The sequence below is a fragment of the Kosakonia oryziphila genome, assembly GCF_900094795.1.
Taxonomy (GTDB): Bacteria; Pseudomonadota; Gammaproteobacteria; order Enterobacterales; family Enterobacteriaceae; genus Kosakonia; species Kosakonia oryziphila.
The window spans coordinates 1-56,053 of record NZ_FMBC01000028.1; the positions used below are offsets into that span (position 1 = coordinate 1).

Sequence of the window (56,053 nt, forward strand, 5' to 3'; positions counted from 1 at the left end):
TGACGCTGAGAAGCCGGAAACCCGAACTGGTGGAACAGGAACTGTGGGGAGTTGTACTGGCCTACAACCAGCTGCGTTTTATGATGACGCAGATGGCCTGCAGCCTGAAAGGAGTGGAGCCTTATCAGATAGGTTTTAAGCAGGCGAGTCTTTATCTGACGGCCCAACTGAGTATCCTGCCGGCAGTAGCGCCGGGTAAAATACCAAAGCTAATCAAAGAAATACTGGATATGGCAGAGAGCTTTGTCCTGCCACCACGTAGGGTAAGACATTACCCAAGAGCGGTAAAAAAGAAGCCGCAACGTTACGCGTTACGGCTACCTTCAAAAGCTTAACTGACAAGCATTACAGCCGAAAGCTGCGGATTTTTTTTGCCTGTCCTGTGTCAATGTTTGTCGCGTTTATAATATTCACGCATTGAAATTTCACGGTGCTACTTATAAAGTGGTACCTGCGCTACGGATATGAAAAGCGGTTTTAAAACCTTATAAGTCATTAAGTTAATGCTATTTTGTCGTTGGTTTATTAACCAATGTTTGCCGCAAATAAGGGAGGAAATATGTTTATCTCATGGTACTGGCTTCTGGCGATCGTCATCGTCGTTTTCGGCTATGTCCACGTACTTAGACGTCATTGCAAAGCCTGCCGCCACGATCGCGAAGCGATTTATAAAGCTTACCAACGGGTGCTCGAAGAGCTGAAGAAAACTCGCCGCGTCGGGCAGAGCGAATAAGACGCGCCAGCTTTCAGCAAGAGTGTCCCAATCATTAGCCGCTAAACCCCATTGCCTGCAACGCCACCAGGCTTAAGCCCATCACCGACATACCGCGCTGCGTTTTGAACCTGTTGCCGCGTAAACCGGCCCGGCAACCGCAAGTCCTTCAGGAATATTGTGCAACGTGACCGCAAAGGCGATACCGAAGCCTAATTCCAGGTCGTTACTGGCGGTCACATAGGTAGCGGTGCCTTCCGGAAAGTTGTGGAGGCTGATACCCAGCTGCTTACATTCAAAATTACTGATGATCTTCATCATGGTTATCTGAGTTCTTCACACCATGAAAAGGCGTAATGTATCGTTATCAAATCGATACAATCAGTAAGGATATCACCATGTCTGCACCTCGTATGCCAGCACTGTTCCTGGGCCATGGTAGCCCGATGAATGTTCTGGAAGATAACGTTTATACCCGCGCCTGGGGAATGTTAGGCGAGACGCTGCCGCGCCCGAAAGCGATAGTGGTGGTATCCGCCCACTGGTTTACCCGTGGCACTGGCGTTACCGCGATGGAAGCGCCGAAAACTATCCATGATTTCGGTGGCTTCCCACAGGCGCTGTACGATACTCATTATCCGGCACCGGGATCGCCGGAACTGGCTCAGCACCTGGTTGATTTACTGGCACCTGTACCCGTTGTGCTTGATAAGGAAGCCTGGGGTTTTGACCACGGTTCCTGGGGCGTGCTGATTAAAATGTACCCGAATGCCGACATCCCGATGGTACAGCTCAGTATCGACAGCACGAAACCAGAGGCATGGCACTTTGAGATGGGCCGCAAGTTGGCGGCGCTGCGTGATGAGGGCGTTATGCTGGTGGCCAGCGGCAACGTGGTGCATAACTTGCGTACCGCGCGCTGGAATGGTGAAAGTACGCCGTATCCGTGGGCCACATCGTTCAACGATTATGTGAAAGCGAATCTCGCCTGGCAGGGGCCGGTTGAGCAGCATCCGCTGGTAAATTACCTCGATCATGAAGGCGGATCGTTGTCTAGCCCAACGCCGGATCACTACCTGCCGCTGCTGTATGTGCTGGGCACATGGAACGGCATCGAGGCTATTACTATCCCGGTAGATGGTATTGAGATGGGTTCGCTGAGTATGCTTTCGGTTCAGGTTGGTTAAACAAAGGGTGGCTCTGGCAGCCCCCCTTTCATTGTCACCCCTAAACCATCTCCTGGGGCGGTGGTGATGGATCCTGTAAGGCTTATAGCCTGAAGAATGCCCATGCCGGAATATCTCTGCTTACTCGCCACAAGTAATAAAAGGAGACAAACCGACATGGGGCATTATTGGCATCACGGCGATGTTTCTTAGGTTATTCGGTAAAAATATGCGGATAGAAACGAGACAGATCCTGGGTGATCAGTGCGCGATCTTCACGAATGCCGATTCCTGCTGGCTGATCATTGATCAGCCAACTGCCGATTAGCGTATAACTGTCGCCGAATTTTGGCAGCGGGTGGAACTGCTGCACAATCATGCCCTCCTCGCCGTATGGCCCTTCAACGGCCTCGACCATTTTTCCGTTCTCAATGATCGATACATTTGCGCCTTCACGGGAGAAAATCGGTTTCACGACGTACTTTTCCATCTGCGGATAATCGTCTTCGGCAAAGTACGCAGGCAGCAGATTGGGGTGATTGGGAAACATCTCCCACAGCAGTGGCAACAGCGCTTTATTGGAAATAATGCTCTTCCAGGCGGGTTCGAGCCAGCGAACACCGGCATCTTCAAGCTTGGTGGAGAACATTTCGCGCAGCATGTATTCCCACGGATAAAGCTTGAACAGGTTGCCAATCACCTGATCCTGAAGATCGGTAAACTGGCCTTTCTCGCCAAGACCGATATCCTCGATATAGAGGAACTCCGACGCCAGCTCCGCTTCTGCTGCGCAATCCTGCAAATACTGCACGGTACCGCGATCTTCAACAGTATCCCGGCAGCAGGTGAAGTGCAGCAACTGGAAACCGTGCTGTTCGCGAAGCTCGGCGAAACGCGCAATAAGCTGTTCTTGCAGGCTGTTGAATTGATCGCTGCCCGCTGGCAGTTTTCCGGCGTTGAGCTGGTCTTCCAGCCAGATCCACTGGAAAAAAGCAGCTTCATACAGAGACGTCGGCGTATCTGCATTATTCTCCAGCAATTTGGGCTCGTCCACACCATCCCAGGCGAGATCGAGACGCGAATAGAGCGAGGGTTGCTGTGTTGCCCAGGACTGGCGTACAAAGCCCCAGGTGTGCTTTGGAATGCGGAATTTAGCCATCAGTTCGTCGCTGGCAACCACTTTTTCCACCACTTTCAGGCACATCTGGTGCAGCTCGGCGGTGACCTCTTCCAGCTTCTCGACCTGAGCAAGCGTCAGCTTGTAGTACGCTTCTTCACACCAGTACGGTTCTCCGTACATGGTGTGAAAATTAAAACCATATTCGGTGGCTTTTTCTCGCCAGTCCGGGCGCTCGGTAATTGCGATTCTTTCCATGACCATCAACCGCCCATTGAACGGGTTGGCGTACCGCTGACGCTACGCTGCATCGTGTTCTGCTTCGCAACCGACTCACCAAATCCGCCACGGGTTACCGTGGTTGTGGTCGCCGGTTTTGGTGCCATGGCCGTTTTCGGTACGGTCATGGTGCGGCCCGGCTGCGCTGCGCCATAGCCTTTCCCGGATGCATCGGTGTACTGACCATAAGCCGGGCTTGCCGGATTACGGGAGCTGAACAGCGGTTGCTGGGCAAAGCCTGCGCCACCACCCATCAGGCGGCCCATCATATAGCCTGCCATCAGCGGCATCCAAAAGCTGCCGCCGGATTGTGCCTGCGCCTGATTTTCCGGCGCCGTGCCTGCCTGAACAGGGGTCTGCTGACACTGGCCTTCGCCAAATTCAGCAACACAGGCTTCGCGCGTTGCGTACTTCGGTGCCGTACGCTCAGCTTCTTTCAGCGCGTTGTTGTAAGCGGCTTTACATTCCGCGCTTTTCCCCGGATTTGCCGACGAACAGTCGTCCGCATTCTGGTACAGGGAAACCGTTTCGTCGCTTTTTTCACAGCCCGCCAGCATGAAAACGGCAGTCACCGCCAGTGCTACAGGCGTTAAATGACGTGCGCTCCAGCTTTTGCGGAACGTCGCATGTTGAATGTTTTTTGTCCGTTTCATTGTTATCTTCCTGGATCCCAAAGGCATACGTAAAACGCTCAGGATAGAGGATGAGTGGTTGAAATTAAAGCGAGGAGGGGAGGACTTTACGTTGCCTTACGTAAAAACGGGGGCTGGATTGCCCCCCGTTGCTGATCGGTGCTGCTTAGCGTTTAACTTTGGTGCGTGCTGCGGCAGGTTGTACGTTGCCGTTGAAGTTATCAACGCTGGCATCCTGCTGCGGGTTCTCCGGCGCCACGCTTTCCGGCGTGGTAGAGACGTTTTTACCCAGCGCATTGTTCAGCGCCAACAGATCCTGCTCGTTCAGCGTACCCAAAGCTGATTTGATATTTAACTGATTAATCAGATAGTTGTAACGTGCGCTTGAGAGCTGTTGCTTGGCATTATACAACGTGGTTGTCGCATTCAGTACATCTACAATGGTACGCGTACCCACGGAATAACCTGCTTCCATCGCATCCAGAGAGCTTTGGGCAGAAACAACTGCTTGTTTGTAGGCGTTGATACTGCTGATAGACGCGTTTACGTTGTTGAAAGAGGAGCGCACGTTCTGTACGACGCTACGATGCGCGCTTTCCAGTTGTTCACTTGCGCCAACAAAGTTGTACTGTGCTTGTTTCACCTGCGAATTCACCTGACCGCCCTGATACAAGGGGAGTGAGAATTTCAGGCCGACTTTGTTTTGACCGGCATTCACATCGTCATATTGCGACGTATTGGTTTTTGAACCGCTGTAGGACGTGTTAGATACACCCGTGGAGGCCGTCAGGTCCAGGGTCGGGAGATGGCCATCCTGAGCCTGGCGGATTTGCTCGCGGGCCAGATCCTGGCTCAGACGCGCCTGTAGCAGCGTCAGGTTACGGTTTTCCGCTTCCTTCAGCAGCGCATTAACTGCCTGCGGTTTGTCCGTTTTGAAATTGTCGACATTCAGCGACGCCAGTTCCGGATAGTAGTTGCCAGTCACCTGACGCAGTGCTTCCACCGCGTTGTCGAGGTTATTACGCGCGGTGACTTCATTCGCCAGTACGGTATCATACTGTGAACGAGCGTTCTGTACGTCGGTAATGGCGACCAGGCCAACATTGAAACGCTGAGTGGTTTGATCCAACTGGCGATAGATCGCCTGTTTCTGCGCTTCGGTGTAGGAAAGTGCGTCGATGGCACTCAGTACGTTGAAGTAGGCCGTCGCGGTGTTAAGAATCAACGTTTGCTGGTTGGTCTGCCAGGTCACATCCTGAATACCTGCGGTTTTTTCCTGTACCGTCAGCGCACGCCATTTTGACATATCAAAAATGGTCTGCGTCAATTGCAGAGAGGCGCTGGTAGCGTTGGAGTTCACGCCTTTGCTGTCACGGTAGCCGTTGGCATAATCGTAATCTGCACCCAAACCGAGCTGAGGCAGTAACGGGCTGCGCGCTTCGTTAATTTTCTCGAAAGCGGCGTCGCGGTCCGCTGCGGATTTACGCAGGTCCGGGTTACTTAAGCGTGCCTGCTGATAAACCTGCAGCAGGTTTTCTGCCTGGCTCATGGTGCTGAAACCTGTCAGGCTCAGACCGATAAGGAGGGGGAGCAATTTCTTCATTTGCATTCCTTGTTGTGAAGCAGTATTAGCGCTGGTCTAAATTGGAAAAAATAATCGCCGATTCTAGCAGAAACGGACACCGCTTAAGCTTGGCGTTACGTGCCATTGGCGTAAATTTGCACCAATCTATCACATAGCGCTTGAAACGATAATGAAACAGGCTTGAAATCTACAGTTTTGTCATTATTTCGAATGAGATGCCGCCAATGAATCAGCCAGTAACATCCCCTGTGACTTTCACAAAAAACGATGTAGAAATTATTGCACGAGAAACGCTGTACAGCGGTTTTTTTTCGCTCGATCTTTACCGTTTTCGCCACCGTTTATTTAATGGTGAAATGAGCGGCGAAGTGCGTCGTGAAATTTTTGAACGCGGCCATGCCGCAGCCTTGCTACCCTTTGACCCAGTGCGCGACGAAGTTGTGCTGATCGAACAGATCCGTATTGCGGCATTTGATACCAGCGAAAGCCCGTGGCTGCTGGAGATGGTCGCCGGTATGATTGAAGAGGGCGAAAGCGAAGAAGACGTTGTGCGCCGTGAGGCTGTAGAAGAGGCGGGCTTAACCGTTGGGCGCGCAAAAAAAGTATTGAGCTATCTGGCAAGCCCTGGCGGTACCAGCGAGCGTTCCGCCGTCTTTGTCGGTGAAGTGGATGCCACTCAGGCCGAAGGTGTTCATGGTCTGGTGGATGAAAACGAAGATATTCGGGTTCATGTGGTGAGTCGGGAGCAGGCTTACCAGTGGGTAGAAGAGGGGAAAATCGATAACGCAGCATCTGTCATCGCCCTGCAATGGCTGCAACTGCATCATGAGAGCTTACGAAACGAGTGGAAAAAATGAAGCGCTATACACCTGACTTCCCTGAAATGATGCGCCTGTGCGAAACCAATTTCGCTCAGTTGCGTCGTCTGTTGCCGCGTAATGATGAAGCGGGCCAAACGGTGAGCTATCAGGTGACTAACGCGCAATACCGGTTAACGATAGTAGAAGCGACGCGTTATACGACGCTGGTGGAAATTGAACAGACGGTGCCTGCCGTGAGTTACTGGAGCCTGCCGTCTATGACGGTACGCTTGTACCACGACGCGATGGTCGCTGAAGTGTGTTCAAGTCAGCAGATCTTTCGTTTCAAAGCACGTTATGATTATCCTAATAAAAAGTTGCATCAACGCGACGAAAAGCATCAAATTAATCAGTTTCTGGCCGATTGGCTACGTTACTGTTTAGCACATGGAGCAATGGCGATTCCGGTTTGTTAGCGTCATGAAACCTAAGGACACCATTTGGAAAGCCTGTTAAACCTCTCTCTGGCCGGTGAGTCCAGAGTCAGGGTCTTACAAATTACTGATTCTCACCTGTTTGCCGAAAAGCACGAGACGCTGTTAGGGGTCAATACCTGGGAAAGTTATCAGGCGGTACTGGAGGCTATCCAGGCCCAGCAGCGCCCTTGCGATCTGATCGTCGCCACTGGCGACCTGGCACAGGATCACTCCGCTGCGGCTTATCAGCATTTTGCTGAAGGCATCGCAAGATTCTCTGCGCCTTGCGTATGGTTACCGGGTAATCACGATTTCCAGCCCGCCATGTACAGCGCATTGCAGGATGCGGGAATATCCCCTGCAAAACGCGTATTTATCGGCGAACGCTGGCAAATTCTGCTGCTGGATAGCCAGGTATTTGGCGTCCCGCATGGTGAATTGAGTGAATTTCAGCTTGAGTGGCTGGAGAATAAACTCTCCGACAGCCCGGATCGGCATACTTTGCTGTTGCTTCACCATCATCCGCTGCCATCTGGCTGTAGCTGGCTCGATCAGCACAGCCTGCGTAACGCGGGCGAACTGAATAATGTGCTTCAGCACTTCCCGAAAGTGCGCTACCTGCTGTGCGGGCATATTCACCAGGAGCTGGATCTCGACTGGAATGGCCGCCGCCTGCTGGCGACGCCGTCAACCTGCGTGCAGTTCAAACCGCACTGTGCCAACTTTACGCTCGATACCGTTGCACCGGGCTGGCGTTGGCTGGATCTCTACGATGACGGAACGCTACATACTGAAGTCTGTCGGCTGGAGAGCACGCAGTTCCGCCCCGATACGGCTTCCGAAGGTTACTAGGCTGTGTCCCGTAATTGGTCGTGGTGGCGACGCTGGGTACAACGCGCGTTGTCAAGGCGGAGGATGCAGGGCATAGTGGGCCTGTGTTCAAGTCCGACAACGCAGAGAACGCGCTTTTTAAACGCGTCCCGAAGGGCTGAGGCCATTTTTACGCATGACTGCGTTGCTCACGGCTCATTTGGGTCCCCAAACGTCGCCGTTTGCGCCTTGCCCTGCGTAAAAATGACCATCAGCGCCACTCGTGCACAATTAAGGGACACAGCCTAATGTCCACTCTTCTCTATCTGCATGGCTTTAACAGCTCGCCGCGTTCGGCGAAGGCCACACAGTTGTCGCAATGGCTGTCGCAACACTATCCCGACATTGAAGTACTGGTGCCGCAGTTGCCGCCTTATCCTGCCGCCGCTGCCGAATTGCTGGAGTCGCTGGTGCTTGAACAGGGTGGGCGTCAGCTTGGCGTCGTCGGATCGTCGCTGGGCGGTTACTACGCAACCTGGCTCTCGCAATGCTTTATGTTGCCAGCGGTGGTGATCAACCCGGCAGTGCGCCCGTTTGAGTTACTGGCCGATTACCTCGGCAATAACGAGAATCCCTACACTGGTGAGCAATATGTGCTAGAGTCTCGCCATATTTACGAGCTCAAAGTGATGCAAGTTGACCCGCTTGAAGCGCCGGATCTTATCTGGCTACTGCAACAAACCGGGGACGAAGTGCTCGATTACCGCCAGGCGGTGGCCTATTACGATGCCTGTCGCCAGACTGTAGAAGAGGGCGGGAATCATGCCTTTGTAGGCTTTGAGAATCATTTCACACAGATTATCGATTTCCTTGGGCTGCATTGAGCCGACAGGGAAACGATGCGGTCACTATCTACGAACAAACCATGACGCAATCCTATAACGCTGATGCCATAGAGGTACTCACCGGGCTTGAGCCGGTTCGCCGCCGTCCGGGGATGTATACCGATACCACTCGTCCGAACCACCTCGGGCAGGAAGTCATTGATAACAGCGTCGATGAGGCGCTGGCCGGGTATGCCAAACGCGTGGAGGTGATCCTGCACGCCGACCAATCGTTAGAAGTTATCGACGACGGGCGCGGCATGCCGGTGGACATTCACCCGGAAGAGGGGGTTCCGGCCGTTGAGCTGATCCTCTGCCGTCTGCATGCAGGCGGTAAATTTTCAAATAAAAACTATCAGTTCTCCGGTGGCTTGCACGGTGTGGGCATTTCCGTGGTGAACGCCCTGTCGCGTCGCGTGGAAGTGCAAGTAAAACGTGACGGACAAATTTACAGCATTGCGTTTGAAAATGGTGAAAAGGTCGAGGATCTGCACGTTATCGGTACCTGCGGCAAACGCAATACCGGAACCAGCGTCCATTTCTGGCCGGATGAGTCCTTCTTTGACAGCCCGCGCTTCTCGGTTTCCCGTTTGACGCATCTGCTGAAAGCAAAAGCCGTACTCTGCCCCGGCGTGGAAATTCTTTTCAAAGATGAAGTGAACAACGCCGAGCAGCGCTGGTGTTATCAGGATGGCCTGAACGACTACCTGTGCGAAGCGGTCAATGGCTTACCGACGCTGCCGGAAAAACCGTTTATTGGCAATTTCTCTGCTGAAACTGAAGCGGCAGACTGGGCGCTGCTGTGGCTGCCGGAAGGCGGCGAGCTGCTGACGGAAAGCTACGTTAACCTGATCCCGACCATGCAGGGCGGAACGCATGTTAACGGTCTGCGCCAGGGGCTGCTGGATGCCATGCGCGAGTTCTGCGAATACCGTAATATTCTGCCACGTGGTGTAAAGCTTTCGGCGGAAGATATCTGGGAACGCTGCGCGTATGTGCTGTCGGTAAAAATGCAGGATCCGCAGTTTGCCGGGCAGACTAAAGAGCGCCTTTCCTCCCGTCAATGCGCCGCATTTGTCTCCGGCGTGGTAAAAGATGCTTTCAGCCTGTGGCTGAACCAGAATATTCAGGCTGCTGAATTGCTGGCCGAAATGGCGATTTCCAGCGCCCAGCGTCGCATGCGCGCTGCCAAAAAAGTGGTGCGTAAAAAGCTGACCAGCGGTCCGGCGCTGCCGGGGAAACTGGCGGACTGCACCGCGCAAGATCTGAACCGTACCGAGCTGTTCCTTGTGGAAGGTGACTCGGCGGGCGGCTCCGCCAAGCAGGCGCGCGATCGCGAATATCAGGCGATCATGCCGCTGAAAGGTAAGATCCTGAACACCTGGGAAGTCTCTTCGGACGAAGTACTGGCCTCGCAGGAAGTGCATGACATTTCCGTGGCGCTTGGCATTGATCCGGACAGCGACGATCTCAGCCAGTTGCGCTATGGCAAGATCTGTATTCTCGCCGATGCGGATTCCGATGGCTTGCATATTGCCACGCTGCTGTGCGCGCTGTTCGTGCGTCACTTCCGCGCGCTGGTGAAACATGGTCATGTCTACGTGGCGCTGCCGCCGCTGTACCGTATCGACCTCGGCAAAGAGGTGTATTACGCACTGACGGAAGAAGAGAAAACCGGTGTGCTGGAGCAGTTGAAGCGCAAGAAAGGCAAACCGAACGTGCAGCGCTTTAAAGGGTTGGGTGAAATGAACCCGATGCAGCTTCGTGAAACTACGCTCGATCCGAACACCCGCCGTCTGGTGCAACTGATCATTAGCGATGAAGATGAGCAGCAAACCACCGCCATGATGGATATGCTGCTCGCCAAAAAGCGTTCGGAAGATCGCCGCAACTGGCTGCAAGAAAAAGGCGACATGGCCGATATCGAAGCCTGATAAATCCCATCACGAAAAAGGGATGCCTGGCGCATCCCTTTTAATTTAGCGGCCCAGGTTTTGGTCGCTCCACGCAAGCGCTGTGTTTATCAGGGCACTCAGCAGTTCGCGAAAGCGTTCGCTCTTCTCTTCGGAGAATGCAAAGCTCGTTTCATCCATGTAGCAGCACTGCGCCACTTCCAGTTGTACCGCATGGATGTTCTGTTGCGGTGCGCCGTAATGGCGGGTGATATATCCGCCTTTAAAGCGGCCGTTGAGCACGTTGGTGTAGTGCGGAAACGCGTCGCAGCAGTCCAGTAATACGCGGCTCAGCTCCGGCGCGCAGCTTGCCCCATCGGCCGTGCCGAAATTCAGATCCGGCAGTTTGCCCTCAAACAAACGCGGAACCACCGATTTGATGGAGTGCGCATCCCACAGCAACACGTAGCCGAAGGTGTCGCGCAACCGCGCCAGCTCCTGCGCCAGCGCCTGGTGATAAGGCTGCCATATATTGTGCAAAATGGCGGTTTTCATGGTGTCATCTGGCGCTTTGCCCGATTCGAACAGCGGTTCGCCGTCAAAAAAAGTCCCCGGGAACAGGCCGGTGGTCGCCGTGCTGTATAGCGGTTTGTCATCCGCCGGGCGGTTTAAATCCACTACATAGCGGGAATAGCTGGCGCTCAGCATGCTGGCGCCAAGCTCGCGAATCGGCTGATACAGCAGCGGAATATGCCAGTCCGTATCCTCCAGGCGCTGCGCCCGCGCGGTAAGACTGCAGGCGATCTCTGGCGTCAGTTGCGTGCCTGGATGGGGCATGCTGACCAGCAGTGGCAGCCGACCCTGATGTAATTCAAATCCGTTAGTCATGCCACACTTCCTCCCCCTGATAAATGACCTGTTTTGACAGCGTTCCACCCAGCCAGTAGCTGAGTTCTGCCGGATGGGCGACATCCCACGCGACAAAACTGGCCTCTTTACCCACCTGTAGCGTCCCGCAGCGATCGCTGATACCTAATGCGCGGGCGGCATGGCAGGTCACTCCCGCCAGCGCTTCTTCAGGCGTCAGACGGAATAACGTACAGGCCATATTCATCATCAGGCGTAGAGATAATACCGGTGATGTACCAGGGTTCAGATCGCTGGAAATGGCCATCGGCACCTTGTGCTGACGAAGCAGCGCCACAGGCGGCTGTTGGCTCTCGCGCAAAAAGTAAAAGGCGCCCGGCAGCAGAACGGCAGTGGTGCCATGCTGCGCCATCAGCACGATATCCTCTTCACACAAATACTCCAGGTGATCGGCGGAAAGCGCGTTGTGGCGGGCGGCCAGGCCTGCGCCGTGCAGCAGTGAAAGCTGTTCGGCATGCAGTTTTACCGGTAAGCCAAGCTGCTGCGCTTTGTGGAAAACCTGCTCCACTTGTTGCGGCGAAAAGGCCAGATGTTCACAAAAAGCATCAACTGCATCGACCAGCCCTTGTTCGTGCCAGGCGGGTAACCAGTGCTGGCATATCTCATCGATATAGTCGTCTGGGCGTCCCTGATACTCGACCGGCAATGCATGTGCTGCAAGGCAGGTACTGAAGATCGTGAGCGGCATTTCTGCGCCAAGCGCGCGGATCACCTGCAACATTTTGCCTTCATCAGCAAAGCTGAGGCCGTAGCCGGATTTGATCTCAAGTGTGGTAACGCCGTCTTTGCGCAGCGCGTGAATGCGCTTGCGAGCGCTTTCAAGTAGTTGTTGCTGGCTGGCGTTACGGGTGGCATTCACGGTACTGATAATGCCGCCGCCTGCTGCGGCGATCTCCGCGTAGCTCGCGCCGTTGAGCCGCATCTCAAACTCCTGGCTGCGATCGCCGCCAAATACGCTATGGCTATGGCAATCGATCAGCCCGGGTGTAACCAGCCGTCCGTGCAGATCTACTTCACGATCAATCGCATCGTCCGGCTGCGTTCCCTCTTCGCCCAGCCACACAATGCACGGGCCATCGGTGATCATCGCCGCGTGCAGGATCAGGTTGTATTTGCCCGCTTCCATGGTGGCAATCTGGCAGTGACGCCATAAAATGCGCATCCGCGTTCTCCCGTCATGGTTCGGCGCGGCAATCACCGCGCCGCCGGTTTTACTTTGCAATCATCGGCAGGTTGAGGCCGTGCTCTTTGGCACAGGCGACAGCGGAATCATAGCCTGCATCGGCATGGCGCATCACGCCCGTTGCCGGATCGTTATGCAGTACGCGAGCGATACGTTCTGCCGCTTCATCCGTGCCATCACAGACGATAACCATTCCTGAATGCTGTGAGAATCCCATACCGACGCCGCCGCCGTGGTGCAGGGAAACCCAGGTCGCGCCGCTGGCGGTATTAAGCAAGGCGTTCAGCAACGGCCAGTCGGAAACTGCATCGGAGCCATCTTTCATCGCTTCGGTTTCGCGGTTCGGGCTGGCAACGGAGCCGGAGTCCAGGTGATCGCGGCCAATAACAATCGGCGCCGAGACTTCGCCGCGACGCACCATTTCGTTAAATGCCAACCCCAGACGCGCGCGCTGCCCCAGACCAACCCAACAAATACGTGCTGGCAGGCCCTGGAAACTGATGCGCTCTTTCGCCATATCCAGCCAGCGGTGCAGATGCGCATCGTCCGCAATCAGCTCTTTCACCTTTTCATCGGTGCGATAGATATCTTCTGGATCGCCGGAGAGTGCGGCCCAGCGGAATGGCCCGATACCACGGCAGAAGAGCGGGCGAATATAGGCAGGCACAAAACCCGGGAAATCGAAGGCGTTGCTGACGCCCATCTCTTTCGCCATCTGGCGGATATTGTTGCCATAATCGAAGGTTGGAATACCTTGCTGCTGAAAGGCGAGCATCGCTTTAACGTGCTCCGCCATTGAGGCTTTCGCCGCCTGAATAACCACTGCTGGCTCAGTCTTCGCGCGTTCGCGATAGTCTTCCCATTGCCAGCCAATCGGCAGATAGCCATTCAGCGGATCGTGGGCGCTGGTTTGATCGGTCACGATATCCGGACGAACACCGCGTTTAACCAGTTCCGGTAATATTTCCGCCGCATTACCGTGCAGCGCAACAGAGATGGCTTTACCTTCACGGGTATAGCGTTCAATACGCGCCAGCGCATCGTCCAGATCCGTTGCCTGCTCATCCACATAACCGGTACGCAGGCGGAAGTCGATACGGGATTGCTGACACTCAATATTCAGCGAGCAAGCGCCCGCCAGCGTGGCGGCCAGCGGCTGTGCGCCACCCATACCGCCCAGACCAGCAGTCAGAACCCAGCGGCCAACCAGTGAACCGTTATAGTGCTGGCGACCCGCTTCGACGAAAGTTTCGTACGTCCCCTGAACGATCCCCTGGCTGCCAATATAGATCCAGGAGCCGGCAGTCATCTGGCCGTACATCGCCAGCCCTTTAGCGTCCAGTTCGTTAAAGTGCTCCCAGTTAGCCCAGTGGGGAACCAGGTTGGAGTTGGCGATCAGTACGCGCGGCGCATTGCTGTGGGTTTTAAATACGCCGACTGGTTTGCCGGACTGCACCAGCAGCGTTTCATCATCGTTAAGCTGCTTCAGCGCTTCCACCATTTTGTCAAAGCACTCCCAGTTACGCGCTGCCCGTCCAATCCCGCCGTAAACCACCAGCTCTTTCGGGTTTTCCGCGACTTCGGGATCAAGGTTGTTCATCAGCATGCGCAGCGGCGCTTCGGTTAGCCAGCTTTTCGCATTCAATGTTGTGCCGCGCGGCGCTCTGATCTCAACATCACGATAACGGGAAAATTCACTACTCATGCGGTTTACCTTCTTTGTTTGATAGCGGAATAAATGCTTACTGACGTTGCGAGGCTGTTGTACACGTCTTGTATATACATGATAAGCACATATGGTGCCACTTTGATCTATTTATTTATTTTACATATAAAACAGTAGCTTGATGTATTTTGTCTTTTGTAAGACGTTGAGATACAGGATTTTAGCGCGCTTTTCTACACTGTTATTGTGCTTAACAGCAGAAAAATGATCATTTTTAGTGCATTTATGTGCCGCTTTATAGCGAGTGGACAGAGTTAACCAGCAGGGGAAATCTTCATGGTTATGCTGATTTTATTAACTCAATATTTTTATTTTATTGTTTTTAATGTGTTTTTATTTTTTGATGTATGTTGCGATTACGTTATGGCACATGGCTTGCATGTTGTACATACAAGGATATACATAAAGCATTTTTGCATCACCGTCATAACGGGACGGTAAATGATGACCATAAGGCGTAACGATGATTACTTTCAATAATGTGACCAAGCATTACGACGACGGCACCGTCGTGGTCGATGGCCTGAACCTTGTCGCGCCAGGAGGCAAAAATACTGTGCTGGTAGGGCCGTCGGGCTGCGGCAAAACCACCTCATTACGCATGATCAACCGGCTGGTCGAACCCTCTTCCGGCACGATTTTGCTCAATGGCGAATCCACTGCACAGATGGATGTGGTGCAGTTGCGTCGACGCATTGGTTACGTGATCCAGAATGCCGGGTTATGCACGCTGTTCGGGATCTGATTGCGGATGGCGAACTGAGCCGCCAGCTCGTTTTATTGATTAAGGAGGAGTGAAACGCGGGGGAAGGCTTTTTATTCAAACGGACTGGCGGCGTTCAGAACAGGCAGGCGCCGCAGCTTACCGGGCGTTAGTGGGATGTCAGCGTCACGCAGGCGAAAAGCGTGTCGCTGTCTGCGTGGACGGTAACCGTTGCCGGGTTATCGATTAACAGGCTGTCGTAATGTTGCAGGGTATGGCGTTCACTCTCGACGGTAATATCAAGCAAATTTCCGGCGTTGAACAGCAGCATCGTTTCCTGTTGATGTTGCCATGCGCCATCGCGCAGCCAGCGCACCGTTGCCTGGGTGGTTTCATGGCGATAAATCACGTTGAAATCGAGTAACGGCCCGCCGACAACCTCGCAAAACACTTCGCTGTCGCCATTAAAATCCGTCGCCTGAAAAGGCGAAATTAACGCGCTGCGCTGGTCATCAACCGTCAGAAACATGCCTTCGCCTTCCAGCACGCTGATATTTCGCAAGTAGCCGGAGAAACGTGAGAACGCGCCGTCTTCGCGGATCGTCGCAACCGATATGCGCCAGTCATACTGTTCACTGGCGGGGAAACGGTACACTTCGCGGGTAACGCCCTGGCCATTTTTCCAGCGCATCTCAGCGTAGCCGCTATAAGGTAACTGCTTCATTTGCGCATGCTTCCTTCCAGGCGGTAGCGCGAACCCGGATAGACCAGGCGCACACTGGTGACGATTTTCTTGTCCTGACGACCGGTCCAGGTGCGGCGGTTCACTTGCAGGCAAGGAGTGTGCTCATCTATTTCCAGATAAACGCACTCGCTGCGGGGCACGTTCACGGCCTCGATAATATGCTCGCCCTCAACAATTGGCGCGATGGAAGAGAGATAGGCATTTGGAGTGATACGGGTGAAATCCTGTTGCAGATAGTCCGGCACAATCAGCGCATTCACCAGCCTGTCTTCCAGCATCACCGGAACGCCGTTTTCATAATGACAAATTAGCGAATGGAACAGGCGGCTGCCTTTCGGCAGATTAAAGGCCAGAGATTGCTGAGCATCTGCATGCAGTTGAGTCAGCTCCAGCACTCTGGCGTGATGGCGGTGACCGCGGCTGGCAATCTCATCGGCAATGTTGTTGATTTCCAGCAGCGCCGACTGCCCGCGCACTTCGGCGACAAAGGTGCCAACGCCCTGCATGCGCACCAGTAGCCCTTCGGCGGTTAGTTCACGCAGCGCACGGTTAATGGTCATCCGGCTATAGCCAAACTGGCTGACCAGCTCACTTTCGGACGGCACGCGGTAATTCACGGGCCAGGTACCGCTGTGGATATTGGTTTTAATCATGCTTTTCACCCTTTCATAGAAAGGGGCTGGCTGATCGAGATGCGTTTCGCCTGCGGCTGCTTTAAAAATTTCGCTTTGCTCCATTAACCCTTCCTCGGCCGGATAACCGTTGAAGTTTACTCTACGCACAATTGGATGTATATATATAAACATGTATATACATCTTCCATGACGGCAGGTGACGAGGGGATATATGACGGTATATTTCGCGGCAAAAGCATTGTTGCCGCAGGGCTGGGCGGAGAATGTCCGCATTACGGTTTCCGCACAGGGCATCATCACCGCGCTGGAAAGCGGTAGTCAGCCAGACGACAATACGATTCGCCTGGACGGTTTCCTGGTGCCGGGCATGCCAAACCTGCATTCGCACGCCTTTCAGCGTGCAATGGCCGGGCTGACCGAAGTGGTGGGCGATCCGGCAGACAGTTTCTGGACATGGCGCGATTTGATGTACCGGCTGGTGGATAAAATCACCCCCGAACAACTGGAAACCATCGCCAGCTATCTGTACATCGAAATGCTGAAGGCCGGTTATACCTCGGTTGCCGAGTTTCACTATTTGCACCACGATCGCGGCGGAAAACCTTATGCGCAGCCTGCCGAACTGGCATTGCGTATTTCACGGGCGGCGAAAACGGCGGGCATTGGCCTGACATTGCTGCCGGTGCTTTACAGCTTCTCCGGTTTTGGCGGGCAGCCAGCGACCGCCGGGCAGAGTCGCTTCATTCACGATACGGAAGGTTATCTGGCGCTGCATGAGGCGCTGACCTCGCAGCTTGCCGCTGAGCCGATGCAGCGTACCGGGCTGTGCTTCCACTCACTACGGGCCGTTACGCCGGAGCAGATGCAGAGCGTGCTCAACGCTTGCCCGCAACCGCAACCGGTGCATATTCATATTGCCGAGCAGCAAAAAGAGGTGGATGACTGTGTTGCCTGGTCCGGGTTGCGTCCTGTTGAGTGGCTTTACCAGCAGATGCCAGTGGATGAGCAGTGGTGTCTGATTCACGCCACGCACCTTACGCCGCAGGAAACCCAACAGATTGCCGCTTCCGGCGCAGTGGCGGGCCTGTGTCTGACCACTGAAGCTAATCTTGGAGACGGTATTTTCCCCGGGCCGGACTACCTTGCGCAACAAGGGCGCTGGGGGATTGGCTCCGATAGCCATATCAGCGTCAGCGTTAGCGAGGATTTGCGCTGGTTTGAGTACGGGCAGCGGTTAAACAAACGGCGGCGCAACCTGCTCCATCTGCCGGATGAACCTTATATCGGCAATGTGCTGTATCAGGGCGCATTGCAGGGCGGACGCCGCGCGCTGGGGCAGGCGATTGGTCAACTGGCGCCGGGCGATCGCGCAGATATGCTGCTGCTCGACAGCCGCGATCCCTTCCTTGCCGCCGCAGGCGATCGTGAACGTCTGAACCGCTGGATTTTCGCTTGTTCGACGAACCCGATAAAAAGCGTGATGACCGGAGGCCGTTGGGTGATTGAAGCGGGGCGTCACGCGCAGGAAGAGCAGGTGGCAGCCGCGTTTATCAAGGTCATGCAGCAACTGCTGGCGTAAAACAAGGGATGCCGGGTGGCATCCCTCGCAATCCAGCCGTTCCATACGTCTTTTTCCGCACAATTATCAGTGCGTCACCATAACAAAAGCGCACCACGGGCAACAGTCAGCGCCGTTGCGACGCGTGATTTTTACGGTATTGCAGCGACGAATAATAAAGCCACTACCGGGTAGCTGAAATATTCTTTCTACCCTCTGTCTGGCAATAACGGGGGGAATGAGTGCTGTAGCTGAGGGGATTACTTCTCTGTTGAGGCGCTGGCGCGTTTTTCGCTTACTGGTAGAGATAAAAACGCCGGATAGCGGCTGTGCTTATCCGGCTTTCGTCACTTCCCCTCGCCGAGCGATGAGGGGCGCGTGCTCAAAGACCCGCTTGCAGAATGCGGATATGCGTTTCCAGCACGTCGCCTTTGACCGCTTCGCTCCACGCTTTCATGTGCGGCGTTTGCAGGTGCGCTTCAAGATGCGCCACACTTTCCCACCGCTCCACCATCATAATGGAATCCGGCGCAGTAGCCTGGAAACTAACGCCCGCAGCGTGATCGACCAGCGGCTCATAGCCGTGACAACCCTCTTCCTGCAACACAACAGGAACGATTTTCGCGAACTGATCGAGCACCGCCTGGCGATGATGTTGCCCGGGACGGGTACGGATTTCGGCAATAACTGTCAACATAATTGGCTAACTCCTTCTAAGTCCAGCTACACAGTTAAGCAAAAATCTCCGCCAGATGCTTGCGATATTCTGCGATATAGCGCGGCACATCCGGCATTTTAATTACGTCATTGGTGATAAAAGTCGGCAGCGCTTCCATACCGAGGAACTGATTCGCTTTGTGGAACGGCAGGTAAACACCATCAACGCCAACACCGTGGAAGAACTGATCTTTCTCGGTGAACGCTTCCAGCGGCGCATTCCACGTCAACGATAACATATAGGTTTTGCCCTGAATCAGACCACCGGAACCGTATTTTTTGGCGGCATCGGAACGGGTGCGGCCATCGCTGGCGTACAGTGAGCCGTGACCTTCGGTGAATACGTCGTCCATATATTTCTTCACGGTCCACGGCGCGCCCATCCACCAGCCCGGCATCTGCCAGATAACGGTGTCGGCCCACAGGAAGTTTTGCACTTCCGCTTTGATGTCGTAATCGCCGTCGGTACGCACGGTTTTAACATCATGTCCGAGGTCACGCAGAAAGCTTTCTGCAGCTTCGGTCAGTGTGTCGTTCAGTTGGCCATTCGAGTGCGCGAATTTTTTTGCACCGTTGATAATCAGAATATTGCTCATGGAACGTCCTTAATCAAAATCGAATGGCGGCAATGCTACCCTGAACATCGGGACGGAAAAATTGGCAAAAAGTGCAAAGACTTTTACGTTGGCTGCAATAATCGCGCTACCACGTCATTATTGTCGAGCGCCTCTCTGACCATACCTATTTATTTAAGGATGCAACTGGCACCATCAATGTCGATATCAACCGTAAGCGCTGGAATGGCGTGACGGTCGGGCCACAGGATGTGGTTGAGATCCAGGGCGAAGTCGATAAGGACTGGAATTCGGTGGGAGTCGACGTCAAAGAGATCCGTAAAGTCACTCAGTAAGCGCCTGTTGCGCGCGAAAAATCGCTCATCGCTATGACTCTTAGCCGCAGATAGGGTAGTATCTGCGGCAATATTGCCGCTGCACAGGCGGTCGCATACGTTGAGGAATCTCGATTAATGAGCGATATGGCAGAGCGCCTTGCGCTGCATGAATTTACGGAAAACGCATACCTGAACTACTCCATGTACGTCATCATGGATCGTGCGTTGCCGTTTATCGGTGATGGCCTGAAACCGGTTCAGCGCCGCATCGTTTACGCAATGTCAGAGCTGGGCTTAAACGCCAGCGCGAAGTTTAAAAAATCCGCCCGTACGGTCGGCGATGTATTGGGTAAATACCATCCGCACGGCGACAGCGCCTGTTACGAAGCGATGGTGCTGATGGCGCAGCCGTTCTCCTATCGTTATCCGCTGGTGGATGGTCAGGGCAACTGGGGCGCGCCGGACGATCCGAAGTCCTTCGCCGCTATGCGTTATACCGAATCCCGCCTGTCGAAATACGCCGAACTGCTGCTCAGTGAACTGGGCCAGGGCACCGTTGACTGGGTGCCGAACTTCGACGGTACGTTGCAGGAGCCGAAAATGCTGCCTGCTCGGTTGCCGAACATCCTGCTGAACGGCACCACCGGCATTGCCGTCGGGATGGCGACGGACATTCCGCCGCACAACCTGCGTGAAGTGGCGAATGCTGCCATCGCCCTGATTGAACAGCCGAAAACCACGCTCGATCAACTGCTGGACATTGTGCAGGGGCCTGATTATCCGACCGAAGCAGAGATCATCACTTCCCGCGCTGAAATCCGCAAAATCTACCAGAATGGTCGCGGCTCGGTGCGTATGCGCGCGGTGTGGAAAAAAGAGGATGGCGCAGTGGTGATCACGGCGCTGCCGCATCAGGTTTCCGGCGCGCGCGTGCTGGAACAGATTGCCGCCCAGATGCGCAATAAAAAGCTGCCGATGGTCGACGATCTGCGTGACGAGTCGGATCATGAAAACCCGACACGTCTGGTGATTGTGCCGCGCTCTAATCGCGTGGATATGGAGCAGGTGATGAATCACCTGTTCGCCACCACCGATCTGGAAAAGAGCTACCGCATCAACCTGAACATGATCGGTCTGGATGGTCGTCCGGCGGTGAAAAACCTGCTGGAGATCCTTACCGAATGGCTGGCGTTCCGTCGCGATACCGTACGCCGCCGTCTGAACCATCGTCTGGAGAAAGTGCTTAAGCGCCTGCATATCCTTGAAGGTTTGCTGGTGGCATTTCTCAATATCGACGAAGTGATTGAGATTATCCGTACTGAAGATGATCCGAAACCAGCATTGATGTCGCGTTTTGGCATCAGTGAAACGCAGGCGGAAGCGATCCTTGAGTTAAAACTGCGTCATCTCGCCAAACTGGAAGAGATGAAAATTCGCGGTGAGCAGAACGAGCTGGAAAAAGAGCGCGATCAGTTGCAGGCGATCCTGGCTTCCGAGCGCAAGATGGACAATCTGCTGAAGAAAGAGTTACAGGCTGATGCTGCGGCATTTGGCGACGATCGCCGTTCGCCGCTACATGAGCGTGAAGAAGCGAAAGCGATGAACGAGCATGACATGCAGCCGTCTGAGCCGGTCACCATCGTTCTGTCGCAAATGGGATGGGTGCGCAGCGCCAAAGGCCATGACATTGATGCGCAGGGTCTGAGCTACAAAGCCGGAGATAGCTGGAAGGCGTCGGTAAAAGGTAAGAGCAACCAGCCCGTGGTGTTTGTTGATACTACCGGGCGCAGCTACGCTATCGATCCGATTACGCTGCCATCTGCGCGCGGCCAGGGCGAGCCGTTAACCGGTAAGCTGACGTTGCCGCCGGGCGCGACGGTTGAGCATATGCTGATGAGTAACGACGATCAGAAGCTGCTGATGGCTTCCGATGCTGGTTACGGTTTTGTCTGTACTTTCAACGATTTAGTGGCGCGTAACCGGGCCGGGAAAACGCTGATCAGCTTGCCGGACGGGGCGAAAGTGATGCCGCCGCTGGCGATCGAAAACGATGACGATATGCTGCTGGCCATCACCACAGCAGGACGCATGCTGATGTTCCCGGTAAGCGATCTGCCGCAGTTGTCGAAAGGTAAAGGCAATAAGATCATCGGTATTCCGTCGGCGGATGCGGCGAAAGGTGTTGATGGCCTGGCGCATCTCTATTTGTTGCCGCCGCTCAGCACGCTGACCATTCACGTCGGCAAACGTAAAATCAAACTGCGTCCGGAGGAGTTGCAGAAAGTGCAGGGCGAGCGCGGACGTCGCGGTACGCTGATGCGCGGCTTGCAGAAAATCGACCGCGTGGAGATTGATGCACCTTCCCGTCCGACGGCAGGCGATAGCGAAGAATAATCTTCCTAAAGTGTGCGCCTCTCCTTTCTCGAGGGGCGCATGTACACGTAAAATTTCCCGTAAAAGCGTTGTTTATTCGTGCATTGCGATTAACAATACGTTGTTTTAAAGGCCGCATAACACAAAAGCCCAGACCAGTAATGGTCATCGGTGGTACAGCCTGTCTTGGCGTCATTGCAGGCATGGATATTATGCTCAAAGGTATGGGCTTCAGAGGTCGCTATGCTATTCATTTTTCGTGTAATCATCGTTGTTATTTACTCCATTCTGGTGTCTGTATTCGGCTCAATCTACTGTCTGTTCAGTCCGCGTAATCCTAAGCATGTCGCCACGTTCGGCCATATGTTTGGTCGCCTTGCGCCAGTGCTTGGGCTGAAAGTGGAAACCCGCCTGCCGCCGGGCGCTGAGAAATTTGGCAACGCTATTTACATCGCCAACCACCAGAACAATTACGATATGGTTACGGCGTCCAGTATTGTGTTGCCGCCAACGGTGACAGTGGGCAAAAAGAGCCTGTTGTGGATCCCATTTTTCGGCCAGCTTTACTGGCTGACAGGCAACTTGCTTATCGACCGTGATAATCGTGCGAAAGCGCACGGCACCATTGCTCAGGTGGTGAAACAGATCCAAAAACGCAATATCTCCATCTGGATGTTCCCGGAAGGCACACGCAGCCGTGGCCGTGGCCTGCTGCCGTTTAAAACCGGCGCATTTCACGCGGCGATTGCGGCGGGCGTGCCGATTATCCCGGTTTGTGTTTCCACTACGTCTAACAAAATCAACCTTAACCGCTTGCGTAATGGGCTGGCGATTGTCGAGATGCTGCCGCCTATTGATGTGACGCAGTTTGGTAAAGATCAGGTTCGCCAACTGGCGACGCACTGTCATGATCTGATGGCAAAAAAGATTGAAGAGCTTGATAAAGAAGTTGCCGAACGCGAAGCAGCGGGTCGGGTTTAATCTTTCGTCACAAAGCAAGTCCGGCGGCGGTATCGCTTTCGGCGTATTGAGTTAGTTTTACACGGAGCAAATATGTCACTCAGTCGGCGTCAGTTTCTTCAGGCATCAGGAGTTGCGCTTTGTGCAGGCGCGGTGCCGCTGAGCGCAAATGCTGCCGGGCAGCAACCTCCGCTGCCGGTTCCTCCTCTGCTGGAATCGCGACGCGGCCAGCCGTTGTTTATGACGCTGCAACGCACGCACTGGTCATTTGCTACCGGTACCCGCGCGCAGGTCTCCGGCATTAACGGGCGTTATCTGGGGCCGACTATTCGCGTCTGGAACGGTGACGACGTTAAGCTGATCTACAGTAACCGGCTGGCGGAAAATGTCGCCATGACCGTCAGCGGTTTGCAGGTGCCTGGCCCACTGATGGGCGGTGCCGCGCGGATGATGACGGCGAACAACGACTGGGCACCGGTGCTGCCGATCCGCCAGAGCGCGGCAACGCTGTGGTATCACGCCAACACGCCAAACCGCAGCGCTCAACAGGTCTATAGCGGCCTTGCCGGTATGTGGCTGGTGGAAGACGAAATCAGCAAATCGTTGCCAGTGCCGAACCACTACGGCGTGGATGATTTTCCGATCATTATTCAGGATAAAAGGCTGGATAACTTCGGTACGCCGGAGTACAGCGAGCCAGGGAGCGGGGGATTTGTCGGCGACACCCTGATGGTGAACGGCGCACAAAGCCCGTATGTTGAGGTCTCGCGCGGGTGGGTGCGCCTGCGTTTACTGAATGCCTCCAACTCCCGCCGCTATCAGTTGCAAATGAGCGATGGCCGCGCGCTGCATGTGATTGCAGGCGATCAGGGTTTTTTACCTGCGCCCGTTACAGTGAAACAACTGTCGCTGGCACCCGGAGAGCGTCGCGAAGTGCTGGTAAATATGACCAACGGGGATGAAGTGTCGATCACCTGCGGCGAGGCGGCGAGCTTGATGGACAGGCTGCGCGGTATTTTCGAGCCGTCCAGCATTTTAATCTCCACGCTGGTGCTGACGCTGCGTCCGACCGGGCTGCTGCCGCTGGTGACTGATACGCTGCCGATGCGCCTGCTGCCGTCCGATGCCATGGCCGGCACGCCGACGCGCAGCCGCGATATTACGTTGGGCAGCGATCCAGGCATTAACGGCCAGTTGTGGGACACGCAGCGTATTGATATCACCGCTCAGCAAGGGACATGGGAACGCTGGACCGTGCGCGCGGAAATGCCACAGTCGTTCCACATTGAAGGCGTAATGTTTCTCGTGCGCAACGTGAACGGCGCGCTGCCGTTCACGGAAGATCGGGGCTGGAAAGACACGGTGTGGATCGACGGGCAGGTTGAGCTGCTGGTGTGGTTCGGTCAGCCTTCATGGCCACATTTTCCTTTTCAGTTCCAGAGCCAGACGCTGGAAATGGCCGATCGCGGTTCGGTGGGGCAACTACTGGTCAACCCATCGGCATAAATTCCACAGTCTGATAATGTATTTACCAAACTTATGTTTCCTGTGCTTTTCGGGCAAGGGAAACAAGCGCGTAATACTCCTTCATTTCCCGCTACAATCCGGCGTATAATCGCCGGCCTTTGATTATTTTTTTACCAATTTTGGAAGCAAAATGAGCGCAATATCCCTGATCCAGCCGGATCGAGACCTTTTCTCCTGGCCCCAATACTGGGCGGCCTGCTTCGGCCCTGCGCCTTTTTTGCCGATGACGCGCGAAGAGATGGATCAACTTGGCTGGGATAGCTGCGACATTATTTTGGTTACCGGCGATGCGTATGTTGATCACCCGAGCTTCGGTATGGCGATTTGCGGCCGTATGCTGGAAGCGCAGGGTTTCCGCGTTGGCATCATTTCCCAGCCGGACTGGAACAGCAAAGACGATTTTATGCGTCTGGGCAAACCGAACCTGTTCTTCGGCGTAACCGCCGGGAACATGGACTCGATGATCAACCGTTATACTGCCGATCGTAAGCTACGCCACGACGATGCCTACACGGCGGATAACGTTGCCGGTAAACGTCCGGATCGCGCCACGCTGGTTTATACCCAGCGCTGCAAAGAGGCATGGAAAGATGTGCCGGTGATCCTTGGCGGAATCGAAGCCAGCCTGCGCCGTACCGCGCATTACGATTACTGGTCTGATACCGTGCGCCGCTCGGTATTGATTGATGCCAAAGCGGATATGCTGATGTTCGGCAACGGTGAACGGCCGCTGGTTGAAGTGGCGCACCGCCTTGCTGCCGGAGAGCCGATCGCGGAGATCCGTGATGTTCGCAACACGGCGATCATTGTTAAGGAAGCGTTGCCAGGCTGGAGCGGAGTTGATTCCACCCGTCTGGATACGCCGGGCAAAATCGATCCTATCCCGCATCCTTATGGTGAAGATCTGCCGTGCGCAGATAATAAACCGGTCGCACCGCAGGCGCAGGAAGTGAAGCGTGTCACCGTTCAACCGCCGCGTCCGAAACCATGGGAGAAAACCTATGTGCTGCTGCCTTCCTACGAGAAGGTAAAAAGCGACAAGGTGCTCTACGCGCATGCGTCGCGTATTTTACACCATGAAACTAACCCAGGTTGCGCCCGTGCGCTGTTACAAAAGCATGGCGATCGTTATATCTGGATCAACCCGCCAGCAATCCCGCTTTCCACCGAAGAGATGGACAGCGTTTTTGCACTGCCGTACCAGCGCGTGCCGCATCCGTCATACGGTAAGAGCCGTATTCCGGCGTATGAGATGATCCGCTTTTCGATCAACATCATGCGCGGCTGTTTTGGCGGATGCTCTTTCTGCTCCATTACCGAGCATGAAGGACGCATTATTCAGAGTCGCTCTGAAGATTCGATCATCAACGAAATTGAAGCGATCCGTGATTCGGTGCCGGGCTTTACCGGCGTGATTTCCGATCTGGGCGGCCCGACGGCCAACATGTATATGCTGCGCTGCAAATCACCGCGTGCGGAGCAAACCTGCCGTCGCCTCTCCTGTGTCTATCCGGATATCTGCCCGCACATGGACACCAACCATCAGCCGACCATCGATCTCTATCGCCGTGCGCGCAGTCTGAAAGGTATCAAGAAGATTTTGATTGCCTCTGGTGTGCGTTACGATCTGGCGGTGGAGGATCCGCGCTATGTGAAGGAACTGGCGACGCACCACGTTGGTGGTTATCTGAAGATCGCGCCTGAGCATACCGAAGAGGGGCCGCTGTCGAAAATGATGAAGCCGGGCATGGGCAGCTACGATCGCTTTAAACAGTTGTTCGATACCTACTCGAAAGAGGCGGGTAAAGAACAGTATCTGATCCCATACTTTATCTCGGCGCACCCAGGTACGCGTGATGAGGATATGGTGAATCTGGCGCTGTGGTTGAAACGTCACCGTTTCCGTCTCGACCAGGTGCAGAACTTCTATCCTTCGCCGCTGGCTAACTCAACCACCATGTATTACACCGGCAAAAACCCGCTGTCGAAAATCGACTACAAGAGCGAGGAAGTGGTTGTGCCGAGAGGGGATAAGCAGCGTCGTCTGCATAAAGCGCTGCTGCGTTATCATGATCCGGCGAACTGGCCGCTGCTGCGCGAAGCGCTGGAAGCAATGGGCAAAAAGCATCTGATCGGTTCACGCCGTGATTGTCTGGTGCCTGCGCCGACGCTGGACGAGATGCGTGAGGCACGCCGCCAGAATCGCCAGTCGCGTCCGGCCCTGACCAAACACACACCGATTGCGCACCAGCGCAGCAACGGCAAGAGCGCCGCTGCGGCCCCGGCGAAAAAGCGCGCGCCGCGCGTTCGTTAAGCGCAATAGCAAAACCCGGCAAAAAAACGCCGGGTTTTGTTTATCTGTAACCGAATAAGACGTTAACCGCCGAACTGATCCGGATCCGGCCCCAGCCGTTTACCCTGTTCCAGTTTGGCGATTTCCGCCAGCTCATCTTTGTCCAGACGGAAATCCCAGACGTTGAAGTTCTCGGCAATACGCGCCGGGGTGACCGATTTCGGGATCACAATCAACCCGCTGTCGAGATGCCAGCGGATCACTACCTGCGCCGGTGTTTTGCCATATTTATCCGCCAGATCGCGGATAATTTTCTGATCAAACACTCCTTCGCCGCCCTGTGCCAGCGGGCTCCAGGATTCAGTCTGGATCCTGTGCGTGGCATTCCAGGCATGTAGCTGGCGCTGCTGCATCAGCGGGTGCAGTTCGATCTGGTTGATCACCGGCGTCACGCCAGTTTCATCGATGATCTTTTGCAGATGATGAACCTGGAAATTGCACACGCCGATGCTCTTCACCAGTCCCTGTTTTTGCAATTCGATCATACCCTTCCAGGCATCCACATAATGATCGATTGCCGGAACCGGCCAGTGCATCAGCCAGAGATCGATATAGTCGAGCTGAAGTTTTTTAAGGCTCTCCTGCAAGGCTTCTGCTGGCCGTTTCTGATCGTCGTTCCACAGTTTGGTGGTGATAAAGAGTTCATCGCGCGCCACGCCCGCACTGGCTAATGCTTTGCCAACGCCGTCTTCATTTTTGTAGGCCGTCGCGGTATCGATGGAGCGATAGCCCACTTCCAGCGCTTTATGAATGGCGGTTACCACTTCCTCGTTGCTTGCTTTCCACACGCCAAGGCCGAGCTGCGGCATCAGATTGCCATCGGAAAGCTTAATCACGGTGGGATGTGTCATGCATTTCTCCTTTCAATAGGCTTACCGGGACAGGCCCGGTAAGGTGGTTTGCATTAAGTGTGGTCGAAAAACCCGAAAACGGAAGCCCGGCTTTTCAGTGCTTAGCGAGCTGCTTCGTAGATACGACGGCTGACATCCAGCGTAATATCGTGATGTTCGCCAAGTTGTGTCATACCGTGTTCTTCCAGTTTTGCCAGAAGCGCCGGGATGGAGCTACCGTCAAGGCCATAGCCAGAAAGACGCGTCGGTACACCCATGTGTTCGAAGAAGTTGCGGGTGGCTTCGATTGCGGCATCAATGCGCTCATTTTCGGAACCTTTAGTGATATTCCATACGCGTTCCGCATATTGCAGCAGTTTTTCGCGTTTAGTTTCACGTTTTTCATTCCACAGTGCTGGCAGTACAATCGCCAGTGTTTGCGCGTGATCCAGCCCGTGCATTGCGGTCAGTTCATGGCCCAGCATATGAGTTGCCCAGTCCTGCGGTACGCCCGCACCAATCAGACCGTTCAGCGCCTGTGTCGCTGCCCACATCACATTGGCGCGAACATCGTAGTTTTCCGGTTCCTGCAATGCTTTCGGGCCTTCTTCGATAAGCGTCAGCAGAATGCCTTCGGCGAAACGATCCTGAATTTTGCCATTCACCGGCCAGGTGACGTACTGCTCAACAGTGTGTACGAACGCATCGATCACACCATTCGCCACCTGGCGCGGCGGCAGAGTGTAGGTATAAACCGGATCCAGCACGGCAAACACTGGCTGGACGAACGGCGAGTGGAATGCCTGCTTGTCGCCTGTGGCTTTACGTGAAACCACGGCACCGGCATTGGATTCAGAGCCGGTAGCGGGCAGTGTCAGCACAGAGCCCATCGGAATAGCGCTTTTGATTTCGCTACCACGGGTTTGCAGGATGTGCCACGGATCGATGCCGTCAGCATAGTTGGCGGCAGCCGCGATAAATTTGCTGCCGTCCAGCACAGAACCCCCGCCCACGGCCAGCAGGAAGGTAACGTTTTCTTCGCGGACGATTTTTACTGCTTTCATCAGGGTTTCGTACGTCGGGTTTGGCTCGATACCGCTGAATTCAAGAATGTCCAGCCCTTCAAGCGCGCTGTAAACCTGATCCAGTACGCCGTTTTTCTTCACGCTGCCGCCACCGTAAGTGATCAGCACGCGTGCGCCAGTTGGGATTTGCCCACGCAGGTCGGCAATCGCGCCTTTACCAAACAGAATGCGGGTCGGGGTATGCAGATTGAAGTTGTTCATTGCTCGTTCCCTTCTAACTAGAGGTGAAAAAAAGAGGCAGCGGACTGCCTGATGACGGTTATTGTGGGCGTGCGCGCCCACTCTCTCAATGCACATTCCTGCCGATGTCTTGCCTGTTTCTCCACGCGACTGGAGAAAAGGCACAAAACTCTGCACACTGTGCTCGTCAAAACGTCTTGCCGGAGCAGCGGAAAATGAAGCGTGAAGAGATTTGCCTGCAACTGACAGAAAAAATTAAACGACTGAAAATAAAAGAAAACCGTCTAACTGAGTTGTTACCGGATATTCGCCTGCTGTACGGTACGCAGCCGGGAACCCGCACGCCGGTGATGTACCAGCCCGGGATCGTTTTTCTCTTTTCCGGCCATAAAATTGGTTATATCAATGAAAGGGTGTTCCGTTATGACACCAATGAATATTTGCTGCTGACGGTTCCGCTGCCGTTTGAGTGCGAAACGTTTGCTACCCCGGAGGTTCCATTGGCGGGGTTACGCTTAAATGTTGATATCCTGCAATTGCAGGAGCTGCTGATGGATATTGGTGAAGATGAATATTTCCATCCTGGCGCTGCGGCCAGCGGTATCAACTCGGCGGTGCTGTCGGAGGAGATCCTCTGCGCGGCAGAACGTTTGCTGGATGTGATGGAGCATCCGCTGGATGCCCGTATTCTCGGTAAGCAGATTATCCGCGAAATGCTGTACCACGTGCTGACCGGGCCGCGCGGCGAAGCACTGCTGGCGTTGGTCAGTCGTCAGACGCATTTCAGCCTGATCAGCCGTGTGCTGAAACGTATTGAAAGCCAGTACACGGAAAATCTCAGCGTGGATCAATTGGCGGCGGAAGCCAACATGAGCGTCTCTGCGTTTCACCACAACTTTAAGTCAGTTACCAGCACGTCGCCGTTGCAGTATTTGAAAACGTTCCGCTTGCACAAAGCGCGGATGCTGATGGTGCATGACGGGATGAAAGCCAGCGCGGCGGCAATGCGCGTAGGGTATGAAAGTCCGTCGCAATTCAGCCGAGAATTTAAGCGTTATTTCGGCCTGACACCGGGGGAAGATGTGGCAAGGATCCGCCTGATACAGGGCGCGTGATTTTCCCTCTCCTGGAGCGGAGAGGGAGAGAATCAGGCGCTGCAATACTTTTTCTTCAGCACCACGGTGACCGCGCCGACAAGGCCAACCACCAGCAGGAACAGCGGCAACAGCATCAGGAAGGTCATCACCTGATCTTCATGACGTTTGACGAAAGGGATCATGCTGATGGCATAGCCCAGCGACATCACCACGCCAACCCACAGCAACGCGCTCAGCCAGTTAAATAACTGGAAGCGGCGGTTCGACAGACCGGAAATGCCCGCCATGGTCGGTAGCAGCGTGCGCACAAACGCAAGAAAGCGTCCAGCCAGCAGCGCCAGCAGGCCATGACGGTCAAACATATAAGTCGCCCGTTCGTGATACTTCACTGGCAGATGTGACAGCCAGCTCTTCACCACCCGCGTATTGCCGAGCCATTTCCCTTGCAAATAACTCAGCCAGCAGCCGAGGCTGGCAGCCGTGGTGAGGAGCGCGATGGTGGAGATGAAATCCATGCAGCCACGCGCAACCAATGCACCAGCGAGCAGTAAAAGGCTGTCGCCTGGTAAAAATGAGGCAGGAAGCAAGCCGTTTTCTAAAAACAACGTGGCAAACATCACCAAATAAACGACACCGACAACATGTGGATTTGCCAGCGCAGCAAAGTCGTGATGCCAGAGCGCCGCAATAATATCTTGAATAACAGCCATGGACTTTCCTGTGGTACTGCGTAGAAGAGGCTATTGTACTCCAACTCGCCTGAAACACCTTGATCCGGGGCGCAAGAAATAAGAAATTTCCTGCCTTGCAGCCCCGGACGTCAGGTTTACACGATGCGTTGGAAGCCTGCTACTAAATCTTCGATCAGATCATCAACATTCTCTAAACCGATATGCAGGCGGATTAATGTTCCGCTGAAATCGATGCCGCCATCCGGGCGAATCGCAGCGAGCTGTTCTGGTTGGTTCGCCAGAATCAGGGATTCATAGCCGCCCCATGAATAGGCCATGCTGAACAGTTTGAAGTGGTCGAGATACTGCGATAGCTCTTCGTTGCTCAGTCGTTTATTCAGCACAAACGAGAACAGACCACTGCTGCCCGTAAAATCGCGTTTCCAGTATTCATGCCCTTTACTGCCAGGCAGCGCGGGGTGGTTAACGCGCGCCACTTGCGGATGCGTTGCCAGCCATTCGGCAATCTTCAGACTGCTTTCATGATGCTGGCGCAAACGGACGCCCAGCGTGCGCAGGCCCCGGCTGGTCATATAGGCGGTGTCGGCATCAACCATTTGTCCCATCAGGTAGGCATTTTCACGCAATTGTTCCCAACAACGTGCATTGGATACCGCTGTGCCTATCATGCCGTCGGAGTGACCAATCAGATATTTTGTGGCGGCCTGAATGGAGATATCAATATCGAATTCCAGCGCCTTAAACAGGATCCCCGCCGCCCAGGTGTTATCAATCATGATAATTGCCTCCGGCGCGACGCTTCTTACCGCCTGAACGATGGCCGGAACGTCATGGACTTCCATGGTGATTGAGCCGGGAGATTCGAGAAACACCACTTTGGTGTTGGGCTGGATCAGCCTGACGATACTGGCGCCAATCAGCGGGTCAAACCAACTGGTGGTAACGCCCAGTTTGGCGAGAATTTTGGTGCAGAAATCCTGGCTTGGCTCGTAGGCTGTGTTGGTCATCAACACATGATCGCCCTGTTCGACGAACGCCAGAATGGTGTTGGCTACTGCCGCCGCTCCGCAGGGGAAGAGCGCACAGCCCGCACCGCCTTCAAGTTCGCACATCGCTTCCTGTAATGAAAAGTGCGTCAGCGTACCGCGGCGGCCATAAAACAATTCGCCATTGGCGCGATTGCGTGTAGCATATTTTTTGGCTTCAACCGTGTCGAATACCAGTGAAGATGCGCGCTGGATAACGCTGTTCACCGAACCCTGCGTGTATTTTTTACTGCGCCCTGCGTTTACCAGAGCGGTATCTATATGCTTCGCCGTCATTGTTGCTCAACCTGTTTTTATACGTCTGGATGTCCAGACTACCACGATTGCGCGTTGATGCATCGCCATGTTGGCGGCAGAGCGTTAATTTTTTCTCATTCCTTGTCTTGCGTAGCGGTTTACTGTGTTAGCGCAAAGAAACAGGCCTCTCTTTACGGCACTACGCAAATAGTAATGAGAACCACTATCAATTCGGTGGTGTTTTGATATTATTACGCGCAGATTTTATGATTTGCATCCCGGAGATATACAGTGGGTAATAATTTGATGCAGACGGATCTATCCGTGTGGGGTATGTATCACCATGCTGACATCGTCGTAAAGGTTGTGATGATCGGCCTGATTCTCGCGTCAGTCGTTACATGGGCGCTGTTCTTCAGTAAAAGCGTGGAGATGATCTCGCAGCAGCGCCGTCTTAAGCGCGAGCAGCAAAAACTGGTTGCAGCGCGTTCTTTGGATCAGGCCAGCGAAATTGCTGCTTCTTTCCACGCCAGAAGTCTGAGTCTGTCATTAATTAATGAAGCCCAGAATGAACTGGAGCTATCCGCAGGCAGTGAAGACAACGAAGGCATTAAAGAGCGTACCGGTTTTCGCCTCGAACGCCGTGTCGCGGCGACAGGTCGCCATATGGGGCGCGGTAACGGCTACCTTGCGACGATTGGCGCCATTTCACCGTTTATCGGTCTGTTTGGTACGGTATGGGGCATCATGAACAGCTTTATTGGTATTGCGCAGACACAGACCACCAACCTTGCTGTTGTGGCGCCGGGTATCGCAGAAGCGCTGCTGGCAACGGCTATCGGCCTGGTCGCGGCAATTCCTGCGGTGGTGATTTATAACGTCTTTGCCCGCATGATTGGCAGTTACAAAGCCACGCTTGGCGACGTTGCCGCGCAGGTTCTGTTGCTTCAAAGTCGCGATCTCGACCTGGCCGCCAGCAATACTCAGCCGGTTCGCGCCGCTTCGAAATTACGTTTAGGTTGATGCTCCATGGCAATGCGTCTTAATGAAAACCTGGATGATAACGGCGAAATGCATGAAATCAACGTGACGCCGTTTATCGACGTTATGTTGGTGCTGCTGATTATCTTTATGGTGGCCGCGCCGCTTGCCACCGTTGATGTAAAAGTGAATCTTCCAGCCTCTACCAGCCAGCCGCAGCCTCGCCCTGAAAAACCGGTCTATCTGTCGGTAAAAGCTGATAACACCATGTTCATTGGTAACGATCCGGTAACCGACGAGACGATGATTAACCAGCTTAATGCCGTGACGGAAGGTAAAAAGGACACCACAATCTTTTTCCGTGCGGATAAAACCGTGGATTACGAGACGATGATGAAAGTGATGGATGCCCTGCATCAGGCGGGTTATCTCAAAATCGGTCTGGTCGGCGAAGAGACGGTTAAAGCACACTAAATACGGTGCTAATAAGTGATAAGAGTTGGCAAACGCCAGCTCTTTTATGTCTGAGACATTAGCAGTATAAAAAAGTGGCGCACTTACTTTAATTTTGTGCCTGCGGTTTTTTCTTGCTTCTCCGGCGCGGTTTTTGGGGTTTCTGGCTCTGGCGCGACGGTGGAGACCGTCGTTGTATGGTATTCACCGTCGCTGAGTTTGCGGCTCAGGCGCAACGTCGCGGTTTCCCGCGCCAGTAGATGCTGGTAGTGAGCCTCCAGCCGACCCATAATTTTGTCACGTAGTTCCGGCTTTAGCTCGATGATGGCGTTGATTACCGCACCGTAAATTTCTTCTTTCACCTGTAACGGGTAGATTTCACGGCGGTTCTGCCATTTCAGGCGCACAAGCGCCGCAGGAATGGAAACCAACTCGTGGGCAATACGGGCGATGGTTTCATTTTTACTGAGTATCAGAGCCTCTTTATTTTGCTCTAAGATAAATTCATCGCTATTTTTGTCGGCTAAAGTTAAATAAATATTATTATCGACATCACTCACGTTATTCATCCCCAAGCTTATAAAATAGTGGCCCGTCCTTTTCGCGAGTAATCAGGTTAAGCCAAATCACATTCCCGTTTTCATTAATTTGCTGCGTTTTTTCGGTAATTATCTGACTTAATGTTTGAGGTTCAATCTCGCCCTCTTCCTGTAACTCATTAAGCAGACGAGCGAATGTCTCGATTTTTACCACCCGTAACAGACGATCTTTTATTTGGCGATCGTGCTCTTCAAGTAACATATTTCTTGACTGCCCACCACGGCTGGCATTAGCTAATATATCGTTGGCATGATCGGCGAGGGTTGTTTTCCCCTGAGCTAAATTAGCTTCTGTTCCTTCTTCTCCAGGGTTGGTTTCAGCAGTAGCAATATGAAATCGTGCCGGGACAAGATTCTCGGGAAGCATTTCTAATATCCTTTAATATCAACAAGGAAGAGGTGACGCAGGCGTGAGGTTCGTTGACAATATCACGGCACACTTTTAAAATCAAAAAAAAGGAGCCTGCTCATGAACAGTGTTTTTTATTCTGTTATTGCTATATTGCTGCTGACGGGCGGCGTACTTTTATTGATGCGTGAGCACAATAAAAAAACTCCCCTTAGTGAAATTGACAATCGCCCCCCGCAGTATCAGCCATTGTCGAAAGAAGAAGGCGAAGATCATTTTTCGTTATTAATGAACGCGATTACTCCGGTATGGTACTGGCGTGTCAACCATGAATATATTGATTTTCTTCATGCGACAATTAAACGTATGAACATGGCGGAATTAAATAGCACACCGGGTTTATTTGAAGCACAGCGTCGCTGTAGCGATCTCAACTCAGCGGTGTACAAGTATTATGACAACATAAAAAAACGTTGTGTCAACGGTGAAAAAGTCGCGCAGTCCGATCTGGACGTCCTCAATCTACGCCAATGTTTTCGCGAGTTCAGTATGGAAGCCTATCCGGCGCTGGTGGTGTTGGTCTGGCCTGAGAATCAACGGCCGTGGGTGAACCCGGAGGATGTGTAACCCCGGCTGGTTGTATCACTGATTCTGCGAGAGAAAGCGAAAGCCTCAAGAGGGCTGAAAGCCGGGTAAGCAACGCTACCCGGCTTTTTTGTTACTTATCTGACGATGCCTGCCAAAGATTCAATTCACCGTCGGCTACATGCTGATCGATTTGCGCCAGTTCTTTTTCACTGAACATCAGGTTATTCAGCGCCAGTACGTTCTCTTCGAGCTGCTCCGGACGGCTTGCACCAATCAGCGCGGAGGTAACGCGCTGATCTTTCAATAGCCAGCTCAACGCCATTTGCGCCATCGACTGCCCGCGATGTTGCGCCATCTCATTGAGCAACCGCAGGCTGTTGAGATTGCTCTCCGTCAGCATTTTCTCCGTTAAACCGCGTACTTTCTTGCCTTCACGCTGCATACGCGAACCTTCCGGAATGCCGCTCAGGTATTTGCCGGTCAGCAGCCCCTGCGCCAGCGGAGTAAAGGCGATACATCCCACGCCGTTATCTTCCAGCGTATCGAGCAAGCCAGTTTTGTCGACCCAGCGGTTCAGCAGGTTGTACGAAGGCTGATGGATAAGCAGCGGGATCTTCCACTCGCGCAGCAACGCTGCCATCTGTTGTGTACGTTCAGTGGAGTAAGAAGAGATGCCGACATATAGTGCTTTACCGCTTTGCACCGCCTGGGCGAGCGCAAAGCGGTCTCTTCCATCGGCGTTTTTTCATCTACGCGGTGTGAGTAAAAGATATCCACGTACGCAACGCCCATGCGTTTCAGGCTCTGATCGAGGCTGGCCAGCAGATATTTACGCGATCCGCCGGAACCATACGGGCCAGGCCACATATCGTAACCAGCCTTGGTGGAGATAATGATTTCGTCGCGATAAGCCGCGAAATCATCGCGCAACAGGCGACCAAAATTCTCTTCCGCGCTGCCTGCCGGCGGCCCGTAGTTGTTGGCTAAATCAAAGTGGGTAATGCCAAGGTCAAACGCTTTACGCAGCAGAGCACGTTGCAAATCCCGCGCCTGCCCATGACCAAAGCTGTGCCACAAACCGAGGGAAAGTGCGGGCAGTTGCAGGCCACTTTTACCGCAGTATCGATATTGCATCTGTTTGTAGCGATTCGGATTGGCGAAACCGGGCATGATGTCTCCTTTCTTATCTGGCTTTTATATGAAAATCGAAACAGCGTTTTTATCTTACGTCCGTTTTCTGTGTATCAAAAGGGCGTCAGCTGTAACAAAAAGTCGATCCCACAAAACCGATGAATGGCTTCTTTGCCGCCATTGAGTTTCTGCAAAAGCATCCGGATGTCACTGGCAAAGTAGAGACCACCAGTGTTTGCTACGGCGGCGGAACTGGTCTGGCAATGGTCCCAGTATGGTTTAAAAAACATCTGCATTGCGTGGATCTTTCCCGAAAAAAGAGCAGAAAATCGCCAGTGGAGGAATGTATTGTGAATAATAAATTGCTTATGATTATTCGTAGGAAAATGAATTATTGCAGACTTTTATGCCGTCAGACGGCGAAAAACAGATTCTGTATAGATAATGGCGCATTTTTATTATCCGTTCGCAAGTAAAACTGCGCTATTAATTTACGTTAGGTGTTGCCATTCTTCTGAGAAAATTCCTGGATAAACGTCTGAGAAAAATCTTCCGAGCGAAACGCCAGTGAGAGATCGAAAATAGAATGGATGCAGCGCTGAATATAAGCCTTGTTCTCACTGCGGCTGTAACCGGGCGTATGAGAGAATTCGCAGATTCACAGCTGTATCGTTGCAGGTCAGTGTTTATGCGGCCTACGGCGATATGTCCGCGCCAGTAAGTGCGAAAAACATCACAGCGGTCAGTGTAATAAATAATCCGTTAACCGTACTTAAAATAAGTTTTATATACCTTAAGCGTCATTTTTATTCGTTATAAAAAACATGCTGAATTATCTAATGTGTTCTTTGGTTGCGTGTTTTTATTCATTTTTTTTTAACTTTTTTAGAGTTATTATTCTAAGTTTTTGCAACATTTAATCGTGTCTTTTCTATATATTGTTAAGTGGTGATGTTTTTGCGCATTATTTATCATGGGTTTTTGAAGTATTAACGCTTGAAATATTTAGTGAATTAATATTTATTTTTTTATTTTAAAAAACAATTACTTATGTAATGCCTCTGGAAAGAAATACCATGATGGTAACGATAATTAATAACCCAGTGATGAAATGGGATAACATTCTGTACGGCTACGATGCAGGTTGACGAAAAAACATAAGGGTGAAATTTTTTTATCATTTTTTTCAGCTTTACCATGCAGAATTTCCTTGTCCATGCCGATAACGAAGATAAGTCTTGCCCGCAGGCGAGAGTGTACCTTCACCGCAAGGATAATATTATGAGTATGCTTCGTAACTTTACTATACGAGCCGTTATGCTGGCGATCCTCGGGATTTTCGGTGTGCTGTGGTCAGGCGTTGGCTTGTATAGCGTTTTTTCTTTGTCAAAGGTGGCCGATGGCAATGAGGTAGATCGCCAGTTAGTGTCACAGATGACTCTGCTTAGCCAGGGCAATGATCAGTACTTTCGGTTTGTGACTCGTCTCAGTCGCGCAATGGAAGCCAAAGCTGCGGGTGGCTCGCCGGATATGGCGCCCGTTCAACAGGCGCTGGACAATATGGCCCGTTATCTGGCGGCGTTTAAAGCGATTTCACCAGGGCCGATAGATGCGAAAATCTCTGAGCAAGTGATCAATAACTGGCAGGCGCTGCTGGAGCAGGGCATCACGCCACAATTTCAACTGGCTCAGCAGGGAACGCCAGACGCTTATCGCCAGCAAGCAAATAATGTCACGCCGGGTTTAAGCCGCAACTTTGGCGCATCGGCCGAAAGCTTTAATAAAGCTGCGGGTGATATGCTCGATCAGACTCGCGTTGTCGTCGATAGCCGGACGAGAAGTACCCGCGTGGCAATTATTGTAGCGATGGTGATTGGCCTGTTGATCCTGCTCTTTACCGATCGCTATCTGGTCGCCATGCTGGTGCGCCCGCTGGAGCGTATCCGCGCGCATTTCATGCTGATGGCGCAGGGCGATCTCAGCCAGCCGCTGGAAGGTTTTGGTCGTAACTGCGTTGGCAAAGTCGTGCCGCTGTTGCTGGCAATGCAGGATAGCCTGCGTGAAGCGGTTAGCAGTATCCGTCACGGCAGTGAAAATATCTGGCGCGGGGCGAGTGAGATCTCTTCCGGCAATAATGATCTCTCTTCCCGTACCGAAGAGCAGGCCGCCGCGCTGGAGCAAACGGCAGCCAGCATGGAAGAGCTGACTTCAACGGTCAAACTGAATGCTGATAATGCCAGCCAGGCCAGCCAACTGGCGGAAGTGGCTTCAGCCACTGCCAGCAAAGGCGGTGCGCTGGTTAAAGATGTCATCAGTACGATGGATGGTATTTCCGGTAGCTCGAAGAAAATTGCTGAGATCACCACTGTGATTAACAGCATTGCTTTCCAGACAAACATTCTGGCGTTGAACGCTGCGGTTGAAGCGGCGCGCGCGGGTGAGCAAGGGCGTGGCTTTGCCGTCGTCGCCGGGGAAGTCCGTAATCTTGCCAGCCGTAGTGCCGGCGCGGCGAAAGAAATCGAAACGCTGATTGCCGATTCAGTCAGCCGCGTTGAGAAAGGGGCGCGACTGGTTAATGACACCGGCAGCACCATGGAAAGTATCCTGCGGGCCGTGACCGAAGTAACCACCATTATGAAAGAAATTGCCTCGGCCTCTGCAGAACAGAGTAAAGGCATCTCTCAGGTGGGCGTCGCGATCAGCCAGATGGATAGCGTCACGCAGCAGAACGCCTCGCTGGTAGAGCAGATCTCTGCGGCAGCGGAGGCGCTGGAACGCCAGACAGAAGAGCTGCAACGCTCTGTTCAGCAGTTCCGTCTTTCCAGCAACGAGCAGAATACCCCGGCAACAACCACGCTGGTGAAACCGGATTTGTCGCGTAAAACCACCTCTAAATCTGCTGCATCGCCGGACGAATGGGTGGCATTTTAATCAGCGCTATCGCCCCTGCAATATATCGTTATATAATTATTTATATAACGATTAGGGTGATAACGATGGAAAACCACTTTGGTAAGGGTTTAATGGCCGGGCTGAATGCGGCGCAGGCGGATAGCGCCAGCAATGTGGCGCATTTCTGCCCGGACTATAAACGGGGTTTTGTCCTTGGATTTTCGCACCGCATGTTTGAAAAGACAGGCGATCGACAACTCAGCGCGTGGGAAGCAGGAATTCTCACTCGCCGCTACGGGCTGGATAAAGAGATGATGATGGACTTTTTTCGCGAGAGTCACTCCAGTACGGTGATCCGATTTTTTATGGCGGGATACCGCCTCGGAACATAACAATACGCTTCGCTCAATATGTAGTTCTCTTTTGTGAAGGTCGCTTTTGTCGGGTGACTTTCATTTTTTTTGTTCATTTGTGCCCTAATATCCCTACAATAAGTCCGTGTAATGTAATCTGCGTCTCATTTTTGCATAATACCCATGATTTTTATGTGCTTAATTGTCGGAGCGATCGCAGCACTCTTCTTCCTGTTGGATGGAGAATATTCTTAGTTCGGGCTGAGGAATAAAAAATAAATGGCAGGAGATAATTTACATTTAGCATCGCAGGGTGTGAGTCGTCGTGATTTTATGAAGCTGTGCGCCGCGCTGGCGGCCACGATGGGGCTGAGCGGCAAGGCGGCCGCAGAGATGGCGGAAGCCATCAGCCATCCGCAACGTCCTCCAGTTATCTGGATTGGTGCACAGGAGTGCACCGGATGTACTGAATCGCTGCTTCGCGCTACTCATCCCACCGTTGAAAACCTTGTGCTGGAAACCATTTCGCTGGAGTACCACGAAGTGCTTTCCGCCGCGTTCGGGCATCAGGCTGAAGAGAACAAACACCATGCTCTGGAGCAGTATAAAGGCCAGTACGTGCTGGTGGTTGACGGCTCTATTCCGATGAAAGATGGTGGCATTTACTGCATGGTGGCCGGCGAGCCTATTGTTGACCATATTCGTAAGGCGGCAGAAAACGCAGCCGCCATTATCGCGATCGGTTCCTGCTCCTCCTGGGGTGGTGTGGCTGCGGCAGGGGTGAATCCCACCGGTGCAGTCAGTTTGCAGGCAGTGTTGCCAGGGAAAACGGTGATTAATATTCCTGGCTGTCCGCCGAACCCACAAAATTTTCTCGCCACCGTGGCGCATCTCATCACCTTTGGCAAACCCCCTGCGCTGGACAGCAAAAACCGGCCTTCTTTTGCCTACGGGCGTTTGATTCACGAAAACTGCGAGCGACGCCCGCACTTCGATGCCGGGCGTTTTGCGAAAGAGTTCGGCGATGCCGGGCACCGGCAGGGCTGGTGTCTTTATCACCTCGGTTGTAAAGGCCCGGAAACCTGGGGCAACTGCTCTACATTACAGTTCTGCGATGTCGGCGGCGCATGGCCAGTTGCTATTGGTCACCCTTGTTACGGCTGTAATGAAGAAGGCGTTGGCTTTCACAAAGGTATTTCTCAGCTTGCTCATGTCGAAAATCCGACACCTCGCGCTGAAAAACCCGACGTACAACTGAAAGAGGGCGGCACGGTGTCGGCAACGGCTGTCGGCCTGTTGGGTGGCGTAGTCGGTCTGGTGGCGGGCGTTGGCGTGATGACGGTGCGCGAGCTGGGACGGCAACAGAAGAAAAACGACGCTGATTCGCAGGGAGAATAGCCGTGAACAGACGTGATTTTCTCAAAGTGGCGTCCGGCGGGGCGCTGCTGATGGGGGGATCGTCCACCGGTTTTGCCGCTGCGCAAAACCGGCCGCCGATCCCAGGAGCGCTGGGCATGTTATATGACTCTACGCTCTGTGTCGGCTGCCAGGCCTGTGTCTCACGTTGCCAGGCGATCAACTCGCCGGTGCCTAATCCGCAGGGTGAACAAACCTGGTCGAACAACGACAAACTCTCTCCGTATACCAACAACATTATTCAGGTCTGGCACAGCGGTAACGGGCAAAACAAAGACCAGGCCGAAAATGGCTATGCCTACATCAAAAAGCAGTGCATGCACTGCGTGGATGCTAATTGCGTGTCGGTCTGCCCGGTACAGGCGCTGACGAAAGACGCCGTCACTGGCATCGTTCATTACAACCCGGATGTTTGTACCGGCTGCCGTTACTGTATGGTCGCTTGTCCTTTCGACGTGCCGAAATATGATTACGACAACCCGTTCGGCCAGATCCACAAATGCCAGCTCTGTAATCAGAAAGGCGTCGGGCGTCTTGATAAAGGCGAGCTTCCCGGCTGTGTGGAAGTTTGTCCGGCAGGGGCGGTGATCTACGGCACCCGCGAGGAGTTACTGGCCGAAGCAAAAAAACGCCTCACGCTGAAGCCGGGTTCCGAATATCGCTATCCCCGCCAGACGTTGCACGCCGATGATGTTTACCTTCACGATGTCCCGCATTACTACCCGCATTTGTACGGCGAGAAAGAGGGCGGTGGCACGCAGGTGCTGGTATTGACAGGTGTGCCTTACACGGATCTCGGTTTACCAGCGCTGGACTCTCTGGCTACTGGCGCGCGATCCGAACACGTTCAGCATACGGTGTACAAAGGCATGATGTTGCCGCTGGCGGTGCTGGCAGGTCTGACAGCGCTGGTACGGCGTAATACAAGGGAGCACCACGAGGAGGATGACCATGAGTCATGATCCACAAGCCATGGGCGGTAAGCTGCTGAGCAAACCCGTGCTTCTGTTCGCCCCGTTGGTCGTGCTGTGCGCGATCTTTATTCTCAAGCGTCTGATCTTCGGTCTGGGATCGGTCTCCGATCTGAATGGCGGATATCCGTGGGGGATCTGGATCGCTTTCGACCTGCTGATCGGCACCGGTTTCGCCTGCGGTGGCTGGGCGCTGGCGTGGGCGGTCTATGTCTTCAATCGTGGCGATTATCATCCGCTGGTGCGTCCGGCGCTGCTGTGTAGCCTATTCGGTTACTCGCTGGGCGGGCTATCCATCACTATTGACGTTGGTCGTTACTGGAATCTGCCGTATTTCTATATTCCCGGATACTTCAACGTCAATTCGGTGCTGTTCGAAACGGCCGTCTGTATGACCATCTATATTGGCGTAATGGCGCTGGAATTCGCGCCTGCACTGCTGGAAAGACTGGGCTGGAAGGTTTCGCTGCGTCGTCTGAACAAGGTGATGTTTTTTATCATCGCCCTTGGCGCACTGTTGCCGACAATGCACCAGTCATCGATGGGATCGCTGATGATTGCTGCCGGATACAAAGTCTATCCGCTGTGGCAAAGCTACGAAATGCTGCCGCTCTTCTCACTGCTGACCGCTTTTATTATGGGCTTTTCAATCGTTATCTTTGAAGGCTCCTTAATGCAGGCCAGCCTGCGGGGTAACGGCCCGGATGAGAAGCGCCTGTTCAATAAACTGATGGGCGTGCTAAGCGTCTTGCTGGCACTGTTCCTGCTGCTGCGCGTCGGGGAGATCAGCTGGCGCGGCAAGTGGCATTACGCGTTCGCGGGGGATTTTTACAGCCTGATATTCTGGCTGGAGCTGGCACTGCTGGCCTTCCCGCTGCTGGCGCTGCGCGTTTCCCGCTGGCGCAACGATTCCCGCGTTCTGTTCCTGGCCGCTCTCAGCATGCTGTTAGGCTGCGCGCTGTGGCGGCTCTCTTATTCGCTGCTGGCCTTCAATCCCGGCAACGGATACGGCTACTTCCCGACCGGGGAAGAGTTGATGATCTCTATTGGTTTTGTGGCAATTGAAGTCTGTGCATACATCTTACTCATACGTCTGTTGCCGATTATTCCTCCGTTAAAAACACCTGCGCGACATGAGGCGAGTGAAGCATGAGTCAACGTATCACCATCGATCCGGTGACCCGTATTGAGGGTCATTTACGCATTGATTGCGAAATTGAAAACGGCGTCGTATCAAAGGCCTGGTCATCGGGAACCATGTGGCGCGGAATGGAAGAGATTGTGAAGGGGCGCGATCCGCGCGATGCCTGGATCATCATGCAGCGTATTTGTGGCGTTTGTACCACCATTCACGCTATCACCTCGGTGCGGGCAGTCGAAAGTGCGCTGAAGGTCAATGTGCCGCTGAATGCGCAGTACATCCGCAACATCATTCTTGCCGCACACTCGATCCACGATCATATCGTCCATTTTTATCAGCTCTCGGCGCTCGACTGGGTGGATATCACCTCGGCATTGCAGGCCGATCCGGCAAAAGCAGCCGCGCTGCTGAAAGGGATCTCCGACTGGCCGCTGAACAGTGAAGGCGAGTTCAAAGCAGTGCAGGATAAGATCAAAGCGCTGGTCGCCAGCGGTCAGTTGGGTATTTTTGCCAACGGTTACTGGGGACACCCGGCAATGAAGTTACCGCCGGAAGTGAACCTGATAGCTGTCGCACACTACCTGCAAGCGTTGGAGTGTCAGCGCGACGCTAACCGCATCGTGGCGCTGCTCGGCGGCAAGTCGCCGCATATCCAGAACCTGGCAGTCGGCGGTGTCGCCAACCCGATCAACCTCGACGGCCTTGAAGTGCTGAACCTTGAACGTCTGATGTACCTGAAGTCGTTTATCGATCGCCTGGAGGGTTTTATTGAGCAGGTTTACAAAGTTGATACCGCCGTCATTGCCGCGTTTTACCCCGAGTGGTTGTCGCTTGGCAAAGGCGCGGTGAATTACCTCAGTACGCCGGAATTTCCCACCGATGCCAACAACGGCAGCTTCCTGTTCCCTGGCGGGTATATCGAAAATGCCGATCTCAGTACCTTCCGGGCGATCACGACGGGTGACGATCCCTTTATGGTGAAAGGGATCCAGGAGAGTTCTAAACACGCATGGTACAAAGATGAGGCGCCGCAGGCACCGTGGCAGGGCACGACATTGCCGCAGTACACAGGCTGGCAGGAAGAGGGCAAATATTCCTGGGTGAAATCGCCCACTTTTTACGGCAAAACGGTGGAAGTTGGTCCGTTAGCTAATATGCTCTGCAAACTGGCGGCGAAACACGAAACTACGGCGACTAAGCTAAATGACATTGTCGCTATCTACCAGAAACTGACCGGCAAAACGATCGGCGTAGCGCAGCTACATTCAACTCTGGGACGTATTATTGGCCGCACCGTTCACGCCTGCGAACTACACGGCGTGTTGCAAAATCAGTATCAGGCGTTGATCGATAATATCGGCAAAGGCGACATGCAGACCTATGCGAAAACCGACATTCCGCAGAGCGGCGAATTTAAAGGTGTCGGCTTTCTGGAAGCGCCGCGCGGCATGCTCTCCCACTGGGTGGTGATCAAAGACGGTAAAATCGAGAACTATCAGGCAGTTGTGCCATCGACCTGGAATGCCGGGCCGCGCAACTTTAATGATGATGCCGGGCCCTACGAACTGTCGCTGGTGGGTACGCCAGTTGCGGACGTGCAAAAACCGCTGGAAGTGGTGCGCACCGTGCATTCGTTCGATCCCTGCATGTCCTGCGCGGTGCATGTGCTGGATGCGGACGGCAACGATGTTGTGTCGGTAAAGGTGCTGTAATGTCGATTTTAGTACTGGGCGTCGGCAACATTTTATTGACTGACGAAGCGATTGGCGTACGGGTTGTGGAGGCGCTGGCGCAGCGCTTCCATCTGCCGGAAGAGGTTGAAGTGCTGGATGGCGGTACCGCCGGAATGGAACTGCTCGACGCGATGGCTAACCGCGATCATCTGATTATTACCGACGCGATCGTCAGCCGGAAAAGCGAGCCAGGAAAGGTCATTATCCTGCGCGACGACGAAGTGCCGACGCTGTTCAGCAATAAAATTTCTCCGCACCAGTTGGGGCTGGCGGACGTACTGTCCGCGCTGCGTTTTACCGGTGAGTTTCCGGCGAAACTCACGCTGATTGGCGTTACGCCAGCCTCGCTGGAGCCGCATATCGGCATGACGCCGGTGGTGGAAGCCAGCCTTGATAGCGCGCTGGCGGCGGTGATTGATGCGTTGGCTGAATCCGACGTTGTGCTGACGCCACGGGAGGCTGCTCATGCACAATGATGAATTGCCAGGATTTGACGTTTCGCCGCACCGCGAAGTTCAGCATGCTTTTAAGACGATTGCCGCCCATGAGATGCAAGGGTTGCCGTTCGTGCATCCGCAAATGGAAGTGTATACCACGCCGTTTACTCTGTTTGAAAACCAGTGGCTTGGCTGTGTTTTGACGCCGTGGATGCTGAGTTTGCAAATCTATCCTGGCCCGCAGCAATGCTGGCCGGTGCGGCGCGTCAGCGAGCGGCTGGGGTTACAATTACCCTATGGCGAGATGACCTTTACCGTGGGTGAATTACCGGCGCTGGGGCAGTACCTGAGTTGCTCTTTGATGTCGCCGCTAACGCCCGATCTCAACCCGCAGCAGGGCGTACAACTGGCGGATAACTGCTTGAAGATGGCGCTTTCGCTACCGGTCACGGATGCCAGCGTAAGCCGCCGCGCATTGCTGTTCGGCCAGCGAGGCGCGCAGCATGCATGAGTTATCGCTGTGCCAGAATACGGTGGAAATTATCGAACAGCAGGCGAAGCAGCACGGTGCGCAGCGTGTGACCGGCGTCTGGCTGGAAATCGGCGCACTAGCCTGTATTGAAGAGAGCGCTCTGCGTTTTGGTTTCGATATTGCCTGTCGCGATACGCTGGCACAGGGCTGTGCGCTGCATATCATCCATAAACCCGCGCAAGCGTGGTGCTGGAACTGTAGTGCGTCGGTAGAGATCACCCGGCACGACGAATGTCCGCGCTGTCACCGCCCGACGTTGCATATTGAGCACAGCGACGGCGTGCAGATCAAAAGTATTGAAGTGGAGTAAGGCAACGATGTGTATAGGCGTACCGGGCCAGGTGGTGGCTGTTGGCGAAGATTTTCATCAACTGGCGCAGGTCGATGTGTGTGGTGTGCGTCGGGACGTCAATATTGCGCTGGTGTGCGAAGAATCGCCGCGCCAATTGCTTGGACAATGGGTGCTGGTGCATGTTGGTTTTGCCATGAGCATTATTGACGAGCAGGAGGCGCTGGTGACGCTCGCGGCGCTTAGACAAATGGAGAGCGACGAGCTGGCGCGTTAGGGCGTATGTTCCGGCCGGTTCAATAGTGGTGTCTGGCCAATCGCCGGTATCTAAGACTCTGGTTGTGTTTGCCGCGAAAAAACAGCAGAGGGTCGCGGGAGCGGGATAAGAAACCGGGCGGCATTCCGCCCGGTGAGGAAGATTAGGCGTTGCGTTTATCTTCAGTCTGCATATCGAAATCGCTGGCGTCATGGCGTTCGTGTAACTGCTCGTTCGGCGCGCCGAACGTACGGTTAACAATGCGACCGCGTTTCACTGCCGGGCGGGCGAAAATCTCCTGTGCCCAGCGTTGCACATTTTTGTAGCTGCTGGCATCGAGAAATTCGGCGGCGTCATAGACATTGCCAAGCACCACGTTGCCGTACCATGGCCAAATCGCCATATCAGCAATGGTGTACTCATCACCCGCGATGAATTTATGGTTGGCCAGTTGTTTATCCAGCACGTCCAACTGGCGTTTGGCTTCCATGGTAAAGCGGTTGATTGCGTACTCAATTTTAACCGGCGCATAGTTGTAGAAATGGCCAAAGCCGCCGCCGAGGAACGGTGCAGAGCCCTGTAACCAGAACAACCAGTTCAGCGTTTCCGTACGTCCTGCCAGATCTTTTGGCAGGAAGTGGCCGAATTTCTCTGCCAGATACAGCAGGATTGCGCCGGATTCAAACACGCGCGTCGGCGGTGTAGTGCTGTGATCGCGCAGCGCCGGGATTTTGGAGTTCGGGTTGACTTCGACAAAACCGCTGGAGAATTGATCCCCTTCGCCGATACGAATCAACCAGGCGTCGTACTCTGCTTCGCTAACCCCTTTTGCCAGCAATTCTTCCAGCATGATCGTGACTTTCTGACCATTCGGCGTGCCGAGCGAATAGAGCTGGAGCGGGTGTTTGCCCACTGGCAGTGTTTTATCGTGCGTCGGGCCGGAAACCGGGCGGTTGATATTAGCGAAAGCGCCGCCGCCGGATTTATCCCACGTCCAGACCTTCGGTGGCTGATAGTTGTCTGACATTTTGGTCCGCCTTTTCGTTGATATGTTGAAGTTCAGGTTAAGTGAGTATAGGTGGTCGTGGGTTCAGGCAAGAATGCGCTGCGCCCAGACGCTGATGTCATCACCGCTGCCAAGATCGGCCTGCACCAGCCCATTAACCATAAAGGTTGGGGATACATGAATGCCGTTCTGACGCGCGTATTTACAGTGCCATTTGATTTCGGTTTGCAACTCCGGGCGGGCAAAAGCGTCTGCAAGTTGCACGCCGCTGTAATTTTCAATGCGTTCAATAATCTGCTGCGGTGTGGCGTCCATATTCGGACCGCTGCAATGATCCGTAAATTCAAACTCTTCACGATGATCGGCAACCGCACGCAGCACTTTATGCGCCGCGTTTTTACCATCGGGCAGCGTTGAAGCTGCGAGGATGCAGCGCACAATCACACCAGAGAAGAGATGCCAGGGCTGTGATTGCAGGCGAATTTTGACCGTCACGTTCTCTTCGCCAACGGCTTCTAACAGCGCTTCCTGCTTGTTAAACGTCCGGACGGAGAAGGGGCAGGTGGGTTCGATAAAGATCTCGAAAGTCCGGTTGCCGTGGCCCCAGCTTAGCGGTGCGGCATGTAAAGGTTGTTGGCTCATGGTCACTCCTGCTGTTTTTTCATTTTGTGAGAATGTGAGAGTAGCAGCATGCCGCAGGAGCGGGGAATTCGCTTGGCGTCAGATGCGGTTATCGTGCGCTGTTCGATGGCTGTAGCATTTTCAAATATGAATGCTATTAATGATAAGAAATAAATACTACTGTAATGCATATAATTAATTTTTAATAGATGACTTAAATAATATTTAATTTAATAAATCCACCTTAACGTAAATTCACAGGGTGGTTGATCAATCTTTGCTTATTTAAATTTTGCCTGTGGCGCCTGGTATTTAATCATTATTTGTTATTAATCCGTTTCTCTCTGTTGTCGATAATCGTTATGAGGGTTTTTTTCGACTCAGATCGGATGAGTCAGTAGGGAATTATCCGGGTAACCAGCAGCGGAGATAATGATGCAGGAGATTCAGGCGATTCAGGCAACCTCGCACCTTGCCAATGCAACACAAGAAAATACGGCCACCAAAGCCGATCTACACATCACCAGTGAAAGCGGAGCGGGTAACACATCTCATCAGGAGGAAAGTACCAAAGTCACGCTCTCCAGCCGCGCCGAAAGCCATAAAGAGGCGAAGGCTATAAAGGCGGAGCAGCAGCTTGAAAAAAATAAAGAAGTCGAAAATCATCAAATTGATTATTCGCTGGCGATGACCGGCATTCCGCAATTTGGTGGACGTCTGGTAACGGTTGTTAAATATCCTGACGGCAGTACGGAAATGATTGACGCCTTTTCCGGAAAAAAAGTGACGCAGCAGGAATTAGACATCGCCCGGGCCGAGAAAGAAAACAACGAACATGTGCAACGCAAGCAGGAAGCGAAAAAGGTTGCGCAGGAAGTGCAGGCATTCACCCCTGGAGAATCACAGCCGACGGATCTGAAATAATCCTCTGGTGGTAAATCCGAAAGAAAAGTAAAGGTTATTCAGAAATTATCCATAAAATATACCTTATATGTTGTGGGCGGCCCGAGTGGAATAGTCTGGCTGTGTTGATGTGTATTTAGTTTAAGTCAGTATCGGTGCCATTTTGCTTCAGCTATTTATTGCTGAGGGTTGCGGCTGTCTGGCGTTCTGCCACAAGAGAAGGCACATCGCTGTAGCTTTTTTGGCGGCAGAATGCACTACTTGCTTAGCATGCTTAATATTGGCTTTATTAGGAGTCTGCCGGGATAAACGGAGGTTATGATGATGAAGAAGAGTGGCATAACCATATTAATTACATGGCTAATTTTTACGGTATCTGACGTTTGGTTTTGTTGTGTTTTTCTTTGTAGTCGGCAATTGCCTGATTGATGTTTTCTGTTTCGATAACATCGACCTTTTCATCGTTAAAGAACACTTCATAGTGGCCGGATACATATTTAAATGTGAATATTTTTCCCTGATAGCGAACGCGTCTCTCTTTCACCGACAAGCCTCTGCTGCGCATCGCCACTTTCGCCATCGTATCTATCTTTTTATTTTTCATAGCTATTTTTTTCCTTTTCAGGCTGTTATGCGGTGCCTGTATTCTATTCCGTATGTTCCGGTGCTAATTTGTTATCCTCTCAAAGAAAATCAACGGTTGCTATAACCCCATGCTTAATATTAGAGGAAATATTGCCTGATAACTTAAGGTTATCTTAAGTTTAAGCGTATTCTGTAATTAATGACCAGAATATTAATTTGGTTATCCTTGTTTTTATAGTATTTAATTTCGAACGACATTTTTTGATAATTATTTTGATTCTCATTTATACTTCGCTGGTATTAAACTTCTGCCGGGTCGCATGCGCTGACTATTACACTTATCTTAAAAGGAATGATGATGAAGAATCGCTTTTTGCCGTTCTGTTCAATCGCGCTGGTCATCTCTTCGGTTTTCGCCGCGTCTATGGCCTCTGCCGCCAATAACGACGACGGGATCGTGGTATATAACGCGCAGCATGAAAACCTGACAAAATCCTGGGTTGATGAATTCACCAAAGAAACGGGGATAAAAGTGACGCTGCGTAACGGCGGCGATACGGAGTTGGGCAACCAGATTGTTCAGGAAGGTAAAGTTTCTCCGGCTGATGTCTTCCTCACTGAAAACTCCCCGGCAATGACGTTGGTCGATAATGCCAACCTGTTCGCGCCGCTGGATGCCGATACTCTGAAGCAGGTTCCGGCGCAGTTCCGCCCGGCGCATGGCCGCTGGATAGGTATTGCTGCGCGCAGCACGGTGTTTGTTTATAACCCGACAAAAATCAGTGCGGCTCAGCTTCCGGCATCGATGATGGATTTAGCAAAACCGGAATGGAAAGGTCGCTGGGCGGCGTCTCCGTCAGGCGCAGACTTCCAGGCGATTGTCAGCGCGATGCTCACACTGAAAGGTGAAAAGGCCACGCTCGACTGGTTGAAAGCCATGAAAACTAATTTCGTGCCTTATAAAGGCAACAGTACTGTCTTGAAAGCGGTGAATGCCGGGCAGATTGATGGTGGTGTTATCTACCACTACTACTACTTTGTTGATCAGGCCAAAACCGGCGAAAACAGCAAAAATACGCAGCTTCACTACTTCAGGCATCAGGATCCGGGCGCTTTTGTCAGCATTTCCGGCGGCGGTGTTTTAGCCTCCAGTAAGCACCAGAAACAGGCGCAGGCCTTTATCAAATGGATCACTGGTAAAACCGGGCAGGATATGTTGCGTACCAATACCGCTTTTGAATATGCCGTCGGTGTGGGTGCGGCTTCCAATGCGAAACTGGTGCCATTGAATCAACTGGATGCGCCGAAGGTTGAGCCTTCTGCACTGAACAGCAAAAAGGTGAACGAGTTAATGACCGAGGCCGGTCTCCTGTAATTGCGGTATGAATGAGCGTTTTATGTCCAGTTTGAGTTTTCCGGCGACACGCCGCGCGGCCAGCCAAACCGTCCGGCGCCGCCCTTCCGGGGTGCTGGTGGTATTAGCCACTTTTGCGGCACTGCTTGCCTTATTGCCCCTGGGATTTGTTATTGGGGTGGGTATTGATACCGGGTGGCCGACGGTGAAAGCACTCATTTTTCGTCCGCGCGTTGGTGAGTTACTCAACAACACCTTTTTGCTGATTGCCTGCGCCGTTCCGGCCTGTGTGACGGTGGGCGTTGCCATGGCCTGGCTGACGGAGCGAACCACACTGCCGGGGCGGCGCGTCTGGTCGCTGTTGGCTGTTGCGCCGCTGGCGATCCCGGCGTTTGTGCAAAGTTATGCCTGGGTCAGCGTCGCGCCGGGTTTCAATGGTTTGTCCGCCGCCGTTTTTCTCGCTGTGCTGGCCTATTTCCCCTTTATTTATATGCCGGTAGCTGCCGTATTACGTCGTTTGGATCCGGGACTTGAGGATGTTGCGGCCTCACTGGGCACTCCGCCGTGGCGCATCTTTTTCTGCGTGGTTTTACCACAACTCAAGTTGGCGATTTGCGGCGGCGCGCTGCTGGTTGCGCTGCATTTACTGGCGGAATATGGCCTGTTCGTGATGATCCGTTTTGATACCTTCACCACCGCCATTTATGACCAGTTTCAATCTACCTTTAGCGGCCCGGCTGCCAACATGTTGGCGGGCGTGCTCGCCCTATGCTGCCTTGCGTTGTTACTACTGGAGACCGCTGCACGCGGTAAAGCGCGTTATGCCCGCGTCGGCGCAGGTGCGGCACGTAAACAGCACCGCTTTATACTTGGCGGCAGGAGTTCGGCGTGCGGATTCGCGCTGATGCTGGTGATGGCCATCCTTGCGCTCGGTACGCCGATGGTGGTGCTTGCCCGCTGGCTATGGCTTGGCGGTCTGATGAACTGGTCCAGCGCCGATTTGTGGCTCTCTCTGCGTCAGACGTTGTTTCTGGCATTTTGTGGTGCGTTGCTGACAACCGCGTTTGCATTGCCGACAGCCTGGCTTGCGGTGCGCCATCCGCGTCCGCTGATACGTGTGCTGGAGGGATGTAACTACGTCACCAGTTCGCTGCCGGGCATCGTTGTTGCGCTGGCGCTGGTAACCGTCACCATCCGTTACGCCCGACCGATTTACCAAACCGAGGTAACGCTGTTTCTGGCATATATGCTGATGCTGATGCCCAGAGCGCTCATCAATCTGCGCGCCGGGATTGCGCAAGCGCCGGTGGAGCTGGAACAGGTGGCGCAGAGTCTTGGCACTTCGCCCGGCAGAGCGCTGTTGAGTGTCACGCTGCGGCTGGCGGCGCCAGGCGCAGCGGCTGCTGCTGCGCTGGTTTTTCTCGGCGTCAGCAATGAACTGACCGCCACGTTGCTGCTTTCACCGCTTGGTACCCGCACGCTGGCGACCGGTTTTTGGGCGCTCACCAGCGAGATCGATTATGTTGCGGCCTCGCCCTATGCGTTGCTGATGATATTGATTTCCCTGCCGTTGACCGGCCTTCTCTATAAGCAATCACAAAAACTGTCGGGTCTTTAAGATGTTAGAACTGAGCAATATTTCCAAAAGCTTTGGCTCCGCACGCGTGCTGGACGGTGTGAACCTGCTTATTCCACCCGGCAGCCGTACGGCGATAGTTGGCCCGTCTGGCTCGGGGAAAACTACGTTACTACGGTTGATTGCCGGGTTTGAGCGGCCGGACAGCGGGCAGATTATGATGCGCGGAAGGGCGCTATTTGCTGGTGATCAGTTTGTTCCCGCTCATCAACGTAAAATTGGTTTTGTTCCGCAAGAAGGTGCGTTGTTCCCGCATCTGCGCGTGGGGGAAAACATTGCCTGGGGGCTGAGCGGATCCCGTCATGAGAAGCGTGCGCGTGTGGAGGCTTTAATGGCGATGGTGTCGCTGGATAGTAAACTGGCCCAGCGCTGGCCGCATGAGATCTCCGGTGGTCAGCAGCAGCGCGTCGCTCTGGCACGTGCACTGGCACAGCAACCGTCACTGATGCTGCTTGATGAACCTTTCTCCGCGCTTGATACCGGTTTGCGTGTCGCCACACGTAAAGCGACAGCGGATTTACTTACTCAGGCGGGTGTGGCGTCGATTCTGGTCACTCACGATCAGAAAGAAGCTTTGTCATTCGCCAGTCAGATTGCGGTGATCCGCCATGGGCGCTTTGCCCAGATTGGCTCGCCCTTTGAGGTCTATTCGCAGCCTGCGGATGAAGAGACGGCGCTATTTTTAGGTGACGCGCTGATTCTGTCAGCCGACGTGGCGCAGGGGAAAGCGCGCTGCCAGCTTGGCGACATTCCGGTTGATAATGCGTCAATATCCGGCGTGCGGCGCATTATGCTGCGCCCGGAGCAAATCAGCGTCGAGCCGTGCGATAGCGCTGCGGGGCTGCCGCAGGCGCACATCGTGGATATTGATTTCGTCGGTTACCTCTCCACGCTGACGCTCGCTTTTGCGCATACAGACGAACACATTACCGTGCAGACTGTTACCCGGCCCGGCTGGTTGCCGGGTATGAAGGTCAATATCCAGATTAACGGCTGTGCGCGCGTGTTTGCTTTGTGATCGCCCGCCATTGGTCTGGTGCCGGGCAGGGCGGCGCACGTTACCAACTCTCGAAGGCGAACGCAGCGCAATACAGCCTGGCTGCGATTTTTGACCTGCTGGGGTAAATTTTCAGGCACTGCCTCCGGTAACGGGGGCAATTATCGTCATCAGTTACCATATTTAATGTTAAAGCCGAGAGCATCCCCAACAGTATCGTATTCGCGGAAATTAAAAATAAGCGGCTTCCATTTGGTGGAATCGACAATGCCGTTTTCACTTAATAAGCCGTTTTCTACCCACAGATTGACAATATCCAGCTCGGCGAGAATAAAACGGCCTTTATCGCTGATGGACACTAAACGGCATTCTGCCTGAATTGGGCATTCAGCAATACGCGGCGGCGCAACATCAATCGAGGCTTCCGCAGTCAGCCCGGCTTTAGCGAATTTATCATGGCAGATTTCCACGCCCCATTTAGAACCTATCTCATTAGGCTATTTTATTTGCTGGTTTGGCCCTGGGCAGTGCTCAAAATCCTCACGTACTACGTGTACGCTCCGGTTTTTCCGCGCTGTCCGTGTCCAAACCACCGGCAACAATTACGCCTACTGGGATAGGCTCTTAGTCTGGTTTTCCGACAGCGTATCGCCGCCGGTCAGCCTGCCAACCTGCTCGACTTTCTCCCACTGGGTATGATCGGGAATATTGATGACCGCATCGGAACCAGCAACTAAATTACTATGTGTTTTGCTCCCCTTGCTTATTCCAATAATGATTTTCTCGCCAAGGGAAATGGATGAGGATGCGGTGCAAATATTATTTCCCCCTTCACTATCTTGTGTTGTGACCATGAAAACAGGAAAGCCATAATAGAATGAGTTGAGTTTTGATTTGTTTTTCATTGTCCTTTTCCCTTATATTTAAAGCCGTAATGTGACTATTTTTCACCCTGTTGATGGTTTTTTACAATAACTCTTTTTGAGTAGAGAGAATTAGCAAGAAATAGCCATCAAAAAAGTTTCCCACAAATTCCAAAAGAGGTATATTATATGCAACATATGCTTTTCCCCCTCCCGGTGAGTACAGCTTGCTGAGAACTTTGAGGATGAAACATGCAACGTATCGCCATACCCGCAAACTATGTTCACACCCGCACGACGCCGTTCTGGACGAAAGAAACCGCTCCGGCGTCTATTTGGAAACGCCATCTGGACGCTGGTACCCGGCAGGGTGTGTACCCGCGATTGAGCGTGTCACAAGGGGTGATCCGCTATAACGGCTATGCGGATGAAACCAGCCCGCAACCGGTGGAAACTGTGACAATCAACGCTGGGGAATTTGCCGTCTTTCCGCCGGAAAAATGGCACAACATTGAAGCATTAACCGACGACACGATATTCAGCGTCGATTTCTATGTTGACCCGAATATTTTGCTAGAAGAGTGAGGCATTTATCATGACGACTGAAAATAGAGGTTATTCTTTAGCGGTTTCTCATTCCAGCAAGCGTGAGTCGAAAGAAAAAATATGGCTGAAGCCGATGTCGTTATATGTACCGGATGTCGCCGTAGAAGCGGTTGCGGAGCTGACTTCCGGGTTTAGCGAAAATAACAGTGAATATGTTCTGACGGTCACGAACAATAATAATGGTGTTTCTGTTGATAAAGAATTCCCCAGCCTTGATGCATTGAAAGATCCGCTTAATGCCGCCGATGCGGTAAAAGAGTTGATTAACATTGTCCGTGGCTACGAATCGGATGAAGAAACCAATGTGTGCGGCTGGTAATACGATACTTCAGGAGGTTCACGATGGCATATCAAATTCCGGCTCACTTCCGCCATACCCGCTCCACGCCTTTCTGGACGAAAGAAACGGTACCGCAGGCGCTGCTCACCCATCACAATACGAAAAAGGGTGTTTATGGGCGGTTGTCGGTAATGCAGGGTGCAGTGAAGTATTTCGGTTTTGCCAATGAGCACGATACCACGCCGGAAGTGAAAGCGGTGATTGAGGCCGGACACTTTGGCATCAGCCCACCGCAATACTGGCATCACATTGAATTACTTACCGATGATACGTACTTCAATATCGATTTCTTTGCCGATCCGCACGAAGCGCTGGAAGGAAAAGGGATTGGTCAGGTGGTCAATACACACCGCAGATAGACGCCACGCGCCCGGCTCAAACCGGGCGTTTTCATTCAGAAGTTATCAATAAACCGCCTCACCGCCGGTGAACGCTCGAATTTTCTCCACGCCAGCGCCACGTCTGTTTTCAACACTTCACCTTTGATGCGGTGGAACGTCACCAGCGGATGACTAAAGCAGGACATGGACTGCGGGACAATGGCGAAACCAAACCCTGCGCTGACCATGCTCAGCGATGAAGAAAATTGTGATGCCTGCTGCGGGTGGCTTATATCGATACCCGCGCGCAAACAGGCGTTGTAAATCAGTTCGTACAGCCCCGGCGCAACCGCCTGTGGGAAGAGCACCAAAGGCGTGTCGCACAACTCCGACAGTGACAGATCGGCTTCATCAGCCAACGGGTGTGAACGGTGCAACGCAATTAGCATCGGCTCTTCATCAATCAATTTCAGATTAAATATTTTGCTGTTTTCACAGGGCAGGCGCACAAAGGCGACGTCGATCAACCCTTCATCCAGCTCCTGCATGAGCGTCGCCATATTATCCTCTTTCTGATGGAGCGTGACCTGCGGATAGTCATGCTGGAACTGGCGCAGCACGGCAAAAATGCGGATGTGAAAAGCGTTAGAACTGGTCACGCCAAGATAGAGTTTGCCGTTGATTCCCCGCGCGATGCCTTTGGCTTTTTCCAGCGCGGCATCACTTAAAGCGAGGATCTGGCAGGCATCCTCGTAGAAGGCTTCGCCCGCCTCGGTAAGCTCCACGCCGCGCGTTAAACGGTGAAATAACGGCGTCCCTACTTCCTGCTCAAGACGGCGAATTTGTTGGCTCAGCGGAGGCTGTGACATGCCCAGCATTTCC

53 protein-coding genes and 7 pseudogenes (1 of these 60 cut by a window edge) are annotated in these 56,053 nt (G+C 53.3%); 36 read left to right on the forward strand and 24 right to left on the reverse strand.

Annotation, left to right across the window (positions count from 1 at the left end):
• A pseudogene (locus tag GA0061070_RS14040) lies at window positions 1–335 on the forward strand (IS4 family transposase); the annotation flags it as partial.
• Window positions 336–559: 224 nt separating this feature from the next.
• Window positions 560–733: a hypothetical protein gene (locus tag GA0061070_RS25195; protein ID WP_090136714.1), complete on the forward strand. Its 174-nt coding sequence runs from the start codon at window positions 560–562 to the stop codon at window positions 731–733.
• A 90-nt stretch (window positions 734–823) separates the two neighbouring features.
• Here GA0061070_RS25195 and GA0061070_RS14050 read toward each other — a convergent pair.
• A pseudogene (locus GA0061070_RS14050) lies at window positions 824–997 on the reverse strand (ZIP family metal transporter); the annotation flags it as partial.
• Between the two features lie 113 nt (window positions 998–1,110).
• Here GA0061070_RS14050 and ygiD point away from each other — a divergent pair.
• Entirely contained in the window at window positions 1,111–1,899 is a 789-nt protein-coding gene (gene ygiD / locus GA0061070_RS14055; RefSeq protein ID WP_090136769.1) for a 4,5-DOPA-extradiol-dioxygenase, read from the forward strand.
• Between the two features lie 193 nt (window positions 1,900–2,092).
• Here the strand turns inward: ygiD and GA0061070_RS14060 are convergent, their stop codons facing one another.
• The 3 genes from GA0061070_RS14060 to tolC form a co-directional block, all read right to left on the reverse strand.
• The gene (locus GA0061070_RS14060) at window positions 2,093–3,253 is read right to left on the reverse strand and encodes a glutathionylspermidine synthase family protein (RefSeq protein WP_090136770.1); all 1,161 of its coding nucleotides are present in this window, start codon (window positions 3,251–3,253) and stop codon (window positions 2,093–2,095) included.
• 5 nt (window positions 3,254–3,258) lie between these two features.
• Complete coding sequence (locus GA0061070_RS14065) at window positions 3,259–3,927, reverse strand: DUF1190 family protein (protein WP_090136715.1); 669 nt, start codon at window positions 3,925–3,927, stop codon at window positions 3,259–3,261.
• A 145-nt stretch (window positions 3,928–4,072) separates the two neighbouring features.
• Entirely contained in the window at window positions 4,073–5,509 is a 1,437-nt protein-coding gene (gene tolC / locus GA0061070_RS14070; RefSeq protein WP_090136716.1) for an outer membrane channel protein TolC, read from the reverse strand.
• 206 nt (window positions 5,510–5,715) lie between these two features.
• Here tolC and nudF point away from each other — a divergent pair, with 206 nt between their 5' ends.
• The 5 genes from nudF (at window position 5,716) to parE (ending at window position 10,395) form a co-directional block, all read left to right on the forward strand.
• Entirely contained in the window at window positions 5,716–6,348 is a 633-nt protein-coding gene (gene nudF / locus GA0061070_RS14075; protein ID WP_090136717.1) for an ADP-ribose diphosphatase, read from the forward strand.
• Complete coding sequence (locus GA0061070_RS14080; protein WP_007370088.1) at window positions 6,345–6,767, forward strand: DUF1249 family protein; 423 nt, start codon at window positions 6,345–6,347, stop codon at window positions 6,765–6,767. Before nudF ends, GA0061070_RS14080 begins: the two co-directional genes overlap by 4 nt.
• 24 nt (window positions 6,768–6,791) lie before the next feature.
• Window positions 6,792–7,619, forward strand: coding sequence for a 3',5'-cyclic-AMP phosphodiesterase (gene cpdA, locus GA0061070_RS14085; RefSeq protein WP_090136718.1), 828 nt, complete (start codon window positions 6,792–6,794; stop codon window positions 7,617–7,619).
• Window positions 7,620–7,885: 266 nt separating this feature from the next.
• Entirely contained in the window at window positions 7,886–8,461 is a 576-nt protein-coding gene (gene yqiA / locus GA0061070_RS14090; protein WP_090136719.1) for an esterase YqiA, read from the forward strand.
• Between the two features lie 41 nt (window positions 8,462–8,502).
• A complete protein-coding gene (parE, locus tag GA0061070_RS14095; protein WP_090136720.1) occupies window positions 8,503–10,395 on the forward strand; it encodes a DNA topoisomerase IV subunit B in 1,893 nt (630 codons plus the stop codon).
• 45 nt (window positions 10,396–10,440) lie between these two features.
• Here the strand turns inward: parE and hutG are convergent, their stop codons facing one another.
• Genes hutG through hutU form a run of 3 tightly spaced genes read right to left on the reverse strand, consistent with a single transcriptional unit; the run spans window position 10,441 to window position 14,168 of the window.
• Window positions 10,441–11,241 (reverse strand): N-formylglutamate deformylase, encoded by an 801-nt coding sequence (gene hutG / locus GA0061070_RS14100; RefSeq protein ID WP_090136721.1) that lies wholly within the window; start codon window positions 11,239–11,241, stop codon window positions 10,441–10,443.
• Window positions 11,234–12,442 (reverse strand): imidazolonepropionase, encoded by a 1,209-nt coding sequence (hutI, locus tag GA0061070_RS14105; RefSeq protein ID WP_090136722.1) that lies wholly within the window; start codon window positions 12,440–12,442, stop codon window positions 11,234–11,236. The genes hutG and hutI overlap by 8 nt, the downstream gene beginning before the upstream one ends.
• 49 nt (window positions 12,443–12,491) lie before the next feature.
• Window positions 12,492–14,168 (reverse strand): urocanate hydratase, encoded by a 1,677-nt coding sequence (hutU, locus tag GA0061070_RS14110; RefSeq protein WP_090136723.1) that lies wholly within the window; start codon window positions 14,166–14,168, stop codon window positions 12,492–12,494.
• A gap of 484 nt (window positions 14,169–14,652) precedes the next feature.
• On the opposite strand from hutU, the pseudogene GA0061070_RS14115 reads away from it, so the two are divergent.
• Window positions 14,653–14,913, forward strand: a pseudogene (locus GA0061070_RS14115) (ATP-binding cassette domain-containing protein); the annotation flags it as partial.
• Between the two features lie 148 nt (window positions 14,914–15,061).
• Here the strand turns inward: GA0061070_RS14115 and GA0061070_RS14120 are convergent.
• Both GA0061070_RS14120 and hutC read right to left on the reverse strand, forming a co-directional pair.
• A complete protein-coding gene (locus GA0061070_RS14120) occupies window positions 15,062–15,616 on the reverse strand; it encodes a HutD/Ves family protein (protein WP_090136724.1) in 555 nt (184 codons plus the stop codon).
• Window positions 15,613–16,374, reverse strand: coding sequence for a histidine utilization repressor (gene hutC / locus GA0061070_RS14125; RefSeq protein WP_090136725.1), 762 nt, complete (start codon window positions 16,372–16,374; stop codon window positions 15,613–15,615). Before hutC ends, GA0061070_RS14120 begins: the two co-directional genes overlap by 4 nt.
• 109 nt (window positions 16,375–16,483) lie before the next feature.
• Here hutC and GA0061070_RS14130 point away from each other — a divergent pair, with 109 nt between their 5' ends.
• Window positions 16,484–17,851 (forward strand): formimidoylglutamate deiminase, encoded by a 1,368-nt coding sequence (locus tag GA0061070_RS14130; RefSeq protein WP_090136726.1) that lies wholly within the window; start codon window positions 16,484–16,486, stop codon window positions 17,849–17,851.
• Between the two features lie 361 nt (window positions 17,852–18,212).
• On the opposite strand, the gene GA0061070_RS14135 is transcribed toward GA0061070_RS14130, so the two are convergent.
• Together GA0061070_RS14135 and GA0061070_RS14140 are read right to left on the reverse strand one after the other, a co-directional pair.
• Entirely contained in the window at window positions 18,213–18,527 is a 315-nt protein-coding gene (locus tag GA0061070_RS14135; protein WP_043956517.1) for a putative quinol monooxygenase, read from the reverse strand.
• A 34-nt stretch (window positions 18,528–18,561) separates the two neighbouring features.
• Complete coding sequence (locus GA0061070_RS14140; RefSeq protein ID WP_090136727.1) at window positions 18,562–19,143, reverse strand: NAD(P)H-dependent oxidoreductase; 582 nt, start codon at window positions 19,141–19,143, stop codon at window positions 18,562–18,564.
• 119 nt (window positions 19,144–19,262) lie between these two features.
• On the opposite strand from GA0061070_RS14140, the pseudogene GA0061070_RS14145 reads away from it, so the two are divergent.
• From GA0061070_RS14145 to GA0061070_RS14165, 5 genes and pseudogenes are all read left to right on the forward strand, one after another.
• A pseudogene (locus GA0061070_RS14145) lies at window positions 19,263–19,457 on the forward strand (YgiW/YdeI family stress tolerance OB fold protein); the annotation flags it as partial.
• Window positions 19,458–19,574: 117 nt separating this feature from the next.
• A complete protein-coding gene (parC, locus tag GA0061070_RS14150) occupies window positions 19,575–21,833 on the forward strand; it encodes a DNA topoisomerase IV subunit A (protein ID WP_090136728.1) in 2,259 nt (752 codons plus the stop codon).
• 222 nt (window positions 21,834–22,055) lie between these two features.
• A complete protein-coding gene (locus GA0061070_RS14155) occupies window positions 22,056–22,793 on the forward strand; it encodes a 1-acylglycerol-3-phosphate O-acyltransferase (protein ID WP_090136729.1) in 738 nt (245 codons plus the stop codon).
• Window positions 22,794–22,865: 72 nt separating this feature from the next.
• Window positions 22,866–24,278 carry a cell division protein FtsP gene (gene ftsP, locus GA0061070_RS14160; RefSeq protein ID WP_090136730.1) on the forward strand — a complete coding sequence of 471 codons (1,413 nt, stop codon included), beginning with the start codon at window positions 22,866–22,868 and terminating at the stop codon, window positions 24,276–24,278.
• Window positions 24,279–24,361: 83 nt separating this feature from the next.
• Window positions 24,362–26,613 (forward strand): annotated as a pseudogene (locus GA0061070_RS14165) (YgiQ family radical SAM protein).
• 62 nt (window positions 26,614–26,675) lie between these two features.
• Here the strand turns inward: GA0061070_RS14165 and dkgA are convergent.
• Entirely contained in the window at window positions 26,676–27,503 is an 828-nt protein-coding gene (gene dkgA, locus GA0061070_RS14170) for a 2,5-didehydrogluconate reductase DkgA (RefSeq protein WP_090136732.1), read from the reverse strand.
• Between the two features lie 101 nt (window positions 27,504–27,604).
• Complete coding sequence (gene yqhD, locus GA0061070_RS14175) at window positions 27,605–28,768, reverse strand: alcohol dehydrogenase (protein ID WP_090136733.1); 1,164 nt, start codon at window positions 28,766–28,768, stop codon at window positions 27,605–27,607.
• Window positions 28,769–28,962: 194 nt separating this feature from the next.
• On the opposite strand from yqhD, the gene GA0061070_RS14180 reads away from it, so the two are divergent.
• Window positions 28,963–29,862, forward strand: coding sequence for an AraC family transcriptional regulator (locus tag GA0061070_RS14180; RefSeq protein WP_090136734.1), 900 nt, complete (start codon window positions 28,963–28,965; stop codon window positions 29,860–29,862).
• Window positions 29,863–29,894: 32 nt separating this feature from the next.
• On the opposite strand, the gene GA0061070_RS14185 is transcribed toward GA0061070_RS14180, so the two are convergent.
• The gene (locus tag GA0061070_RS14185) at window positions 29,895–30,554 is read right to left on the reverse strand and encodes a DedA family protein (RefSeq protein ID WP_090136735.1); all 660 of its coding nucleotides are present in this window, start codon (window positions 30,552–30,554) and stop codon (window positions 29,895–29,897) included.
• 116 nt (window positions 30,555–30,670) lie between these two features.
• Window positions 30,671–31,858, reverse strand: coding sequence for a cystathionine beta-lyase (gene metC, locus GA0061070_RS14190; protein WP_090136736.1), 1,188 nt, complete (start codon window positions 31,856–31,858; stop codon window positions 30,671–30,673).
• A gap of 252 nt (window positions 31,859–32,110) precedes the next feature.
• Here metC and exbB point away from each other — a divergent pair, with 252 nt between their 5' ends.
• Both exbB and exbD read left to right on the forward strand, forming a co-directional pair.
• A complete protein-coding gene (exbB, locus tag GA0061070_RS14200; protein ID WP_090136737.1) occupies window positions 32,111–32,842 on the forward strand; it encodes a tol-pal system-associated acyl-CoA thioesterase in 732 nt (243 codons plus the stop codon).
• 6 nt (window positions 32,843–32,848) lie between these two features.
• Window positions 32,849–33,274: a TonB system transport protein ExbD gene (exbD, locus tag GA0061070_RS14205; RefSeq protein ID WP_090136738.1), complete on the forward strand. Its 426-nt coding sequence runs from the start codon at window positions 32,849–32,851 to the stop codon at window positions 33,272–33,274.
• A gap of 83 nt (window positions 33,275–33,357) precedes the next feature.
• On the opposite strand, the gene GA0061070_RS14210 is transcribed toward exbD, so the two are convergent.
• Both GA0061070_RS14210 and GA0061070_RS14215 read right to left on the reverse strand, forming a co-directional pair.
• Window positions 33,358–33,822 carry a cytoplasmic protein gene (locus GA0061070_RS14210; protein WP_090136739.1) on the reverse strand — a complete coding sequence of 155 codons (465 nt, stop codon included), beginning with the start codon at window positions 33,820–33,822 and terminating at the stop codon, window positions 33,358–33,360.
• Complete coding sequence (locus GA0061070_RS14215; protein ID WP_090136740.1) at window positions 33,815–34,219, reverse strand: hypothetical protein; 405 nt, start codon at window positions 34,217–34,219, stop codon at window positions 33,815–33,817. The genes GA0061070_RS14210 and GA0061070_RS14215 overlap by 8 nt, the downstream gene beginning before the upstream one ends.
• A 102-nt stretch (window positions 34,220–34,321) precedes the next feature.
• Between GA0061070_RS14215 and GA0061070_RS14220 the strand changes: the two genes are divergently transcribed.
• Window positions 34,322–34,828, forward strand: coding sequence for an ESA_00282 family adhesion-associated protein (locus GA0061070_RS14220; RefSeq protein ID WP_090136741.1), 507 nt, complete (start codon window positions 34,322–34,324; stop codon window positions 34,826–34,828).
• 91 nt (window positions 34,829–34,919) lie between these two features.
• Here GA0061070_RS14220 and GA0061070_RS14225 read toward each other — a convergent pair.
• Window positions 34,920–35,959 (reverse strand): annotated as a pseudogene (locus GA0061070_RS14225) (aldo/keto reductase).
• A 1,242-nt stretch (window positions 35,960–37,201) separates the two neighbouring features.
• Here GA0061070_RS14225 and GA0061070_RS14235 point away from each other — a divergent pair.
• The 10 genes from GA0061070_RS14235 to hybG all read left to right on the forward strand — a co-directional run bounded on the left by GA0061070_RS14235 (window position 37,202) and on the right by hybG (window position 45,961).
• Window positions 37,202–38,851 (forward strand): methyl-accepting chemotaxis protein, encoded by a 1,650-nt coding sequence (locus GA0061070_RS14235; RefSeq protein ID WP_090136742.1) that lies wholly within the window; start codon window positions 37,202–37,204, stop codon window positions 38,849–38,851.
• A gap of 65 nt (window positions 38,852–38,916) precedes the next feature.
• Window positions 38,917–39,204: a DUF2623 family protein gene (locus GA0061070_RS14240; RefSeq protein WP_090136743.1), complete on the forward strand. Its 288-nt coding sequence runs from the start codon at window positions 38,917–38,919 to the stop codon at window positions 39,202–39,204.
• A gap of 240 nt (window positions 39,205–39,444) precedes the next feature.
• On the forward strand, window positions 39,445–40,563 hold the full coding sequence (hybO, locus tag GA0061070_RS14245) for a hydrogenase 2 small subunit (protein WP_090136744.1): 1,119 nt from the start codon (window positions 39,445–39,447) through the stop codon (window positions 40,561–40,563).
• 2 nt (window positions 40,564–40,565) lie between these two features.
• The gene (gene hybA / locus GA0061070_RS14250) at window positions 40,566–41,543 is read left to right on the forward strand and encodes a hydrogenase 2 operon protein HybA (RefSeq protein ID WP_090136745.1); all 978 of its coding nucleotides are present in this window, start codon (window positions 40,566–40,568) and stop codon (window positions 41,541–41,543) included.
• Window positions 41,533–42,705 carry a Ni/Fe-hydrogenase cytochrome b subunit gene (gene hybB, locus GA0061070_RS14255; RefSeq protein WP_090136746.1) on the forward strand — a complete coding sequence of 391 codons (1,173 nt, stop codon included), beginning with the start codon at window positions 41,533–41,535 and terminating at the stop codon, window positions 42,703–42,705. The genes hybA and hybB overlap by 11 nt, the downstream gene beginning before the upstream one ends.
• Window positions 42,702–44,405 carry a hydrogenase 2 large subunit gene (gene hybC / locus GA0061070_RS14260; RefSeq protein ID WP_090136747.1) on the forward strand — a complete coding sequence of 568 codons (1,704 nt, stop codon included), beginning with the start codon at window positions 42,702–42,704 and terminating at the stop codon, window positions 44,403–44,405. The genes hybB and hybC overlap by 4 nt, the downstream gene beginning before the upstream one ends.
• Window positions 44,405–44,902, forward strand: a complete 498-nt coding sequence (locus GA0061070_RS14265) for a HyaD/HybD family hydrogenase maturation endopeptidase (protein WP_090136748.1) — start codon at window positions 44,405–44,407, stop codon at window positions 44,900–44,902. Before hybC ends, GA0061070_RS14265 begins: the two co-directional genes overlap by 1 nt.
• A complete protein-coding gene (gene hybE / locus GA0061070_RS14270; RefSeq protein ID WP_090136749.1) occupies window positions 44,892–45,374 on the forward strand; it encodes a hydrogenase-2 assembly chaperone in 483 nt (160 codons plus the stop codon). Before GA0061070_RS14265 ends, hybE begins: the two co-directional genes overlap by 11 nt.
• The gene (gene hypA / locus GA0061070_RS14275; protein ID WP_090136750.1) at window positions 45,367–45,705 is read left to right on the forward strand and encodes a hydrogenase maturation nickel metallochaperone HypA; all 339 of its coding nucleotides are present in this window, start codon (window positions 45,367–45,369) and stop codon (window positions 45,703–45,705) included. Before hybE ends, hypA begins: the two co-directional genes overlap by 8 nt.
• A 7-nt stretch (window positions 45,706–45,712) precedes the next feature.
• Window positions 45,713–45,961 (forward strand): hydrogenase maturation factor HybG, encoded by a 249-nt coding sequence (hybG, locus tag GA0061070_RS14280; protein ID WP_090136751.1) that lies wholly within the window; start codon window positions 45,713–45,715, stop codon window positions 45,959–45,961.
• Between the two features lie 142 nt (window positions 45,962–46,103).
• Here hybG and yghU read toward each other — a convergent pair whose 3' ends face one another.
• Both yghU and GA0061070_RS14290 read right to left on the reverse strand, forming a co-directional pair.
• Entirely contained in the window at window positions 46,104–46,967 is an 864-nt protein-coding gene (gene yghU / locus GA0061070_RS14285) for a glutathione-dependent disulfide-bond oxidoreductase (RefSeq protein WP_090136752.1), read from the reverse strand.
• Between the two features lie 63 nt (window positions 46,968–47,030).
• Window positions 47,031–47,588, reverse strand: coding sequence for a DsbA family protein (locus tag GA0061070_RS14290; protein WP_090136753.1), 558 nt, complete (start codon window positions 47,586–47,588; stop codon window positions 47,031–47,033).
• A 411-nt stretch (window positions 47,589–47,999) separates the two neighbouring features.
• Between GA0061070_RS14290 and GA0061070_RS14295 the strand changes: the two genes are divergently transcribed.
• Window positions 48,000–48,491, forward strand: coding sequence for a hypothetical protein (locus tag GA0061070_RS14295; RefSeq protein ID WP_244153124.1), 492 nt, complete (start codon window positions 48,000–48,002; stop codon window positions 48,489–48,491).
• A 346-nt stretch (window positions 48,492–48,837) separates the two neighbouring features.
• Here GA0061070_RS14295 and GA0061070_RS14300 read toward each other — a convergent pair whose 3' ends face one another.
• Window positions 48,838–49,074 carry a hypothetical protein gene (locus tag GA0061070_RS14300; RefSeq protein WP_007370154.1) on the reverse strand — a complete coding sequence of 79 codons (237 nt, stop codon included), beginning with the start codon at window positions 49,072–49,074 and terminating at the stop codon, window positions 48,838–48,840.
• Window positions 49,075–49,413: 339 nt separating this feature from the next.
• Here GA0061070_RS14300 and GA0061070_RS14305 point away from each other — a divergent pair, with 339 nt between their 5' ends.
• From GA0061070_RS14305 to GA0061070_RS14315, 3 genes are read left to right on the forward strand one after another with little or no spacing between them, the layout of a single operon-like run.
• Window positions 49,414–50,430 (forward strand): iron ABC transporter substrate-binding protein, encoded by a 1,017-nt coding sequence (locus GA0061070_RS14305; RefSeq protein WP_090136755.1) that lies wholly within the window; start codon window positions 49,414–49,416, stop codon window positions 50,428–50,430.
• 22 nt (window positions 50,431–50,452) lie between these two features.
• Window positions 50,453–52,027 (forward strand): ABC transporter permease, encoded by a 1,575-nt coding sequence (locus tag GA0061070_RS14310; RefSeq protein ID WP_167353583.1) that lies wholly within the window; start codon window positions 50,453–50,455, stop codon window positions 52,025–52,027.
• 1 nt (window position 52,028) lies between these two features.
• Window positions 52,029–53,063, forward strand: a complete 1,035-nt coding sequence (locus GA0061070_RS14315) for an ABC transporter ATP-binding protein (RefSeq protein WP_090136756.1) — start codon at window positions 52,029–52,031, stop codon at window positions 53,061–53,063.
• 149 nt (window positions 53,064–53,212) lie between these two features.
• On the opposite strand, the pseudogene GA0061070_RS14320 reads toward GA0061070_RS14315, so the two are convergent.
• Together GA0061070_RS14320 and GA0061070_RS14330 are read right to left on the reverse strand one after the other, a co-directional pair.
• Window positions 53,213–53,521 (reverse strand): annotated as a pseudogene (locus tag GA0061070_RS14320) (flavin reductase); the annotation flags it as partial.
• 129 nt (window positions 53,522–53,650) lie between these two features.
• Window positions 53,651–53,947 carry a flavin reductase family protein gene (locus GA0061070_RS14330; protein ID WP_244153125.1) on the reverse strand — a complete coding sequence of 99 codons (297 nt, stop codon included), beginning with the start codon at window positions 53,945–53,947 and terminating at the stop codon, window positions 53,651–53,653.
• 210 nt (window positions 53,948–54,157) lie between these two features.
• Here GA0061070_RS14330 and GA0061070_RS14335 point away from each other — a divergent pair, with 210 nt between their 5' ends.
• The 3 genes from GA0061070_RS14335 to GA0061070_RS14345 are packed head-to-tail and all read left to right on the forward strand — an operon-like array spanning window position 54,158 to window position 55,210.
• Entirely contained in the window at window positions 54,158–54,490 is a 333-nt protein-coding gene (locus GA0061070_RS14335; RefSeq protein WP_090136758.1) for a TehB family protein, read from the forward strand.
• Window positions 54,491–54,500: 10 nt separating this feature from the next.
• Window positions 54,501–54,830, forward strand: a complete 330-nt coding sequence (locus GA0061070_RS14340; protein WP_090136759.1) for a DUF1869 domain-containing protein — start codon at window positions 54,501–54,503, stop codon at window positions 54,828–54,830.
• Window positions 54,831–54,853: 23 nt separating this feature from the next.
• Complete coding sequence (locus GA0061070_RS14345; protein WP_090136760.1) at window positions 54,854–55,210, forward strand: TehB family protein; 357 nt, start codon at window positions 54,854–54,856, stop codon at window positions 55,208–55,210.
• Window positions 55,211–55,245: 35 nt separating this feature from the next.
• On the opposite strand, the gene GA0061070_RS14350 is transcribed toward GA0061070_RS14345, so the two are convergent.
• A protein-coding gene (locus GA0061070_RS14350) for a LysR family transcriptional regulator (protein ID WP_090136761.1) crosses the window boundary here: on the reverse strand, window positions 55,246–56,053 show its 3' portion. It continues 65 nt past the right edge of the window; the window shows 808 of its 873 coding nt (coding positions 66–873); its start codon lies beyond the right edge, outside the window; its stop codon occupies window positions 55,246–55,248.

Coding starts and splice junctions, on each gene's coding strand:
- yqiA (WP_090136719.1), top strand. CDS start 7,886: ATGTCCACTCTTCTCTATCTGCATGGCTTTAACAGCTCGCCGCGTTCG.
- nudF (WP_090136717.1), top strand. CDS start 5,716: ATGAATCAGCCAGTAACATCCCCTGTGACTTTCACAAAAAACGATGTA.
- GA0061070_RS25195 (WP_090136714.1), top strand. CDS start 560: ATGTTTATCTCATGGTACTGGCTTCTGGCGATCGTCATCGTCGTTTTC.
- GA0061070_RS14295 (WP_244153124.1), top strand. CDS start 48,000: ATGATGCAGGAGATTCAGGCGATTCAGGCAACCTCGCACCTTGCCAAT.
- ftsP (WP_090136730.1), top strand. CDS start 22,866: ATGTCACTCAGTCGGCGTCAGTTTCTTCAGGCATCAGGAGTTGCGCTT.
- GA0061070_RS14345 (WP_090136760.1), top strand. CDS start 54,854: ATGGCATATCAAATTCCGGCTCACTTCCGCCATACCCGCTCCACGCCT.
- hutC (WP_090136725.1), bottom strand. CDS start 16,374: ATGGAGCAAAGCGAAATTTTTAAAGCAGCCGCAGGCGAAACGCATCTC.
- GA0061070_RS14120 (WP_090136724.1), bottom strand. CDS start 15,616: ATGAAGCAGTTACCTTATAGCGGCTACGCTGAGATGCGCTGGAAAAAT.
- parC (WP_090136728.1), top strand. CDS start 19,575: ATGAGCGATATGGCAGAGCGCCTTGCGCTGCATGAATTTACGGAAAAC.
- hybG (WP_090136751.1), top strand. CDS start 45,713: ATGTGTATAGGCGTACCGGGCCAGGTGGTGGCTGTTGGCGAAGATTTT.
- parE (WP_090136720.1), top strand. CDS start 8,503: ATGACGCAATCCTATAACGCTGATGCCATAGAGGTACTCACCGGGCTT.
- GA0061070_RS14305 (WP_090136755.1), top strand. CDS start 49,414: ATGAAGAATCGCTTTTTGCCGTTCTGTTCAATCGCGCTGGTCATCTCT.
- GA0061070_RS14060 (WP_090136770.1), bottom strand. CDS start 3,253: ATGGAAAGAATCGCAATTACCGAGCGCCCGGACTGGCGAGAAAAAGCC.
- GA0061070_RS14310 (WP_167353583.1), top strand. CDS start 50,453: ATGTCCAGTTTGAGTTTTCCGGCGACACGCCGCGCGGCCAGCCAAACC.
- metC (WP_090136736.1), bottom strand. CDS start 31,858: ATGACGGCGAAGCATATAGATACCGCTCTGGTAAACGCAGGGCGCAGT.
- GA0061070_RS14130 (WP_090136726.1), top strand. CDS start 16,484: ATGACGGTATATTTCGCGGCAAAAGCATTGTTGCCGCAGGGCTGGGCG.
- GA0061070_RS14185 (WP_090136735.1), bottom strand. CDS start 30,554: ATGGCTGTTATTCAAGATATTATTGCGGCGCTCTGGCATCACGACTTT.
- hybB (WP_090136746.1), top strand. CDS start 41,533: ATGAGTCATGATCCACAAGCCATGGGCGGTAAGCTGCTGAGCAAACCC.
- GA0061070_RS14135 (WP_043956517.1), bottom strand. CDS start 18,527: ATGTTGACAGTTATTGCCGAAATCCGTACCCGTCCCGGGCAACATCAT.
- hutI (WP_090136722.1), bottom strand. CDS start 12,442: ATGCGCATTTTATGGCGTCACTGCCAGATTGCCACCATGGAAGCGGGC.
- GA0061070_RS14300 (WP_007370154.1), bottom strand. CDS start 49,074: ATGAAAAATAAAAAGATAGATACGATGGCGAAAGTGGCGATGCGCAGC.
- GA0061070_RS14340 (WP_090136759.1), top strand. CDS start 54,501: ATGACGACTGAAAATAGAGGTTATTCTTTAGCGGTTTCTCATTCCAGC.
- hybE (WP_090136749.1), top strand. CDS start 44,892: ATGCACAATGATGAATTGCCAGGATTTGACGTTTCGCCGCACCGCGAA.
- dkgA (WP_090136732.1), bottom strand. CDS start 27,503: ATGACACATCCCACCGTGATTAAGCTTTCCGATGGCAATCTGATGCCG.
- GA0061070_RS14210 (WP_090136739.1), bottom strand. CDS start 33,822: ATGAATAACGTGAGTGATGTCGATAATAATATTTATTTAACTTTAGCC.
- GA0061070_RS14180 (WP_090136734.1), top strand. CDS start 28,963: ATGAAGCGTGAAGAGATTTGCCTGCAACTGACAGAAAAAATTAAACGA.
- GA0061070_RS14140 (WP_090136727.1), bottom strand. CDS start 19,143: ATGAGCAATATTCTGATTATCAACGGTGCAAAAAAATTCGCGCACTCG.
- ygiD (WP_090136769.1), top strand. CDS start 1,111: ATGTCTGCACCTCGTATGCCAGCACTGTTCCTGGGCCATGGTAGCCCG.
- hutU (WP_090136723.1), bottom strand. CDS start 14,168: ATGAGTAGTGAATTTTCCCGTTATCGTGATGTTGAGATCAGAGCGCCG.
- GA0061070_RS14315 (WP_090136756.1), top strand. CDS start 52,029: ATGTTAGAACTGAGCAATATTTCCAAAAGCTTTGGCTCCGCACGCGTG.
- hutG (WP_090136721.1), bottom strand. CDS start 11,241: ATGACTAACGGATTTGAATTACATCAGGGTCGGCTGCCACTGCTGGTC.
- GA0061070_RS14220 (WP_090136741.1), top strand. CDS start 34,322: ATGAACAGTGTTTTTTATTCTGTTATTGCTATATTGCTGCTGACGGGC.
- tolC (WP_090136716.1), bottom strand. CDS start 5,509: ATGAAGAAATTGCTCCCCCTCCTTATCGGTCTGAGCCTGACAGGTTTC.
- GA0061070_RS14330 (WP_244153125.1), bottom strand. CDS start 53,947: ATGAAAAACAAATCAAAACTCAACTCATTCTATTATGGCTTTCCTGTT.
- GA0061070_RS14080 (WP_007370088.1), top strand. CDS start 6,345: ATGAAGCGCTATACACCTGACTTCCCTGAAATGATGCGCCTGTGCGAA.
- GA0061070_RS14235 (WP_090136742.1), top strand. CDS start 37,202: ATGAGTATGCTTCGTAACTTTACTATACGAGCCGTTATGCTGGCGATC.
- yghU (WP_090136752.1), bottom strand. CDS start 46,967: ATGTCAGACAACTATCAGCCACCGAAGGTCTGGACGTGGGATAAATCC.
- GA0061070_RS14065 (WP_090136715.1), bottom strand. CDS start 3,927: ATGAAACGGACAAAAAACATTCAACATGCGACGTTCCGCAAAAGCTGG.
- GA0061070_RS14155 (WP_090136729.1), top strand. CDS start 22,056: ATGCTATTCATTTTTCGTGTAATCATCGTTGTTATTTACTCCATTCTG.
- GA0061070_RS14265 (WP_090136748.1), top strand. CDS start 44,405: ATGTCGATTTTAGTACTGGGCGTCGGCAACATTTTATTGACTGACGAA.
- GA0061070_RS14215 (WP_090136740.1), bottom strand. CDS start 34,219: ATGCTTCCCGAGAATCTTGTCCCGGCACGATTTCATATTGCTACTGCT.
- exbD (WP_090136738.1), top strand. CDS start 32,849: ATGGCAATGCGTCTTAATGAAAACCTGGATGATAACGGCGAAATGCAT.
- yqhD (WP_090136733.1), bottom strand. CDS start 28,768: ATGAACAACTTCAATCTGCATACCCCGACCCGCATTCTGTTTGGTAAA.
- GA0061070_RS14240 (WP_090136743.1), top strand. CDS start 38,917: ATGGAAAACCACTTTGGTAAGGGTTTAATGGCCGGGCTGAATGCGGCG.
- GA0061070_RS14290 (WP_090136753.1), bottom strand. CDS start 47,588: ATGAGCCAACAACCTTTACATGCCGCACCGCTAAGCTGGGGCCACGGC.
- hybO (WP_090136744.1), top strand. CDS start 39,445: ATGGCAGGAGATAATTTACATTTAGCATCGCAGGGTGTGAGTCGTCGT.
- hybC (WP_090136747.1), top strand. CDS start 42,702: ATGAGTCAACGTATCACCATCGATCCGGTGACCCGTATTGAGGGTCAT.
- GA0061070_RS14335 (WP_090136758.1), top strand. CDS start 54,158: ATGCAACGTATCGCCATACCCGCAAACTATGTTCACACCCGCACGACG.
- hypA (WP_090136750.1), top strand. CDS start 45,367: ATGCATGAGTTATCGCTGTGCCAGAATACGGTGGAAATTATCGAACAG.